This window comes from Undibacterium sp. Ji50W (genome assembly GCF_049340445.1).
Classification (GTDB): Bacteria; Pseudomonadota; Gammaproteobacteria; order Burkholderiales; family Burkholderiaceae_D; genus Undibacterium.
The window spans coordinates 57,672-114,603 of the sequence record NZ_JBMPOX010000019.1; the positions used below are offsets into that span (position 1 = coordinate 57,672).

The window sequence follows — 56,932 nt, forward strand, 5'->3', positions numbered from 1 at the left end:
TTCGGTACGCCCTCCCGCCTGGCCCAGCGCCAGCACGATGGCTGGCCGGTGCTTTTTCAAGGCCGCTTCCAGCACGTGCAAAGAACGATGAAATTCGCAAGGCAACAAAACACTGACGATCTGATGCTGTTCACCGATCAGCAATCCTTCCAGCTTGCGCACCACTTCCCATGAGGGATTGCTGGGTTCGCCAGCAAAGGGGTCAAACCCGGTCAGTAGTATGCGCTTCATAGGCACCTCATGCAGATGAAAATTCAGGTAAAAATTCAGGTAAAAATTCGGATGGAAATTCAGGGAAAAACAAAATAATGTATCAGCAGGATATTACACACCAGCACCAGCAAGGCGGTTGGTATTTGTGTCTTGATGACCAGGTACTTGTCTTCCAGTTCCAGCAAGGCTGCCGGCACAATATTGAAATTGGCCGCCATCGGCGTCATCAGGGTACCGCAATAGCCAGAGAACATGCCTATCGCCACCAGCGCCGCCGGATGAGCATGGTGCTGATTGATGAGGAAGGGCAAGGCAATCCCCGCCGTCATCACCGGGAAAGCCGCAAAGGCATTGCCCATAATCATGGTGAACAAGGCCATGCCGCCACAATACATGACAATGAGGGTAAACCGGCTGTCCGGGTTGATGAAAAGATTGACGATGGCTTGTATGGATTGTCCTGTCTTTGCTGCCACAAACACACCACCCAGCATGGCCAGCATTTGCGGCAATATCAGCGCCCAGCCTATGGCATCCACCAGGCGGCGTGATTCTCTTACTGCCTGCAAGGGTGTACTGCGCGTGTACCGGCAAGCGACGACCAGGGCTGTCAGGCAGGCGACGCAAAGCGACGTCAGCGTCAGGTTCTTTTGGTCCAGCAAATACCAACTTCCCATTTGTGCATTCTTCACCACCACGGTAAGTATGACGGTGATGACGGGTATGGTCAGTGCTGGCAGAAAAATCCAATTACCCAGTTTGCTCAGTGCGGCCAGGCGTTGCGGCCGGTCTGCATCAGCATGGCTGCCCTTGCCCAGCCAGTTCATCCCTGCCAGCACTGCCATGACAATGACACCTACGCCCGTTACTTTATAGGTCACAGATTTGCCCAGTGTCGCCAGCATCAGGTCGCCACACAAAAAACTGATGCCGAACAAGCCCCAGAACAGCGCGGTGGTGTAGCGGCGTGGATTACTGTGGTCGCGCAGCGTCATGTATGCCACCAGCATGACGATGATGCCGATCAGGTAAAACACCAGATTGATGCTGATGATGGCATTCATGATGACAAGTCCTGCTTGTCACTATGAATGCCATCGTCAGCAACTTCGGCTACATGACGGCTTGGTTCTGTCACACGCCAGGCATGGATGTCACGCGCAATTGCCGCATCCAGCCGTGACAGGCGAAACAGGTGGATCAACAGTGCGCACAGCGCTGTCGGTATGCCCCACATGCCTATGGTCAGCGGCTCCACCCCCTGAATACCGTTTTCCTTGAGAAAGGCGCTCATCAGCAATACCGCACCAAAGGCAATGAAAATATCTTCACCAAAGAACAGGGCAACATTGTCACAGGCGGCGGCGTGGGCGGCTATGCGGTCACGTATGGGTGCGGGCAAGTCGCCATGCTGGTTGCTGGCCGCCGCTTCGGCCATGGGTGACAACAGTGGCCTGACAGTTTGTGCCTGCCCACCCAGGCTTAGCAAACCCATGGCTGCGCTGATTTCACGCACCACAAAATACATCATCAATATCCTGCCGGTGGTGGCACGACGTATGCCCGCCACCCAGGCCTGGGCGTGTTCGCGCAGACCGGCCCTTTCCAGCAAACCTATTACCGGCAATATCAGCAAGGGACTTGCCAGTTGGCGACTGTTCAGAAATTTCTCGCCAAAGGTTTCCAGCAAGCTGCCAAAGTCCATACCCGTCGCCAACCCGGTTACCAGACCAGCCGCAGTCACCACCAGCAGGGGATTGAAGCGCAAAGCAAATCCCGTGACCACAAGGGGTATGCCTATCAATGGCAACATCAGTGACAACAATGACGCCAGGTCCATGCTTGCTCCTTCTATGAAACATATTTGGAATTTATTTTATAAGACCCGGTATGCCAATCTGTCCAACCGGGTACGACTGAGGCGACTTAGCAATTTACGTACCGGATCGGGATAATCAGTCAATTTTTCCAGCTCGCGATAATGCTGGAGCTGGCTGGTGTTTTCCATGATGCTGTTCAGTTCCTGCTGCCTTTGTGCAAGCAACTGCAATTGCGGATCATGAATCAGCAAGGCATTTTCCAGGTCGAGGCGAAAAGCCCGGGGATTCAGGTTATTGCCTGTCATCAGCGCATAGTGCTGGTCTATCCACAAACCCTTGAGATGGAAGCTATTGTCAGCATCTTTCCACAAATGCAGTTGCAACTGCTGGCTGGCAATTGCAGCCTGATGGGCTTTGGCAAAGCGCCGCAGATTGACTTCATACAAATACGGCAAGGCGGCAATCACATTGAAAGGCTGGTCGGGCGGAATAAAAAAATCATTAGCGGTTTTGTCACCAACAATAATGCTGATACGCACACCACGTTTCAGCGCACGATTGATTTCGCGTGTCACCGTCAACGGGAAATTGAAATACGGGGTGCAGATGGTAATCTGTTGACGGCTGGCTGCCAGCAACTGACATATCACTTTATTCAGGGGATTATTTTTGCCCACACCCACCAGCGGGGTCACACGCAATTGTTGCGCGCCACTTTCGTTGTCGGCCACATGACAGTCATAACGTGCACGTTTCAACTTCTCGCGGAATTGCTTTATTTCACTGCGTATGCTGCGCGTGGCGGGAATCTCTGGCATATCCAGCCTGTGCACTGCGGCTGCCGACAGCAGGTGTTCACGAATAAACTGCACCATGCAGTTGGCCAGGACCTTGTTATGCACCAGCAGATAACGGTCATGCCGGTATTTATCCTGCTTGTGCAAGTAGACATTATTCAGGCTGGCACCGCTGTAAATGACTTCATCGTCGATGACAAAGCCTTTCAGGTGTAAGACGCCGAATAATTCCCTGGTCTGCACCGGGACGCCATACAGCGCCACCGCATAATGATTGGCCTTGCTGATGGTCTGATACCAAGCCGCATTGCCACCACTCTTGCCGGCACCGATCAAGCCTCTTTGCGCCCGGTGCCAGTCAACCAGCACCGCAATATCCAACGACGGCCGGGCGGCCTTGGCCGTGTACAGCGCCTGCAGGATTTCTGCCCCGGCTTCATCATTTTGCAGATACAGGCTGCACAGGTAAATCCTGTGTTTGGCGCTGGCAATTTTGCTCAGCAACTCCTTACGATATTCAACTGCCGTGTGCAGGGTACGCACAGACTCGGGCTGCAAAGGAATGCCCGTCAGATGTGTGAAATCAGAAGCGGATTTTAATATGCGCATGAGTATCCATTGCTGCCAGTGAAAAACCTGATGATGGTATCACTAGTGGACTGTAACAGTGAAAGCGAAAGTGAAGGACATGTGCCCGGCGAGCCAGGGCAAGGCAAGTGTACCGCCATGCACAGCGATAGCGGGACTATCGCGAGTATTTGCAACGCCGCCCAGGTCGGCGCGCGCATGGCAGGCACTTCGCTTTTCACTGTTGCAGTCCACTAGCACCTGTCAACAACAATTAACGGAACAGATGCGCCAGTCTGAAAGTAGAGCCACGCCCCAGTTGTTCAAAGCTTTTTGCCAGCCAGGCTTCAGCACACAGTCGCCCTTCTGCATGCAGGCTATGCAAGAAGGCCGGACTGGCATTCATTTTGCTGTGAGAACTCAACTGGCTCATCAGCTCTGGCGCGGCGATCATGTGCATGTTCAGGTGACGCAAGCGACGCTCCAGCTTGCCCAGGGCCAGCCAGCCACGTTCCGCCTGGCGCTTGGCCAGCATCAGGCCCTGCATCTCGGTATGGAAGGTGGAGCTGAAACCCATTTCTGTCAGTCGCTGCCAGATTTCAGTCGCTGATGTCGGGGTATGTGACTGTGCCTGCGCATGCAGCAATATGACCACAATGTCGCGCGCCATGCTCTGGTGCACCAGGGGAAACAGGGGCGGGTTGGAAGTCAGGCCACCATCCCAATACGCTTCACCGTCAATTTCCACCGCCCTGTGTACCATGGGCAGGCAGGCCGACGCCAACAACACATCCAGGCTCAATTGGCGGTTACGAAACAGTTTCAGGCTGCCGGTGCTGACATGGGTCGTGGCAATGAACAGTTTGATGCCTTCCTGCCTGCGCAGGCCATCAAAATCGATCTGGGCAGCCAGGATGTCACGCAAGGGATTGATATCAAAAGGATTGAGCTGGTAAGGCGAAAAGAAGCGGGTCAGCGCAAACAAATGCTTCATGGCAGCAGGAATATCAGATTGCGCGGCAATATCTGCCGCAAAGCCGTATTCTTCATGAGGAATGCTAAAAGGCGAGCTGTTGGCGACACTTTCCCAGAAAGTTTTCAGGGCCAGCCTGGCACCTTCGCGCCCACCTTGCAGGTAACCATGCGCCAGTACCACGGCATTCATGGCCCCGGCGCTGGCACCGCTGATGGCTTCTATGCTGATGCGTTCATCTTCCAGCAGGCGGTCGAGTACACCCCAGGTCAATGCACCATGCGAGCCGCCCCCCTGCAATGCCAGTGAAACCAGTTTCTTTGTCAAAGCAGCTCCCGTCAAGGTCGTCACATAGAGCAAGATTAACACAGCGAATTGACTATACTATGACGGATGAAGTGATTACCGGCAAGTTTTAAGAACCTGATTACGATCTTAAGCGCGGGCGCAACCGTAGTCCACGCGGGGCTCATGCGCTGCGTTTTTTGTTGCCCTGACTCCCGCTGACGCACGTTCGCTACAGATCGTAAGCAGGTTCAGGCCGTCGACACCAGACTTGCCAGCGTTCCTTGCCTTCAAAAACAGCAATCGAATCACCGACTGCACTGTCTTGCAGCAATTCAAAAAACGGCTCCATCAAACGGTGAAAATCATGACTGTTGATACTGAAAGGCGGGCCTTTGGTCAATGCATCTGATGCATCCACTGCATCGTCATGAAAGAAATACCCCGCCAGCAAGGCCCCTGCAGGCAATAGAGTGGCCCAGCGCCTGACGATATCGGGCCGCATTTCTCGTGGCAAGGCGCAAAAGAAAGCACGTTCATAAATCAGATCCAGTGGCTGCGCTGGCATGTAGCGAAAAAAGTCGGCTTCAATGACATGCTTGCCCCAAGCACCTATCGCGGCTTTGGCGCTTTGCACCGCCGCCGGGGAAAAATCGATGGCCGTCACATCCCATCCAGCCTGGGCCAGGTAAGCCGCTTCATACGCATTGCCACAGCCAGGGATCAGGGTATGCAGGGCTTGTGGTGCCGCCTGCACGAATGCCTGCAGGGTAGCCGGTACATTGCCCTTGTCCCATGGTGTGAAATTCTTTGCAAAGCGCTCATCCCAGAAATCCGGATTACGCGGGTCGCGGGTCAGAAATGCAGGCATGCCAAGAAACGACTCAGTAAAAAAAATGGAAATGCAGTAACAGTAGAGCCACGATGATGCCAGAAAACAGGCAGGCACCAAAATACACGAGAATACGCAACATACGGTTGGTACGTCGCTGTTCGCTCAACAGTGCCATCAGCATGTCGTCACTGCGGGAAGGCTCACCGGCACGCACCAGGGCCTGATGCGCAAGGCGTGGCAACTGCGGGAAGATATGGCTGTAACGCGGTGCTTCTGCCTTCAGCTTGTCCAGCAGACCACGCCAGCCTATCTGCTCGCTCATCCAGCGTTCCAGGTAGGCTTTGGCGGTTTTCCACAGATCCAGGTCCGGGTCCAGTTGACGCCCCAGCCCCTCGATATTCAGCAAGGTTTTTTGCAGCAGCACCAGTTGCGGCTGCACTTCAACATTGAAACGGCGCGAAGTCTGGAACAGGCGCAGCAAGACCTGGCCAAAAGAAATATCTTTCAAAGGCCGGTCAAAAATCGGTTCACAACAGGCGCGTACCGCCGCTTCGAGTTCATCAACGCGGGTTTCCTTGGGTGCCCAGCCGGATTCGATATGTGCTTCAGCCACCCGCTTGTAATCACGACGGAAGAAAGCCAGGAAGTTTTGCGACAGATAATCCTTGTCGAAATCATTCAGCGTGCCGACGATACCAAAGTCGAGCGCAATATAACGACCCAGCGTCGCTGGTGCAGTCGATACCAGGATATTACCGGGATGCATATCGGCATGGAAGAAACCATCGCGAAACACCTGGGTAAAGAAAATGGTCACACCATCGCGCGACAGCTTTTGCAAGTCAACGCCCGCTTCGCGCAGCTTGTCCAGTTGCGAGATCGGTATGCCTTGCATGCGTTCCATCACGATGACTGAAGACGAACAATAGTCCCAGTACATTTCTGGCACCAGCAGTAAATCCGAATCAGCAAAGTTGCGACGCAACTGGCTGCCATTGGCGGCTTCACGCATGAGATCAAGCTCGTCATGCAGGTATTTATCAAACTCGGCCACGACTTCTTTGGCCTTGAGTCGACGACCATCAGCCCACAGGGCTTCCAGCCAGCCGGCAGCAATCTGCATCAGGGCGACGTCATCATCGATGGCTTCTTTCATGCCGGGGCGCAGTACCTTGACAGCGACTTCGCGGCCATCTTTCAGTGTGGCGAAATGCACCTGGGCGATGGATGCCGACGCCACCGGCACGCGTTCAAAACTGGCAAACAACTGATCAGGATGTGAGCCCAGAGATTTCTTGATTTGTGCAATCGCCAGGTCCGGGTCAAATGAAGGTACGCGGTCTTGCAGGCGCGCCAGTTCATCGGCAATATCTGGCGGCATCAGGTCGCGCCGGGTAGACAGCACCTGGCCAAATTTGACGAAGATCGGGCCTAGTTCTTCCAGCGCTTTGCGCAAGCGCTCACCGCGTGGCGCTGACAGGTCGCGCCAAAACAGCAGGAGGTCAATAAAACGAGCAGTACGTGGAACGGCCAGGCCGGAAATCGCAATTTCATCGATGCCATATTTGATGGCAATACGAATAATCTTTGCCAGTCTGAGAAACTTCAATATCATCCGCGCATCCTTTCCAGTTTTTCGATGCGCTTGATCAGACGCTCGACATCATCCCGCGTCTTGCTGACTTCGGTACTCATGCCCTGCACGGCCACAGGTCTGACCAGCATGGGGTTTTCTTCCAAAAAATATTCGGCCAGGTTTTCCTGGATTTTCTGATGGGTTTCCAGTGCGGTCTGATGGATGGCTTTGGCCAAGCCAACCATACGCACGGCAGCGATATCGCCAAACAACTTGCTCAGGTCTTCTTCTGCTTCCCAGCGCAAATTCTGGCTCAGGCTGGAAATGGTATTGGCAAACTCGGCATCGCCTTCTATGCGTACATAGGAAAATGCGCGCTCGCGGTTTTGCGCGATCAGTGGCAAATCGCTGAGTTTGATATGGATGGTGACCTGGGGTATGGCATCAGCCGCGGCAGTTTCCAGCAAGCCATCGGCACCGACTTTCAGGCGCACCTGCATGGTCTGCAAGTCGATGCAGGCAATATGGCCGGCATGAGGCAGAAGCTTATTCCTGGCCCAGCTTTCCTGTGCCAGCAAATGATTGATAAAAGGAGCGATGGGGATCATGTTCAAATCAGGGCTGTCGCAAAATAATCCTGGCAATGGCGTTGCTTAAGCTTACAAATGAGCTTACAAATGGGTTGCCAACTAAGCTGCCAATGAAAAAGCCGTCCAGCAAATGCGGACGGCTTCCAGTTTAACAGCTTATCGCAGCGAGCATGGCTGCGCAGCATCAAACTTGTTGGAACGTATTTACGATCTGTAGCGAGCGAGCATCAGCGGGGTAAGGGTAACAAAAGCGTAGCGCAAAAAGCGGAATGTACTCTAGTACATGAGCATTTTGAGCAGCACATGAGCCCCGCGTCGACTTCGATTGCGCGCGCAGTAAGATCGTAAACAGGTTCTTACATCTGTTGAATACCAGCGAGTACCCAACCACCCTGGCCATTGACTGGTTTGGACAGATTCCATACTTCCGTGAAGGCTTCTGCCGGCGCGCTTTGAGATTCCTTGATCATGCCGGTGAACTTGATACTGGCCAGATGATCGGCGCCAACGGTTTCCACGCCCAGCAAGTCTGCATTCAGGGTCACAACATCAGTCACATTGGCAGATGCGCCACGTTCCTGTATCTGCAATTTCAGTTCGGCATACATTTCTGCCGTTGTGAATTCACGCAAGTCATTGATGTCTGCCTTGTCCCATGCGGCTTGCAAACGGATGAAATAGCCTTTGGCATTGCGCAAGAAGCCAGGTACGTCAAAATCGGCAGGCACAGTCCAGTTGGCATTCGTATCTGCAGCAGAAGCCGCATTACCCTGGAAGGCCATAGGCTCCTGGCGTGAACCAATTTCCGGCGTGCTGGATGGCATACCTGCATAGGCAGGCTGATTAAAACCTGGTGCCGCGCCCCCGGCATTCTTGTTACGGAACAAGCGGATCACGAAGAAAATCGCAAAACCGATCAAGGCAAAAGTCAACAAACTACCCAGCATGCTGGCGACCGCGCCACCCAGGCCAAAATGCGACAAGGCTGCGCCCAGCAAGGCACCACCGATGAGGCCGCCGACGATGCCCTTCCATGGGGAAGATGGCTTAGGCGGGATAGCCGCAGACGGTGCTGCTGCAGGAGCAGCCGGTTTTGCCTGGTTAAAATTATTGGTATTCGCTGGCGGTGTGGTTGCCTGACGCGAAACATTATTCGACTGACGCCCGATAGAACCGCCGCCACCCAGGCGTTTGGCTTCTGCGTCAGAGACGGTCATTGCCATCGTACTGGCGACGACCAGCATTGCGATCAGAAACTTTTTCATCATTCGACTCCTGTTGTTTCAAGTTTTATTTGCATCAAAGTTTGATACCGGTGTGTAATGCGGCCACACCTGCCGTCAAATTAAAGTACTGCACTCTGTCCAGTCCTGCCGTTTCCATCATCGTTTTCAGGGTTTCCTGATCCGGATGCATGCGTATCGATTCAGCCAGATACTTATAACTTTCGGCATCGCCGGCAATCTTTTGCCCCATCCACGGCAAGACTTTGAAAGAATACAGGTCATACGGTTTTTGCAAGATTTCCGGTACCTTGGAAAACTCCAGCACCAGCAACTTGCCACCCGGCTTCAGTACACGCTGCATTTCTGCCAGTGCCTGGTCCTTGTGGGTCATATTGCGCAAACCGAATGCCACGGTCACTCTGTCAAAGTAATTGTCCTGAAAAGGCAATTTCTCTGCGTCGCATAACAAGGTGGGGGTGATCTGGCCCTTATTCAAGAGACGGTCACGCCCTACCCTCAGCATGGATTCATTGATGTCGGTATGCCAAACCTCACCGGTCTTGCCAGCCTGACGCACGAATTCCTTGGTCAGGTCACCTGTACCACCGGCGATGTCCAGCACCCTGAAGCCGGGGCGCACGCCCGCCTGGGCCACAGTGAATATTTTCCATACCCGGTGCAGGCCAGCCGACATCATGTCATTCATGACATCGTATTTGGCCGCAACCGAATGAAAAACTTCGGCAACTTTATGGACTTTCTGGTCTTCTTCTACGGTGCTATAACCAAAATGGGTGGTATTGCTCATTTTCTTAGCCTTATCTTTACCAAAACGGCAGGTTCGTCAAATTTCACCCTCACTGTACGGGAATTTTGCCCCGTCCCTGCCAAATTTGCTATGTAACGGATTGTAGCCTATTCGTGGCTCAGTTCCCTGCCTAATTCCCTGCATCAGAGACAAAATCAGGTGACGTCAGCATGCACGGCCAGAGCACTGGCTAATTCAGTTTGCCATCGCGCTGCATTTTTTGCATCCCATACCAGGTGCACTTCTTCGCTGCATTGAAAGCTGCAGTCACTGACTTCCAATCTGCGCAATCCTGCATCTGTCAGGGCAAAATCCGGCAGATAGGCGAGCGCCCGCCCCGACTTCACCATGGACAACAATAATTGCAAATCGTCTATCCAGTAGCGTATTTTGCGTGGTAACTGATCATCCCGCCAGCCGTCTGACAAATTACCACGTTGCTTGCCGCAAAATAATGAGCGAGAAGGACTGACAAAATCGTACTCCAATGCTTGCTGGCTACTTATCAGCAAGCTGGCATCACTGCCATCCACACCTGGCACGGCAAGTGCCCCGGTCACAAGTGGATGTTGCAGCCCCGCCAGCAATTGCAAATGCAAGGCCCCCAAAGAAGTACTGACCCAGTTTGCCGACCAATAACCACCACGCCCATGCAACACCTCACTGGTTACCAGCGCATTGTTTACGTCGCCTCGCTCCAGGGCAGCCAGGGCCTCATCTTCGTACATGCTGGTCAGATGTATTTCTGCTTCCGGATAAGCCGCCATAGCCTGTCTGACCTGTTCTGCATGACGCCACAGCAAGATGGCTGGCCCGGCCACGCGACAACTGAGACTGGCTTGCTCACCACTGACATCTGCCTTGGCCTGATCCGCCAGCGCCAGCATATTGCGGGCAAATTCCAGCATGCGCTGGCCGCTGGTGTTCAGGCTGAGTTGCTTGGCAGAACGATCAAACAACACCGTATCCAAATCCCCTTCCAGTCGGCGCAAGGCCTTGGACACTGCGGATGGTGTCAGATGCAATTCCTGCGCAGCGACCCCCAGCGAAGGCTGCCTTGCCACACAGGCGAAGATTTTCAGGTCCGTCAGGTTCATGACCAGTTACATTTCCAATTTGGACATTAAATGTGAATATATATTGCTTTACTGGACATTTTATCAGGTCTAGCATAAGCCTACTCTCTTCCATTCTGCCTCCATCATGCCTATTCCTGAAAACCTGCTTCACCAGCAATGGATATACACCCGCCATCCAACTGGCATCGTCAGCGATGGACACTATGCATTACGCAGCCAGCCTCTGGATACTGCACTGGACCGCGATGAAGTATTGATCGCCGCCCGCTATATCAGCGTCGATCCGTATATGCGCATCAACCAGTCTGCCAAACCTACCTATAATCCCGATCCGCATCCCTTAAATACCGTACAGACTGCTGGCGTAGTCGGCCAGGTACTGGCATCGAATGCAGTCAGCCTCAAGGAAGGTGACTGGGTATTTGGCATGACAGGCTGGCAAAGTCACGCACGCGTACATGTCAGCGCTCTGACAAAAATCGACCCGGCTATCGCCCCCGTCAGTACCGCCCTGGGCGTACTTGGCATGCCCGGCCGCACCGCCTGGTTTGGCCTGACCGAAGCTGGCAAACCACACGCAGGTGAAGTTGTTGTGGTGTCCGGTGCCGCCGGTGCAGTTGGCTCACTGGTCGTGCAATTCGCCAGGCGCCATGGTGCCAAAGTATTGGGTATCGCCGGTGGCGCAGAAAAATGTGCATGGCTGACAGACAAGCTTGGGGCAGACTGGGCGCTTGATTACAAAGCCTTTGCCAATGACGAAGCACTGAGTAAGGAAATATTACGCCTCACCGGTGGCGTCGATGTGTATTTTGATAATGTCGGTGGTATGGTCACCGATGCCATCATCCCCATCATCAAACGCCGCGCCCGCATCATCATCTGCGGTCAGATCAGCCAATACAACGGTGGCCTTGATATTCCAGAAATGGGACCACGTTTGCTGCATCACATGCTATATCAGCGTGCCACCATACAAGGCATACTGGCACGTGACTACCTGCACCGCATGGACGAAATGCTGGCCATCGTCGCGCCCTGGGTCAAGGCCGGCGAACTGGTGTTTGAAGAAACCATCATCGATGGTTTTGCACAATTGCCGAATGCCCTGAATTCACTGTTCACAGGCGAACATCGTGGCAAATTACTGGTGAAGGTGTAAGCATATGAAACGTTTATTATCCCTTGTCATCCTCAGCTTCTGCTTCATCTTCAGTGCCCACGCAGAAAGCAAACATGGCCCCACCTGGGGCGTCCACGGCATGCTCTTGTTTGGCAATAGCGAAGGCATGTATGTCTCGCACCTGCCAATGTTCCACGCACCGCATGATTACCAGGTCGTCTTGCAGATACGCTGCCTCGATCAAAAACTCGATACCGTCATCAAATCAAGGCTGGAACAAAAGCTGGTCTTGTGGACGATGGAACCGGAGCAATTCGAGATCGCCAGACTGGCCACAGGCAGCAAAATGCCTTTGAAACAATTCAAGGCAAACATCGTACTCGGCCATTTTGAACAGGGCGGAAAAGTCGAATACAAGAACGTGCCAGTGGAAGTAGAAAAGACCCTGATCTTCCGCCAGCTCTCGCCACAAATGCGCGACAACAAACAAGCCATCTATCATCAGGTAGGTAGTGGCAAGCAACGCTTTCTGTTGAAGGAGATCGATAGTCGACCTGACTTTGATCACGTGCTGGCGATCAGTGTGCCTGCGGCTGCGGCAATGTCGGACGTGGTGATGAAGAAGACAGGATTGCAGGCTGCGACTGATGCTGAGTTTTTGCAGGTCTTGCAGGGTAAGGTGGATAAACGCGCTGGAGTGAAGGGAACGATTTATCTTGATAAGGCGGATTTGGAGTAGACGGACAAGCTGGACACGCGTCACCCACCAGTGCACATATTAGCGTCGGTTTTGAAGTTGGGGTTGCTTTTGAAGTTGCGGTTGCAGTTGCTTTTGAAGTGGCGGTTGCTTTTGACTTTCCGCAGTTCCCATGTGTCGATGCCTTTGCTGCAAGGCAGAAAATGGAAAAAGAAAGGCCGATGTTTGAGCCGCAGGCGAGTTTTCGGACTTTCCCATTTTTTGACTTGCAGCAAAGGGAACCCCCTTTAGGGGGCAGCGACGCCTGGGTCGCCTTTTTGGCATACCTTTTTGGCGAAGCAAAAAGGTATGTAGCCGCCGGTCTACCACCGGCCTGCAATCTTAAATAACGTACGCGGGTAATTAAAAAACGAACTCGGAATTTCGATTCGTTTTTTTGAATGCGTTTATCGAAGACTGAATGTCGGGCTGATGAAGCGTAGCCTAGCGAGGCCCGGCCCGACCTACAAGCTATGGTGCGCATGGCGCACCCTACAAAATTTAGCCACGACGCAAAGCTTTACGATATGTCACGAATGCCGCTGGAGAGCCAGCCCGGTAGATTCCCACCTGCGCAGGAATGACGTTAACATGGGTAAGACTTATCAAAAGATCGCAGCGCTGACCTAAATTTAAGGTCTGAGATCAACGCACACTCAATGCTTCGTACCACAATTTCCAGCACCCTTCGCCTGCATAGGTGCATCCCGCCCCGTTTCCCCGGCATGCCCGGCCGCCTGCAATCTTTCCAGATAATCCTGCCACAACTGTGCCTGATTCTCCCCCAGCCAATACAAATAATCCCAGGAGAAAATGCCTGAACTATGCTGATCAGAAAAGATGGGCTTGATCGCGTAATTACCAACCGGCTCTATGCCCACCACACCCACATCCCGCTTGCCAGTCTGTAGGGTTTCTTGCCCTTGCCCATGGCCACGTACTTCTGCCGAAGGCGAATACACACGCAGTAATTCAAAGGTCAAAGAAAATTCCTTGCCATCGTCAAAAGACACTTCAAGCACACGCGATAGCGTACGTGCATTCAGTGCCGTCGGCTGTGGTTTGCCTATGCTCATGATTTGAAACTGGAAATAATGGTTTGCCTTAATTGTGGCAACAAATTGCGGCGCGCATCCAATGCAGACTGATCCGGCGTATCGCTACGCGCTGCAGCCCAGATGGGATTAGGGAAATGTGCGTCATCGGTGTAACGCGGAATCAGATGCCAGTGCAGATGCGGCACCATATTACCCAGGCTGGCCACATTCATCTTGTGCGGCTGCATGACTTCACGCAGGGCAGCCTCCACCTTCCAGACTGCCTGCATGAAAATATTTCTGTCTGCCGCAGGCAAATCAGTCATTTCTTTTACATGCGCATTCCAGATGACACGGCAAAAGCCAGGGTAGTTAATATCATCCACCAGGATGACGCGTAACTGGTCTGTGCTGACGATGATATCGCCAGCGCTGGCATCACATAATTCACAAGTCACCGACATTACACCAGCACCCTTTCTATACCACCGTTATTGGCTTTGGCGACATACTCCGGCATCCAGTTTGGTCCCAGGATATGCTTGGCCATTTCGACGACGATGTAGTCTGCGGTCGTATCAGAATCTTCATCATAGCGCGTCAAGCCTTGCAGACAGGCCGGGCAGGATGTCAGGATTTTGACGTCACCGGTAAAGCCATCGGCACGCAGTTTATCAGCACCCTTGTTCATCTCTTCTTCTTTACGGAAGCGTATCTGGGTAGAGATATCAGGACGTGACACCGCCAAAGTACCGGCCTCACCACAGCAACGATCATTCTTTTCGATTTTTACATCATCGACTGTGGTGATCAGTGCGTTGACTGTTTTTAAGGGGTCCTGCAATTTCATCGGCGTATGACAAGGGTCGTGGTACATATAACGCGTACCACTCACCGCCGCCAGCTTGACATTTTTTTCCAGCAAATATTCGTGAATATCAATGATACGACTGCCAGGGAATATCTTGTCGAATTCATAGCCCTGTATCTGGTCATAACAGGTGCCGCAAGACACCACCACGGTTTTGATATCCAGATAATTCAGGGTATTCGCCATGCGATGGAACAGCACGCGATTATCGGTAATCATTTTCTCGGCCTTGTCGAACTGGCCGGCGCTGCGTTGCGGATAACCGCAGCACAGGTAACCCGGCGGCAGCACGGTTTGTACGCCGACATTCCACAGCATCGCCTGAGTTGCCAGGCCGACCTGCGAAAACAGTCTTTCCGAACCGCAACCGGGGAAGTAGAACACGGCTTCGGTATCTGCCGTCGTCGTCTGCGGATTGCGGATGATGGGCACCATCTTGTCATCTTCAATGTCCAGCAAGGCACGCGCGGTCTTCTTGGGCAGATTGCCTGGCATTTTTTTGTTGATGAAATGGATTACCTGCTCGCGTATGGCTGGCTTGCCCAGGCTGGCTGGAGGTGCCTTGGTTTGCTTTTTGGCGAACTTTTTGAATACCGTATTGCCCAGGCGTTGTGCCGTCACACCCCAGCCAAAAATCACCTGGCGCGCCGCCTTGATGGTGGCGGGGTCTTTGGCATTCAAAAAGAACATGGCTGACGCCGTGCCAGGGTTGAAGGATTTCTTGTCCATCTTGCGCAAGAGATTGCGCATGTTCATCGACACATCACCAAAGTCGATGTCGACCGGGCATGGGGTCACACATTTATGGCAGACCGTACAATGGTCAGCCACGTCCTCGAATTCTTCCCAATGCTTGATCGAGATACCGCGACGAGTCTGCTCTTCATACAAAAAGGCTTCAACCAGCAGCGAGGTTGCCAAAATCTTGTTACGTGGCGAATACAGCAAATTGGCGCGTGGTACATGGGTCGCGCAGACCGGTTTGCATTTGCCACAACGCAGGCAATCCTTGACGCTATTCGCGATCGCACCAATATCGCTTTGCTGCATGATCAGGGATTCATGCCCCATCAGGCCGAACGAAGGTGTGTAGGCATTGCGCAGGTCGGCAGCAAATTCGGGCAGGTTCAACAGCTTGCCCTTGTTGAAGCGGCCTTCAGGGTCGATGCGTAATTTGTACGAACGGAAATCCTTGATTTCATCTTCGGTCAGGAATTCCAGCTTGGTGATGCCTATGCCATGCTCGCCAGAGATGACGCCATTCAGCGACCGTGCCAGCACCATGATACGGGCGACGGCATGATGCGCCACCTGCAGCATTTCATAATCGTCAGAATTGACCGGCAAATTGGTGTGCACATTGCCATCGCCCGCATGCATGTGCAGGGCGACAAAGACGCGGCTACGCAAGACTTTTTTATGCAGGGCCACGCATTCATCAAGTATCAGCTTGAAGGCACCACCATTGAAAATCTGACGCAATTGCGCGCGGATTTCTGTCTTCCACGATACCCTGACTGTCCTGTCCTGGACGATGGAAAACACCGTCGCATCGGGCTGACTCTTCAGTCTTTCATCGAACACAAATTCCAGTTTATCCAGACCCAGGGTCAGCAACTCTGCTTTCGCTGCACTCAGTGGTTTGTCCAGATTATTCAGCAAATACGTCCAGCGTGCTTCTGCTTCCTGCAACAAGACGTCGGCCTGATTGACACGGTCTTCCAGCAATTCTGATGCGGGGATATCGTCCCCAGCCGCATCTTCGCTCTTGCCCAGCGGTAGATTGCGCCTGGCGAAGAAAGCCTTCAAAGCAGCCAGCAAGGCCAGCTTGTTTTGTATCGATAATTCGATATTGATGCGCTCTATACCATCGGTGTATTCACCCATGCGGTTAAGCGGTATCACCACGTCTTCATTGATCTTGAAGGCATTGGTGTGTTTGGAAATCGCCGCCGTCTTGGCGCGGTCCAGCCAGAATTTCTTGCGAGCTTCCGGGCTGACGGCCACAAAACCTTCGCCGACGCGGGTATTGGCAATGCGTATGACTTCAGACGCAGCTTGTGCCACGGCATTTTCATCATCACCAACAATGTCACCAAACAGAGCCATCTTGGGCAAGACACCGCGCTTGGATTTTGTCGTATAACCGACTGCACGCAGATAACGCTCATCCAGATGTTCCAGTCCTGCCAGGATGGCACCACCCTTTTTGGTTTCACTGTCGAGATAATCCTTGATTTCAACAATGCTGGGTATGGCATCACGTGCCTGGCCAAAAAATTCCAGGCAGACAGTGCGGGTAAATTTCGGCATCTTGTGCAAGATCCAGCGTGCCGACGTGATCAGGCCATCACAACCTTCTTTTTGCACCCCTGGCAAACCCGCGAGGAATTTGTCAGTCACATCCTTGCCCAAACCTTCTTTACGGAATACACGGCCCTTGATATCCAGTTGCTCCGTCTTGAACGGCTGTTTCTCGCCCGGATGTGTCCATTCCAGCTTGAACTTGGCCATTTCCACATCATGGATTTTGCCGAGGTTATGCTCAAGACGGGTGACTTCCAGCCAATCACCATTCGGGTCAACCATGCGCCACGAAGCCAGGTTATCCAGCGCCGTGCCCCACAATACAGCTTTCTTGCCACCGGCATTCATGGCGACGTTGCCGCCTATGCAGGAAGCTTCGGCAGAAGTGGGATCAACGGCAAATACAAAGCCGGCTTTTTCAGCTGCATCCGACACACGTTTGGTCACCACACCGGCACCAGAATAGATAACCGCATAATCGCGGTCAACACCTGGCAGGCGTGTCATTTCCACGGCACCGAGTTGTTCCAGCTTTTCGGTATTGATGACAGCCGACAGAGGCGTCAGCGGTATCGCACCGCCGGTGTAACCCGTGCCACCGCCACGCGGGATGATGGTCAGGCCCAGCTCGATGCAACTTTTGACCAGCCCAGCCATTTCATCTTCGGTATCTGGCGTCAGAACCACGAAGGGATACTCGACACGCCAGTCAGTCGCGTCGGTGACATGTGATACCCGGCTCAGGCCATCGAACTTGATATTGTCTTTTGCGGTAAAACGCGCCAGCAACTTGCTGGCTTTCTTGCGCAAATCATAGGTATCACGAAATTCCTTGGAAAATGCAGCAACCGCCTTGCGTGCGCCCTGCACCAGCGTCTCTACGCTATTACTGCGTTCGGTATCGTCATCAGTGGCTGTGCTCAGGCGGCGTTTTTCCACCTCGGCCAGCCGGTGATTCAAGGCATCAATCAAATCCTGCCGACGCTTGGGGTTATCCAGCATATCGTCTTGCAGATAAGGGTTACGGCGTACTACCCAGATATCCCCCAGCACTTCATACAGCATGCGCGCAGATCGCCCGGTCTGACGTTTGCCGCGCAATTGATCGAGCAAGCGCCATGCATCTTCACCCAACAGGCGGATGACGATTTCGCGGTCAGAAAACGAGGTGTAGTTATAAGGAATTTCCCGCACGCGGGTAGGAGTGGCACCTTGGGGCGTGTCAGCAAGCAGGGCCTGGATTTGGGCTGGAGCGTTCATCAGTGGCGTGGTTGGACGGATTTTTAAACATCCATTCTAACTTATTGCGATGCACCACGCTCCAACAGCCTTGAAGTTTATACGGTAATGCATGGTAGCTCTGGCAATTTTCCAAATGGAATTTGGCAAAAGCTGTCATAAATGACGCAAAAACGGCTATCTTTGCAAATTCATCACAATTAAGACCATGCAAAAAAGCAGTGGGCAAATTTGCTCTACATCAGTAGTCGTATTTTACACCTGCCTGCAAATGGGCTCTGATCGTTTTTTATTCACGTTCATCCTGGCATCAGAACCCGGTGCACTGCGCAGAAAGCACGATGGCCCCCTGCGGTATGAATCAACAATTAGCGCCATCAATCCAATCAACCCAGCAATGCAGGCGCAGTCTTGCCGTATTTCAGCGTAGTTTCCATCGGCAACCAGTTACCCGTCGATTCCTGGCGGCCTTGTAGCAAAAAGCGCGGATGTGCTTCTTTGACTGCGTCAGCAGCAGCCTTGGACAATTCACCAATCTTGCCTTTTTTCAGGCGGTTCACGACCAGGCCGATTTCTGTTTCTGTGAAATCGCGCAGCATGTCGTAATCACCATCGCTGTCGCCAGCAACGAATACCGGGCCATAGCCTTTTTGGGCGACCAGTTCACGCTTGATGACAACAGATTTTCCGGGCCCCCAGTTCAAAGGCCAGTCTTTGCGGTAAGCATTTTTGTAGACATCGCCGTTTTGTTCCAGGCGTAAGCCCAGCACGTTTTCACGTTTGACATGGTAGCCATATTTAGGATTGGTGGCAAAGACAGCGACCACGTCTTCCAGCGAAGCGGTGCTGACATACACGTCGAAACCGTTTTGACGGAAACTGTCCATCAGTGTCGCCACTTCTGTACACAGGCGTATGCCGTGGAAGTGTGCGGTCGTGACGACACCGGCGACGCCAGACAGGGATGCCGGGCTGCTGTATTTGGTCTTGGTCAGACTCATGCCCAGGTTGGCATCATTGGACGCTTCTGCCAGTGCGCTGACTTCGGTGACTGTCATGTTGGCGAAAAAGTAGATCACCCATGGGTAACCAACATTCACACCATGCGTGTCATTGACAGCTTCATACAGGAGATAGAGTTTGGCGCGAAAATCCTGGAACTGTGCAGTTTCAGAGATTTCTTCCAGGCTGCGGCTACCGGCCATGCCTTTGTAATTGCCGTGCAGGTAAGCGTAATCGCTGTCGAGATCGGTACAGATGCTTTCCAGGTCCAGTTGCTTGCCTGCGGCATTTTTGTAGTCAGCAGTGAAATTACCTGCAGGTACATTTTGACGAATGATGGCAGAAAATTCTGCAGGTGTCAGTTTGAACGCCAGGTGGTTGATCTGGTACATCAGCAACGCTTCTTCGCAGTCATTCATGATGCTGGTGTTATCCCAGTCAAAAACAGCATAAGGCTTGCGCTTGGCCGAATAGCTCTTGCTGGCGCTGCCATGACGGGCAATCAGCGACGCCAGTAGTTCACGGTTGCGTGGCGACCATTTTGCGGCATCCAGATATACAGAGGCGGCTGTTGCGGCTGGCTTTGCCAGTGCTGGCGCGGCCAGGGTGGCAGTTGCTGCTGTGGCCACCAGACCATGCAAAAATCCGCGACGTGCAGGCTGGTTTGCTGATTTGCTATCTTGCATTTTGATTTCCTCGTAATGCACATGCCAAGGGCAAGTGTCTTGACTATTTTCAAGTACGCTAAAAAAAGCACATTTTTGATGTCAGGCAAGAATGATAGTCAAGGATTATGACAAGCCTGTAAAACGGCAGAATTATTTTGAAAAAAACTATTCCGTACAAGACCGGTCATTGATTGCAAGATTTGATGTACGTTGATGTACGTATTACCGTGCCAAACGGTCATGAGTGGAATACAAATGGCATAAATGCACTTCTGAAGGGGCAAACAAACGCACTGGCAAATCACTCATGCCTATGCCACGGCTCGTAAGCAACAGGCGCTGCCCGGGCAAGGCAAACAAACCCTGGGCAAAGTGGCGTTCGCCCGAGCCTGGCGGCAAGATCAGTGGTTTGCCAGCGGGCGTGGCAATCTGTCCGCCATGGGTATGGCCACAAAAGGCGATGGCAAAATCATGTTGACCCATATGCTTGAGACCCAGAGGTGAATGCATGAGCAACAGGCGCACAGCCTCTGCCCCGGTAAAAGTCTGCCCTGCATCCGGCACGCCAACCCCAGGTTCATCCATGCCACAAATGGAAACATCTGCAAAAGGGGCAGGTAAACGCCTGTTTTGATTGACTAAGACCTCAATACCAACATCCTGCAGACAATTGGCGATATGCGCGTCATCCAGCCACAGATCATGATTGCCCATGACGGCAAACTTGGGGGTAGACGGATTAAGCAAGCTCAGCGGCCCAAGCAAATGCCGCATATGCCTGGCATGCAGGGATACATAGTCGCCACCGAACAGGATGACATCCGGTTCAAAAGCTGCAATGGCGGCAAATGCCTGTTCCAGCAAACGCACGTCAGTCAACGGGCCTGCATGCAAATCTGAAATAAAAGCCAGTTTACATGTGAAACCCTGTGCCACGGGCAGGTAAAAATCACGTCTGTCCACATGTAAAGCGCCCTGCAACTTCAGGGCATAGGCGATGCGTGCAGCCCAGTTTTCCTGATAGAACGCGGCTTCCAGTTTTTCGCCCGTACGTCGCCACCACGTGTAATATTTACCCCGTCCCATATGCCTGCTACACCAATCAAACTATGTAATTGGCAATGCTGCGCCAGAAACCGTCAGGTAGTTTCAGCAATAGCCAGGTAATGAGTATGTAACGTAGGCACTTGCCTATCGCCATATACATGACACTGGACCAGAAGGGCATTTTCAGCCAGCCTGCCAGGGTGCAGATGGGGTCACCAATGCCGGGCAGCCAGGCCAGTAGCATGGTTTTTGGGCCAAAATGCTGTAACCAGCGGTACCAGTAGCTTTCTCTTTCCTTGTCAAAGGCCTGCTTGGCGGCAAAGCCCATGCCATAGTCAACCATGCCCCCCAGAGTATTACCCACGGATGCCACCACGATCACCAGCCAGAAAATATCTGGATTGGCTTTGATGACGGCAAAAACCGCCGGTTCCGACCCCAGGGGCAGTAAAGTCGCCGAGATAAAACTGATCAGGAAAACCGAAGTCAGACCAATTTCAGGCTGGGCCAGAACGCTCAATAACCAGTGTATGCCTGCTTCTATCATTGCGTTTTGCTATGTCTGTAAAAGGCATCCATTATAATGGCGCCGGTAATTTCAATTACATAAGCAGTAAATTAGACTTAGTTCAGTCATTTTTAACCATAAATAAGACATCCATGAGCACCGATTATCTGAAAAAGATCCTGACAGCGCGCGTCTATGACGTCGCATTTGAAACCCCGCTGGAACTCGCATCCAGTCTGTCGGCACGCATGGATAACCGAATTTACTTCAAGCGCGAAGACATGCAGAGCGTGTTCAGCTTCAAGTTGCGTGGTGCTTATAACAAGATTGCCCATCTTACCCCGGCACAATTGAAGCGTGGTGTCATCTGTGCCTCGGCCGGCAACCATGCGCAGGGCGTGGCCCTGAGCGCCAGCAAAAAAGGATGCAAGGCGGTCATCGTCATGCCGACCACGACACCCCCCGTAAAAATCGACGCCGTACGCACCCATGGTGGTGACCTGGTTGAAATCGTCCTGTTCGGTGATTCTTATACAGATGCCTACGGCCATGCGCTGGAACTGGAGAAAAAACGCAAACTGACCTTCGTTCACCCTTTTGATGATCCGGATGTGATTGCCGGCCAGGGCACGGTGGGCATGGAGATTTTGCGCCAGCATTCCGAACCCATTCACGCGATTTTCGTTGCCATCGGCGGCGGTGGCCTGATCGCCGGTGTGGCAGCGTATGTCAAGGCGGTGCGCCCCGACATCAAGATCATCGGCGTGCAGACCACGGATTCTGATGCCATGGCACGCAGCCTGAAAGCCGGCAAGCGCGTCACACTGGCCGATGTGGGCCTGTTTTCTGACGGCACAGCCGTCAAGCTGGTGGGTGAAGAAACCTTCCGCCTGGCAAAAATGTATGTGGATGAAGTGATTACGGTCGATACAGATGCCGTCTGCGCTGCCATCAAGGACGTGTTCCAGGATACCCGCAGCATACTGGAACCCGCTGGTGCGCTGGCCGTGGCTGGTTGCAAAGCATATATAGAACGCGCCAAGGCTGACAAGAAGCCGCTGAAGAACGAAGCCATGATCACCATCGCCTGCGGTGCCAACATGAATTTTGACCGTCTGCGCTTTGTCGCCGAACGTGCCGAAGTCGGTGAAGCACGCGAAGCCGTGTTTGCCGTTACCATCCCGGAAGAACGCGGCAGCTTCCGCCGTTTCTGTGAACTGGTGGGTGCACGCAATGTGACGGAATTCAATTACCGCATCAGCGATGAAAAAGCCGCCCATATTTTTGTCGGCATACAAGTACACGACAAGCTGGAATCTGGCAAAATTGCCAAGAATTTTGCCAAGCACGACTTCCCTGCACTGGACCTGACCCATGATGAATTGGCAAAACTGCATATTCGTCACCTGGTAGGCGGTAAGAGCAGCCTGGCGAAAGATGAATTGCTGTACCGCTTTGAATTCCCTGAACGTCCGGGTGCCCTGATGCGCTTTTTGAACAGCATGGCACCGAACTGGAACATCAGTTTGTTCCACTATCGTAACCACGGTGCCGATTACGGCAGAACTTTAGTCGGTTTACAAGTTCCAAAGAAGGAAATGAAAGCTTTCCGTGAATTTTTGGCAACATTAGGTTACCGTTACTGGGATGAAAGCAAGAATCCCGTTTATCAATTATTTTTGGGCTGATGTGGTCTGAGTTGATCTGAGCCAGCCTGAATTAGCCTGAATAAGCACTAGCAACAACGAGCAAGACAATATGACAGATTCCGTACCAAACACGCCCGAACATTCTTCGCTGGGCAAGCCCGCGACTTACAAGTCCGAGTATGATGCCAGCCTGCTCTTCCCGATTTCCCGCAGCGGAAAAAGAGAAGAAATCGGGCTGACCGGCAGTCTGCCGTTTTTTGGTGTGGATATCTGGAATGCCTATGAAGTGTCATGGCTGAACCTGCGCGGCAAACCACAGGTGGCCATTGCGGCCGTCACGGTGCCGGCTGATTCACCCAACATCATCGAGTCCAAGTCGTTCAAGCTGTACCTGAATTCTTTCAACCAGACTCGCCTGGCAGGTAGCGACGCACTGGTCAGCCTGTTGCAGGCCGATTTGTCCGCCGGCTTTGGCGCAGCAGTACAAGTCAGGCTGACGACCCCGGATCAGTTCGAAAAACTGGCCATGCATGAAATGCAGGGGCAGTTGCTGGACAGGCTGGATATAGAAGTCGATAGCTATACCCCGAACCCGGCACTGCTGACAGCCAATTTTGACGAAGCGCCGGTAGAAGAAACCCTGATTTCCCATCTGCTGAAATCCAACTGCCTGGTCACCGGCCAGCCGGATTGGGGTAGCATACAAATCCATTATGTCGGTTCACAAATCAATCAGGAAAAACTATTGCAATACCTGATAGGCTTTCGCGACCACAACGAATTCCACGAGCAGTGTGTAGAACGCATCTTTGTCGACATCCTGCGCCAATGCAAACCACAGAAGCTGTCTGTCTATGCGCGCTATACGCGACGCGGCGGACTGGATATCAACCCCTGGCGCAGCAATTTCAGCTCTGGCCAGGGCCCGGACAATCGTCGCAATGCGCGCCAATAAGTCAGCTACCGGCCATTGTTTTGCCTAGCTGGTGCGTATTTTTATTTATTACCATTTCAATATCTATTTATGCTGAAGTTCAACAATTTTTCTCTGCGCGCCGCGCTTTGCGTTTCCAGTCTCTTGGCCTGCCTGTCGTCGCAGGCACAAACCAGCAGCCAGGATGACATGGGCTGGTGGGATAGCTCCAAAGCCAAGGTCAACAAAATCCTGGAGGAAGGCGACCTGCAACTGATGGTGGCCGGTTACACCCACCATGGCCGTAACACCTATACCGCCGCCAGAATCGCCGAATTGAATGAGCGCACCTGGGGCATGGGCTTTTCCAAGGCCATGCGCGACAAAGATGACAACGAAGAATTCCTGTACGGCATGGCCATTTCAGATTCCCATTTCCGCCCCCAACTGATGGCGGGCTATACTTATCAATGGATGAAACCACTGGGTGAGAAAGTCGAGATCGGCGGTGGTGCGACCGGTGTGCTGATCAGCCGTACCGATTACTTTGGCGGCTTCCCCTTCCCTGCGATCCTGCCGGTGGCATCCATAGGCACCCGCAGCAGCAAGCTGATGGCGACTTACGTGCCGCGTTTTTCCAAAAACAAGGGCAATGGTGACGTTCTTTTCTTATTTGCGCGATTCGACCTGAATTGAGCACCAACTTAGAACCTGTTTACGATCTTAAAAGCATCAAAACGTCTTATTTGATATATTTTTAATATGCTAGCTAATTGCCATCATTGTCCTAGACTGTTGCTTGATGTAAAGTAGTCAGACTTATTACTTACTAAGATTATCGTGATATCACCGATACCGTTTTCCACTAGTAGCATGCGCGAGCATATCGTCAGCGATGACTGGCATATGGCATTGCTGGAAAATAATCCGGATGCGATGTATGTCTTGATAGACGATAATCTGGTGTACGCCAATCCCGCCGGTACAGAACTGATGCGTGCAGCAGACCAGCAGCAATTGATAGGTTTAAAACCGGAAGCCTTCCTGCATGGCCAGCACCATGAAGGTGCCAGGACCATATTGCAAAAACTGCGGAAAGAAGGCGCGCAAAGCAAGCATGTCTGCCAATGCATACGGCTGGATGGGCAGTTACTGGACATAGAAGTACGCGGTACCCAGTTCAGCTTCAACAAGCAGACCGCCATCCTGCTGACTGCGCGTGAAATCAATACCCGTCACGGCAACTCAGTCACCAACTTGCCGGTGACGGATCAGATGCGCCCTAAATCCAGCCGCGTGCATGAAGCCCTGCATCACGAGAAAGAAATTCTCGAGATGATCGCTCTCGACAAACCACTGGCCGATATTCTGGAAGATGTCTGTGACCGCATGGAAAGGCTGATCGACAACGGTGCCCTGTGTGCGATCACCCTGTTTGACAGCAGCAGCCAGCAATTGACATTGGGGGCTGGCCCCTCACTGCCGGACGGCTATACCGCTTTGTTGAATTACCTGCCAGTCAATACCAGTTCAGGTTCAGCCTCGGCGGCGATTTTTTATCAGCGTACCACCATCGTCCAGGACATCGCCGTCAGCCCCTTGTGGAAAAACCTGCGAGAACCAGCACTGCGCCACGGCTTGCGCTCTTGCTGGTCGCTGCCGATCACCACCGCGTTCAACAGCCTGCTCGGTACCATCGATGTCTATCACAAGACGGTGCATAGCCCGAATGACGACGAGCGCGCCATGATCATGGATGCCTGCGACCTCATCGGTCTGGCCATCGATAAAAAGAATATGGAACAAAGCCTGGAGGAAAGCGAAGAACGCTATCGCTCCGTGGTCACCAATCTCAGTGAAGGCATCATGGTGATAGGCCCGACCGGCCATATCCTGACCTGCAATCCTAGCGCCCAGCGCATCCTGAAGATAGACGACATCAGCACCGTAGGCCGGCGCCATCGTTATTTCAAGAATATCCTGGGTGACGAAGGCCAGTCGATACGCATGGGTGATGACCCGGCGTCCCAGGTATTCCGTAGCAGGACCCCTATTCTGAACCTGTCCATGGGGGTGGAATTGCGCGATGGATCGGTCGTCTGGTTATTGGTCAATGTACTGCCGATCAACAAGAAAAGCAGCGCCTCAGTGTCGGCTGTGCTGATTTCGTTTACCGACACCACCGAAGTCCGCGAAACACAAAAGCAATTGAATTTCATGGCGTCCTTTGACGCCCTGACAGGTTTGCCAAACCGGCACCAGTTGAACCAGCGCCTGGTCAAGGCTCTGTCGACAGCCAAGCGCACGCAACACCGGCTGGCCCTGCTGTTCCTGGACCTGGACCGCTTCAAGAACGTCAACGACACCGCCGGCCATGCGGCCGGCGATACCCTGTTGCGCGACGTGTCGTCACGCCTGGGTTCATGCATACGCAGCACGGATATGCTGGCCCGTCTTGGCGGTGATGAATTCGTCATCGTGGCAGAAGCCTTTGAAGATGCCTCGCAACTCAAGGACCTGGCCGAACGCGTACTGGCCCGCATGCGTGATCCTTTCGTCATTGAAGGCAATGAATACCATCTGGGTACCTCGATCGGCATCGCCGTCTATCCGCATGACGGCGAAGATGGTCCGACGCTGATGCGCTGTGCCGATTCGGCCATGTACCATGCGAAAGACTCCGGACGTAACAACTACCAGTTCTTTACCACCGAACTGAATGTCCGTGCGCAGCACCGCTATGCCCTGGAAACCAATCTGCGCCGTGCGCTGACAGAAAATGAATTCCTGGTGTATTACCAGCCCAAGATTTCCCTCAGTACGTCACGCATAGTCGGTGCGGAAGCCCTGATACGCTGGCAAATGCCGGGGATGGGCCTGGTTCCACCGAATGAATTTATCCCCATCTCGGAAGAAATCGGCTTGATCCTGCCACTGGGTCGCTGGATATTGCGCCAGGCCTGCCTGCAAACCCAGTTATGGCGGCAGCAGTATTTGCCCGATCTGGTCATCAGCGTGAATATCTCACCCAAGCAATTCCAGGACCCTGGCCTGCCCAAATACATAGAGCAGGTGTTGCAGGAAGTCGGCTTGCCGGCTACCGCCCTGCAACTGGAAATTACTGAAGGTTTACTGATGGGGGATGTCGACCTGTTGCTACCGGTCTTTGATGCCATCAAAAAGCTGGGCATCAGTATTTCGCTGGACGATTTCGGCACAGGTTTTTCTTCTTTATCCTATTTGCAACGTTTCCCTATCGATAACCTGAAGATAGACCGCTCCTTCATTCGTGAAATCCCGCACAACCAGGATTCCGTCATCCTTACCCATGCCATTATCGCCATGGCGAATGCGCTGGGCATGAGTGTCACAGCGGAAGGTGTGGAAAAAGCAGACCAGATGTTCTTCCTGGCTGACTCTGGTTGCCACGAAATGCAGGGCTTTTATTTCAGTCAACCTTTGCCTGTAGATAAATTCGAAAAATTACTAGGTGACAATGTTCGTTAAAAGTGTTCACCAAGTTTTACGCATAGCAGTCAAAAGAAGCCTATAATTTGTCAAAACCCAACTTTGTGCACTGCACCATTCCGCTGTAAACTGATCTTGCACCATGACGAATATTGCAAAAATCCTGCCTCTCAACAACGTACTTCTGGATCTGGAAGTCTCCAGCAAAAAAAGAGCATTTGAACAGGCCGGGCTGTTATTCGAAAATAATTGCAGCATAGCGCGCTCCGTTGTTTCCGATAACCTGTTTGCCCGTGAACGCCTGGGCTCTACCGGACTGGGGCATGGCGTAGCGATTCCGCATGGCCGCATCAAGGGCCTGAAGGCCCCGATTGCGGCGCTGGTCAGGCTGAAAGAAGCCATCCCGTTTGAGTCACCCGACAGCCAGCCCGTCAGCCTGCTGATTTTCCTGTTGATGCCTGACAATGTCACCCAGCAGCATCTTGAGATTTTGTCAGAAGTGGCAGAAATGCTGTCCAATGAAAGTTTCCGTGATACGCTCAATACGGAAGTCAATGCTGGCGCCATTTACGACAGAATCATGGCATGGCGACCTGATTTGCCTGAAACACCCTGATTTCACCTTTACGTGACCATGGCAAGTCCGTTTGGCCGGCCAGTTTGGTCATGCTTTTGCTGAAGTCCTGACACAGACCGCCCCTATAGCCATGCCATCACTGACAGAATTAACCGTACAAAAAATCTACGACGACAATCGTGACACCATGCAACTGGGCTGGTTTGCCGGCTTTTCTGGTGCCGACAAGCAGATTACCGGCGACGCCGCTTCCTCCGCCGATCAGGTAGGGCATTTGAATCTCATCCATCCGGGCCGGATTCAAGTGCTGGGTCATCAGGAATTATCGTATTACAACCGCCTGTCGAATGCCTCACGCAACAACCTGATGCGTGAACTGGTGGCAGGTGCGCCGCCGGCGCTGATCGTCGCCCAGGGGCTGGATTCGCCACCGGCCTTTTTGGCGACCTGCGACGACAATAATATTCCCCTGTTTTCTACCCCCTATCCATCGGCCCAGGTCATCGATTACCTGCGTGTTTATCTGTCCAAAAAACTGGCGCAGCGTATCACCATGCATGGCGTGTTCATGGATGTGCTGGGGGTAGGTGTGCTGATCACCGGTGAATCCGGTCTGGGTAAAAGCGAACTGGGTCTGGAATTGATTTCACGCAGCCATGGTCTGGTGGCCGATGATGCGGTCGAGTTTTCACGCATCGCCCCGAATATGATAGAAGGCCGCTGCCACGAGCTGTTGCAAAACCTGCTGGAAGTGCGCGGCCTGGGCCTGCTGGATATCAAAACCATCTTTGGTGAAACCGCAGTACGCCGCAAAATGCGCCTGAAACTCATCGTGCATCTGGTTCGCCGCAGCACGCTGGAAGAAAATTACGAACGCCTGCCCATCGATTCGCAAACTGAAGAAGTGCTGGGTTTGCCGATCAGGAAAGTCGTCATCCCGGTTGCTGCCGGCCGCAATATCGCGGTTTTGCTGGAAGCAGCGGTGCGCAATACCATCTTGCAATTACGTGGCATTAATACTCTGGAAGATTTCATGGAACGCCAACGACGTGCCATGGAAAACGGTGACTGAATATTCACTAAGTAAAGTCTATGGAAATCCTGCTTATCTCCGGCATATCCGGCTCGGGCAAATCGGTAGCCCTGAATGTGGTGGAAGATGCCGGTTATTATTGCGTCGATAACCTGCCACCGAGCCTGCTGGCAGACTTGGTCACCACTCTGATCAGAGAAGGCATACCTTCCGCCGCCATCGCAATCGACACCCGCAGTGCGCACTTGCTGACCAACCTGCCGGAAGCCATACAAACCCTGCGTGATCAGGGGCATGATGTCAAAGTCCTGTTCCTGACTGCCAGTACCGAATCACTGGTGGCCCGCTTTTCAGAAACCCGCCGCAGCCATCCCCTGTCACACCGCCTTGGCCTTGACAAAGAACCCGGCGACAGGCTCAGCCTGACCGAATGCATACAGGAAGAACGCGAGATACTCTCAGGCATACAGTTGGTCGCCCACGTCATGGATACCAGCGACCTCAGCGCCAACAAGCTGCGCGCCTGGGTCAAGGATGTTATACAGATCAGCCATGCACCGCTGACGCTGATGTTTGAGTCTTTTGCCTTCAAGATCGGAGTGCCGCTGGATGCAGATTTTGTTTTCGATGTCAGGATGCTGCCCAATCCGCATTACGACCCCGCCCTGCGCCCCTTGACCGGACGCGATGAACCAGTAATCCAGTACCTGAAAGAACAGGCCATCGTGCATGAGATGTTCGCCGACATCAGCCAGTTCATCGCTAAATGGTTACCTGCCTTTAAACGCGACAACCGCAGCTACCTGACCGTTGCCATAGGCTGCACCGGCGGCCAGCACCGGTCTGTATATATGGTGGAAAAACTGGCAGCGCATTTCAAGAGCCAGGAACAGGTTCTGGTCAGACACAGACGCCTGTCGTAAATACGCTGTTCCCGCCCCATGCCTGAGCCTAAACTCAGTGCATCACCACCCTGCGCATTTTTTGTGAGATATAAGCCAGACTGAACAAGCTCATCAGGGCACACACCAGGAAGGCAATACCAACCGCCAGCGGGCTCAAGGTTTCCCCTTTCAATACCTGGTTCATCATCTGGTTTTGCGCCAGTACCGGCACCCACTGGAACCATGCCGGTTCCCTGCCCGGGAACAGGATGGGTACCAGTGAAACGAAGGGAATGAACATGGTCACCAACTGGTTGCGTACCTGGGCTTCCTTGTAGCTTTTACAGTCCAGTGAAACGGCAATCTGTATCGCTGCCATGCTGGCGGCCAGCGGCAACAGCACAAACAGAAAGCCCATGGCATCCCTGAAATTGAACTGGAATTCGGCACGCAGGGTTTCATTATGGATCAGCCATTGCGAGGGGAAGAAGCTGAAAATGGTCAGCACCACCACCCCCATGCCAACAATGGCAACCGCCCCCCATTTGCCTATCGTCAGTTGCCAGCCACTGACGGGATTCATCATCAGTGGTTCCAGCGAGCCACGTTCACGTTCACCGGCAGTGGTATCAATAGCTGCATACATGCCACCCAGCACGATGGCCATCAAGACCATCATGGGCAGCATGGTGGTTACCGTGGCCTTGCGTTCATCCGGCTTTTTCAAATGGCGCTCACGGACATCGATACGCTGCAATAATTCTATCGAAACCCCGCGCATGAGCAAACCCATGGTGGCCGTCTCTTGCGCATATGCATCCAGCAGGCGACGCAGGGGACGCACGCCAAATTCAGCCGGACGATTCGACGTATCGTAAGCAATTTCCACCGTGGCTTTATCACCTGCCGCCAGTTTGTCGTCAAAATCATCGGGAATCAACAGCACCGGCTGATCGAGTTCCTTACTTTGTGATTTCGCTTCGTAATCAGCGGGCGCGGTTTTCAGCTTGTAACCCTGGCGGGCGATAAAGTTTTCCAGGCCACGTGCATGTTCAATACCGATGACCATGACAGAACGTTTTTCTTCCTGTGATTCGACCTGCGACAGGACCACGGAAAAAATCAGCAGCATCAAAGGCACACCCAGCAGGGAACTGATCAGGGCCACTAGCAGGGTACGGCGATCACGCAGGGCGTCGCGCAGTTCCTTGCGCAAAATAGCTAAACTCGCTCTCATCAATTTACTCCTGACTGAGATGACTGAGGATGCAGGAATGCCAGTTTGACGAATGCATCTTCAAAATTATTTTCACCGGACTGCTGCAGCAATTCTTCTACCGTGCCATGGGCCACGTCCTTACCCTGGGCAACAATCACCACCTGATCACACAGGCGTTCGACTTCCTGCATGATGTGGGTAGAAAAGATGATGCATTTACCGCCGCCTTCGGGTGAACGCAGGAAACGTAAAAACTCTCGCAGGGCCCGCGTCGCCACCACGTCCAGGCCATTGGTCGGTTCATCCAGAATAATGTTTTTCGGGTCATGCACCAGTGCCCGCGCCAATGCGGTTTTCATGCGTTCGCCCTGGCTGAAGCCATCGGTGCGCCGGTCCAGCAGGGTCTGCATATCCAGCCATTGTGCCAGTTGCTGGGTACGCTGCTCGGCCAGGCCCGCATCCATGCCATGCAGCAGACCATAGTACAAAATATTTTCCCTGGCAGTCAGGCGCGGATACAGGCCACGCGCATCAGACAAGACCCCCATCTGCGACTGGGTGGATGAAGTACCGGCTTTGACGGCAGTGCCATCCACCATGATGTCACCCTTTTCGGCTTGCAACAGGGCCGCGATCATGCGCAGACTGGTGGTCTTGCCAGCCCCATTCGCCCCCAGCAAACCAGTGATGCAGGCATCGTTCGCGGTGAAGCTGACACCATCGACAGCGCGTACCACTTCGCTGGATTTTTTCATCAGGCCCAGACTGCGCGCCACGCTGCTAAGGGCGTTGCCGGATGATTTGCCCATGCGCACAAATTCCTTGTGCAGGTCTTTCACGATAATCATGGTTTGGGCTCCGCTTTGAGCTTTTCTTTGAGCTTTTCTTTGAGCCCACTCTTGTCAACTGTCTTTTCTACAGTTTTGTCCGCAGTTTTATCGCCCTTTGCCGGTACGGGTGCCTGCCATGCCAGCGCCCTTGGTATCTGGCGCACGCATTTCGCGTCCACCTTGATGGCCTCATCATCTTCCTTGGCATTCAGGAAGCGATGCACGACGTCCCGCACACAGCCCTGCGCCAGTAAACCGTGGCCGGCATTCTCGATTTGCACATGACGCGCTTTTGCCCCCAATGCTTTGGCAACTGCTTCACCATGTCTGGTCGGGGTTACAGGATCAAGGCCACCGCTCAACAGCAATACCGGGGATGCACTCAGCGGGATGGTAAAGAACGCAGCAGGAATTTCCGCACGTGGCCATTGTTTGCAAGTCTGGGTATACATCTCGGCCATCAGTTTTTCAAAGTCATCATTTGCCGGCAAGCTGCCTGGCTGTGCAAAGGCTTCACCGCACCATACAGAAAAATGCATGCCATAGGCAATGCCGCCCGGTCCCGGCAGGCTGGTGGCACCACTCATGGTGATCAGCGGTGCATAATTGCCCTGCGCCGCCTGCGTCAGCGCATACGGCAAGGCCGACAAGGCAGTCGGGCTGTACAGGGTCTTGTGCACCAGCCCCAGCAAACCATCACGCGTCATCTCGAATTTAAGTGGGGTACCCAGACGCGGATGCGGCATACTGACTTTTTGCGGCTGGCTGGCCAGCAGTTTTTTCCAGCGATTCGCCAGGTCAGGATAACTGGCATTGCAGGCCGGCTCTTTCACACAATCCCTGAACAGGGAATCCAGTGCTTTTTGTGCATCCGAGCTGGCCAGGCGCATATCGGGTGGCACCACACCGTCCAGCACGACCCGCCGCACCGACTGTGGAAACTGACGCAGATATTCCAGGCCGGCACGCGTGCCATACGAAGCCCCAACCAGATTGATACGGCCATAGCCCTGCTGTTGGCGTACTGCTTCCAGATCCTGCATGGCTATGCTGGTACTGAAATATTGCAAGTCACCATACGGCAAGGTCTGCAACTGATGCAGGCAATCATCGGTGAGTTTGACTTTTTGTTCGGGCGACAAGACCTCATCGGCCTTTTCCAGCGCCGGGCATTCGAGTGGCGCGCTACGGCCGGTGCCACGCTGATCGACAAACACCAGGTCACGACGACGGTTCATGCGGGCCAGCAAGCCATTCCCCCAACTGGCAACGTTGATGGCACTCTGCCCCGGCCCGCCTGCGAGCAGGAAAACCGCATCCGGCAATTTGTTCCTGTCCTGGGAAGGGATGACGACATAATGGATGTCTATCTTCTTGCCTTGTGGCTGCGCCGGATTCAAGGGTCTTTGTATCTGGCCGCATTGCACTTCCTCCGAAAAATCCGGCAAGCGGCAAGGCTTGGTCACAGCGGCATGGGCGGCCATGGATGTACACAGGGCAAACCCGGACAAAAGTCTGAGTATCAAACGTTTCGACAAAGCAGTCTCCTGACTAATGTTGATTTTCACAGGGGTGCAGACACAGCTACATGGCATCAGCATCCACTGATTAATTATTATTCGCCATCCTTACCCATCGTATCGAAAGCCAGAAGGGCTTGCGTATCCAGGGACATCAACAGGTTTTTTATAGGGGCAGGCAAGGCCAGTTGTCCGGCATCACGCAGATTTCCCCAGCGATGATCCGCTTCCGAAATCATCGCATGACGCTCAGACAATTGCACGTGCACAGGCAAAATCTGTAATTTGAAATGGGTAAACGCATGGCTGACCACAGGCAAAATCTGGATACTGTTAATCACGCCAAAGCGGCCAGCCTTTTGTTTCAGTTCAGCCATTTGTTCATCGACCGAAATCATGTCATCGCCATACTCCTGCATGCCTGCCAGTTCTGGCAAAGACAGCAGGCCACCCCAGATGCCAGTCGGCGGGCGACGCTCCAGCAATATCTGCAGGCCATCCTGCACCACCAGCATGATGGCCTGTTTTTCCTTCTGGGCTTTTTTGGGTTTGCGCTCTGGCAATTCTGCAGTCCTGCTCTGGGCATAGGCCAGGCAGCGATCCTGAAACGGACATTGCTGGCATTTGGGGTTGCTGCGAACACACAGCGTCGCCCCCATGTCCATCAAACCCTGGGTATAGGCTTGTATGCCTTGTGCCGGCAATAAGGCTTGCGCCAGCTTCCACATCTGGTCTTCAACCGGTTTGCTGCCGGGATAACCATCAATCGCAAAGACGCGGGCCAACACGCGCTTGACATTACCGTCCAGAATAGCTGCCACGGTGCCATATGAAAACGCCGTGATGGCGGCTGCAGTGGAACGGCCTATGCCAGGCAGTTCCTGCAACAAGGCCGGATCAGCCGGAAACTGCCCCTGGTATTTTTCCACCACCTGTTTTGCGCACTGGTGCAGATTGCGTGCGCGTGTGTAATAGCCGAGACCACTCCAGTGTTCCATGACTTCTTCCACCGGTGCGGCAGCAAGTGCAAATACCGTGGGGAAGGAAGTCAGGAAACGCTGGTAATAAGGAATGACAGCCGTTACCTGGGTCTGCTGCAGCATAATTTCAGACAGCCAGACGCGATATGCTTCTTGGCTCTGCTGCCACGGCAGGCCATGTCGGCCATGCTGCTTTTGCCATGCAATAAGACGGGAGGAAAAATCGGGGTCGGCTGCAACAGGATGGCTTTCTGTCACCATCCTGTTTGCTGATACGGGAGACTTCATCTATCAGGCAGCGACCTTGAGTGCACTCAGTTCTGCAGTCAGGGCATTTTTGAGACTTTCTTCCAGCGTCGTCAGTGAAGCCTTTTGTGCATCGATATCTGCCTGCATGGTCTCGAAAGACTTGATCTTGTCTTCCAGGCTGTCCGTCGCCACATGAATTCTTTGTATCGACTGCATGCGGTTTTTCAATTGGCTCTTGTGTTCACGGATCTGTGCTTCCAGCGGTGCCATGACAACTTTCTGCCAGGCTTCGACATCACGGTTGGCTTGCAAAAAGCTTTGCTTGACCCTGGCAGCCACTGAATCAAAGAATTTATGCATCAGCACGACTTGCGGCGTGGTCAGCATGGTCTTGGCGCTGAACTGTTTCTGGTACACAGCTTCAATCGCTTCGACTTCCTTGATGTATTTATCCAGTGAAAACGGCATCGGTGCAGACAGTGCCAAACCATGCTCGGTCGAGAATTTGCGGTACATGATAGTCATCATTTCCGAAATTTCATCCGTCTTCTTGTTCGAAGTCAGCAGATTCAGTTTGACCTGGGCAAAGAAATGCCTGACCGATTCACGCAAGCCGGTAGAGAACTTGCTCTTTTCCATGGCTTCACGCGATTTGCGTATTTCTTCGCGCAAGATGTCCATACCCAGGCTGGTGTACACCTCGGTGGACAAACGCGTGAATACCGAGCGTGTGCCCTGCATGCGCAAGAGGCTGGCATCGAATTCTTTTTTCTCGGCATCGATGCGCTTCATCATGTGTTCGATGACGTTCATGTTCTTGCCGCGCAGGCTTTTCAATTCCAGCATCTGCTCGACCACACTGCGGCTGCGGGCAGAAATGATGGCTTGCTGACCACTGGTGATTTCGTTCACTTCCGACGTCAGTTGGGCACGGATGATGTTTTGCTTGGCCGGGATCAATTCCTTGGACAAGGCATATTCCAGCGACGGCAAGCGGCTGCGGGCCAACAGAGGGGCATCCTTGTTAATCTTGGCGACCAGGCCTTTTTGCGCAGAAATCGGAAATACCTGTTTTTCGTCGATTGCCAATGTATGTGCAACGGTGCTGATCTGGCGCACGATCTGGGCTTCCACTTCTTCCGGCGTACGCAACTCGTCCCACATGCTGTCAATCTTGTTCAGCACCACCATGCGGCCTGGGCCGTTGCCAATATGATTACGCCAGACATCGATATCGCTCTTGGTGACGCCGGTATCGGCCGCCAGGATAAACAATACTGCATGCGCATTCGGAATCAGGTTCAGCGTCAGTTCAGGTTCGGTACCGATCGCATTCAAGCCAGGGGTATCGACAATGATCAGACCTTCTTTCAGCAAGGGATGCGGAAAATTGATGATCGCGTGACGCCATTGGGATATTTCAACCAGGCCATCTTCATCCACTTCCAGCGCAGCATCTGGATCGTTTTCATCAAACAAGCCATAATATTTTGCCAATTCTATGCTGACTTTCTTGGTCTGACTCACCTGTTTGAAAGCCTCCAGCATACCGTCACCGGAATTGATATTCAGTGGCAACACGGTCCAGACATGACTCTGGCCCTTGTATTCGCTGGTGGATTGCGCTTCGGCCCGGGTTTCTATGGGCAGCAGGCGTATGCAGGGCGGAATCGTATCGTCATACAATAGTTCGGTCGGGCACATGGTGGTACGACCGGCGGATGATGGCAAAATGCGCTGACCATAATCGGCAAAGAAAATCGCATTGATCAACTCTGACTTGCCGCGTGAAAATTCTGCAACAAAAGCGATGGACAGCTTGTCGTCAACCAGTCTTTCCATTAATCGCGCAATACGCTGGTCACTGGCGGCATCGGCCATATCCGATCCATGTATCCACGTACGATACTGCTCCAGCGCGTTCACCACTCCTTTGCGCCAGTCGCTGTACTCCTGGAATTTTTGAACCAGATTGCTCATGTTCCCCTCAGTTAACTTTTTTAATTTTCCAAGTATATATGTAAGCTCTGGAAAAATACGCGTAAATTGAATTTTGCCTGCATTTCAGACGATTTATTGGGCTTATTTCTGACATTTTGCGCAATAAAAGCTGCTGCGCTGCCCTTGCCGTATCTGTCTGATGGCCTGGCCACAGATTTTGCAGGCCTCTCCAGTTCTATCATAGACGAAATAAGATTGTTGAAAATAGCCGCTTTGTCCATCCACACCAAGAAAGTCCTTGAGCGTGCTGCCGCCCTGTTCTATGGCGGCTGCCAGAGTGACCCGGATGGCCTCCGCCAATAAGGTATACCGTGCCAAACTGATACGTTTAGCCGAAGTTTTGGGATTAATGCCAGCCTTGAACAGGCTTTCTGATGCATAAATATTACCAACTCCCACCACAATATCGCCCGCCAGCAGTACCTGCTTGACCGGCGCGGTGCGCTGACGTGTCTCACGGTACAGCAATTCCGCGCTGAACCCGGGTTCCAGTGGCTCCACTCCCAATTGCCGTAATAACAGGTGTTCTTCAATGTCACCGTCTGCCGCAGCATGCCACAGTACCGCACCAAAACGGCGCGGATCGGTCATGCGCAAGGCCATATCACCGATGACAATATCAATATGATCATGCTTGGCTGGCAGCACATCTTTATGCAAGACCCGCAAATGCCCCGACATGCCCAGATGGATCAAAACGCAGCCATGCTGAAAATGCAATAAAAGATATTTACCGCGCCTGCCGGTAGCCAGAATGCGCTGGCCAGTCAACAATACGGGCAAATCCGGCGGAAAAGGCCAGCGCAGGCCATCCCTGCGCAAGATGACCTGACTCACGGTTTTTCCGGTCAGGTGAGGCGCGACGCCGCGTCTGGTCACTTCTACTTCAGGTAATTCTGGCATGGGCGGGAACTTTTACCATTACAATTTGACACAGTGTAATAACATCGCTGAACCCACAGCTTTTCAGCTTCAGCGTAAAATCAATCATCTTTTCTGTTAATCCGGGCTCGTTTTGAAAACATTTCCAGCATTATTTTCTACTTCTATTGTATCTGTTCTGCGACCAGCATCATGGCTATTGAGTGCAGCACTGGTCACAGGATGTGCCAGTACAGGCTTGCAAGGCACGGATTCAGCCAGCGATGCGAATCACGCCAACGATGCGGCGCAAGCTGCCCTGTCAGCCGAAAAAACCCTGAATGGGGTGACGGCGGACGTCTCGCTGCCTGAAGACAAATTACCGGAAGTAACCCTGTCCGAAGAATTATTTTACAAAATCATCACGGCTGAAATCGCCTATCAGCGCGGTAGCTGGCAGGGTGCCTATGTGACGCTGTACTCGGTTGCGCAGCAAACCCGCGACCCGCGTATTGCCCGTCGCGCTGCTGAAATCGCCCTGAGTGTCAAACAGGCTGGCGAAGCGCTGGCGGCCATACGCCTTTGGCGTGAACTCGCCCCGAATTCCAATGAAGCTACCCAGTATTATCTGGGCTTCATGGTCATGAATAATAATCTGGCAGAAATCCAGAGTGTATTCACGGAAAAACTGAAAACCGCTGACCCTAAACAGCACGCCATACTGATGCTGCAAGCGCAGCGATTGCTATCCCGTGCGCGTGACAAGAACGCAGCCTTTGATGTGCTTGAAGAAATTCTCTCGCCTTATAAAGATAGCCCGGATGCCCACCTGGCGCTGGCCCAGGGTGCCTATACCAAAGGTGACAACAAGCGCGCCGTGAGCGAGGCGCAGGCTGTACTGAATACCAAGACAGATTCGCAACTGGCCATCCTGACCGTAGCCCAGGCTTCATCGCAACAAGATGCCGCCAAGGCCATGGCTGCCTTTTTACAAAAAAACCCAACGGCACGCGATGTCCGCCTGGCCTATGCCAGCATCCTGATAGACCTCAAGCAACTGGATAAAGCCACACGGGAATTTGAACAAATCGCCCGCGACAGGCCGGACGACAATAACGCCACCTACACGCTGGGCGTGTTGGCCATGGAAAGAAATCAACCGGCGGAAGCAGAAAAATATTTCGTCCAATACCTGAAAACCCTGGAAGCCAGACCAGGTGAAGAACGTGACCCCACCAATGCCCTGGTCAATCTGGCGCGTATCGCCGGTGAACGCAAGGACTATAAGGCAGCACAGGATTGGCTGTCGCAGGTGGAGTCGTTTGAAGGCCGTAATACCGCCTGGTTCAATGTCCAGATGCGCCGCGCTTTCCTGTACGCCAAAGAGGGCAAACTGGATGAAGCCAGGCAGTTTGTACATAGCGTAAAAGCCTCGAATGAGGCCGAACAGACGCAACTGGTACAAACCGAAGCACAGTTGCTCAGGGATGCGGGTCAGCCCGACCAGGCCAGGGCCATCCTGCAGGAAGGCATACAGCAGCAACCCAATAATCCCGACCTGCTGTACGATTTTGCCATGCTGGCAGAAGCCCAGAAAGATATCAATGGCATGGAAACTTCGCTGCGCAAGGTCATAGAACTCGCGCCGAATAGCCAGCATGCCTACAATGCGCTCGGATATTCACTTGCCGACCGCAATATCCGTCTGGATGAAGCATCGACACTGATAGAAAAAGCCAACCAGTTGGCACCGGACGATCCCTTCATTCTCGACAGCCTGGGTTGGGTCAAGTTCCGCCTGACCAAATACGAGGAAGCTGAACAGGCATTGCGTCGCGCCTATGAGTTACGGCCTGATGCCGAAATCGCCGTGCATCTGGGTGAATTGCTGTGGACCATGGGACAGAAAGACAATGCCAAAAAAATCTGGCGCGATGCCCAGCAAAAAGACCCGGATAACCAGACCCTGAAAAGCACGCTGGACAGGCTAAAGGTCAAACCCTGATGCGGGAGCCAGAACTCAAGAGTTTCTGAGTTTATTGCGCGTTTTATTTATTCAGCGGCACCATGGCGGACAGAGCATGTCCGCCTTGTCATTTGAGCGAAACAATGTATACAAGCATGACAACCATGGCATCAACTACCCGACTTAGCTTGCTGGCCTTGCTAGCCTTTTGCGTTCTGTTCAATACAGGCTGCGCCAGCCTGAACAGCCAGACACAAGCACCGGCAACGGCAGCGACCAGCACTAACATTGCAAACAACAGGCAGTATCAACCGCAAATACAAATCAGCGGCAAGATCTCCATACAATACCAACAAGCTGGCAAGCTGCAAAGCCTGCCTGGTAGCTTTGAATGGGAGCAGGATACCCATGGTACACGTATCACTCTGTTATCACAGTTGGGTCAGATCATGGCCCGAATCAATCAGAATGAGTTAATGGCAACACTGGAGCTTAATGATAAGAGCACGCGCAGCGCCAGCGACCTCGACCAACTCTTGCAAGAAACTCTGGGCTGGTCTTTGCCAGTGACTGGTTTGCGCGATTGGTTGCAGGGCTTTGTCGCCATCGATGGCAAGCGAGCAATTGCAGTCAAGGCAGAAGACCAGACCCTGAATATTCAGGGCTGGAAGCTTCGTTATGCCAGTTGGCATGAACAACCCAGCTTCCCCGAACGTATAGACTTGCAAAGATATACCGAACAAGCAGGTGATGTTTCTATCCGCGTCGTGGTGAAAGAATGGAAATAAAGCGGCTCGACAATTGCCCTGCCCCCGCCAAACTGAACCTATTCCTGCACGTAACGGGCCGCAGGCCAGATGGTTACCACTTGCTGCAGACAGCCTTTCAGTTGATAGACCGCTGCGATTATCTGGACGTGGAAGTGCGCGATGACGGCATTGTGCACAGGAGCAATGACCTACCCGGCGTACCTGCCGACAGTGATTTGATTGTCAGGGCAGCCAGATTATTGCAAAAGCATAGCGGTTGTGGGTTGGGGGCCAATCTGACCCTGCACAAGCAGCTGCCCATGGGCGGTGGCCTGGGTGGCGGTTCATCCGACGCAGCCACCACCTTGCTGGCGCTGAATCATTTATGGAATACCGGGCTGACCCGGGCAGAATTAATGAAGCTGGGCCTGCAACTAGGTGCTGACGTACCCTTCTTTCTATTCGGCGAAAACGCCTTTGCCGAAGGCGTGGGAGAAGAATTGCAGGCCTTGCGTACCGCTGAAGACTGGTTTGTGGTGCTGGAGCCCGGCGTACAAGTCCCCACACCGGCAATTTTTTCGGCAAAGGAGTTGACAAGAGACACAAATCCCGTCAGAATAGCGGACTTTTCCAGTGATGTAAAAATTCATTGGAAAAACGATCTGCAAACAGTTGCCTGCGCATTGTTTCCGCAAGTAGATGAAGCCATCAAGTGGCTCTCACAATACGGACATGCAAAGATGACGGGATCAGGAGCTTGTGTTTTTTGTGCTTTTGCCGACGAAACGGCAGCAGACACAGTGTTAAAACAAGTACCGGATCGCTGGACATCATGGAAAGCAAAAGCACTGAGTCGCCACCCGATGGCGCAGAAATTGGGATCGAAAAACATTTGGCTTGAAGCTGGTTTGACGCTAAAATAGCGGCGAACTTGGAAACAGGCAAACGGTTGTGTAGGGGAGTCGCCAAGCTGGTTAAGGCACCGGATTTTGATTCCGGCATGCGAAGGTTCGAATCCTTCTTCCCCTGCCATTAAATTAAAGCCGCCGCATAGATTGTGCGGCGGCTTTTTCAGTTTTAACAGCGGTTCATTTTGTATAAAACCCATGCAAAATAAGCCAGACCCACAATCTCAGCCGATAGGTTCCAGCCATGGCAAATGCGCGCGCACATGACAACATGATGGTTTTCACTGGCAACGCCAATCCTGCACTGGCTGCCGGTGTCGCCAAGCAACTCGGCATCCCCCTCGGCAAAGCAGACGTTTCCAAATTCTCTGACGGTGAAGTCTTGGTCGAGATCAATGAAAACGTGCGTGGTAAAGATGTTTTCGTTTTGCAGTCGACTTGCGCGCCAACCAATGACAACCTGATGGAAATCATGTTGATGGTTGATGCCCTGAAACGTGCTTCCGCTGGCCGTATCACTGCCGCTATCCCGTATTTTGGCTATGCCCGCCAGGATCGCCGCCCACGCTCTGCGCGTGTCGCGATTTCTGCCAAAGTGGTTGCCAACATGCTGGAAGAAGCCGGTGTAGACCGTGTGTTGATCATGGACTTGCATGCCGACCAGATTCAGGGCTTCTTTGATATCCCTGTTGATAATATTTACGCTTCACCGATTTTGCTGGGTGACCTGGTCGCCAAGAATTACGAAGACCTGCTGGTAGTTTCCCCTGACGTGGGCGGCGTGGTACGTGCCCGTGCTTTGGCAAAACGCCTGGGTTGCGATCTGGCCATCATCGACAAACGCCGTCCAAAAGCGAATGTCTCTGAAGTCATGAACATCATTGGTGAAGTCGAAGGCCGCAACTGCGTGATCATGGATGACATGGTTGACACTGCAGGCACCCTGACCAAGGCTGCTGAAGTATTGAAAGAACGTGGTGCCAAGAAGGTATTGGCATACTGTACCCACCCGGTCTTGTCCGGCCCTGCGATACAACGTATTTCGCAATCGCCGCTGGATGAACTGGTGGTGACAGACACCATACCGCTGACAGAAGCGGCCCGCGCCTGTCCCAAGATTCGTCAATTGTCTTGCGACAGCCTACTGGCCGAAACGTTCCGCCGCATCACCAAGGGTGAGTCTGTGATTTCCTTGTTCACGGACTAAATACGCATTAAGTTTTTCCCGGCACCGTCAATTGACGGTGCTATTTTCTGGACCCCTGGTCGCGGGGGTTCAATACCGCAAAACCGAATAAACGGTTTGCATTTTTTGGAGTAACACCATGAAAGTAATCGCATTTGCACGCAAAGAACAGGGGACCGGAGCGAGCCGCCGCCTGCGCAATGCTGGCCAAACACCTGGCATCATCTACGGCGGTAAAGAAGCACCAGTCGCCATCACTCTGGATCACAATGCGCTGTACCATGCATTGAAAAAAGAAGCATTCCACTCTTCCATTCTGGACCTGGAAGTGGATGGCAAAGCAGAAAAAGTATTGTTGCGCGACTTCCAAGTCCACGCCTACAAACAACTGGTTTTGCACGCTGACTTCCAACGCGTAGATCCTAACCAAAAAATCCACGTTAAAGTGCCTCTGCACTTCATCAACGCTGACGTTTCTCCAGCAGTGAAACTGTCCTCCGCCGTCATCAGCCACGTTGCTGTTGAACTGGACATCTCTTGCCTGCCAGCAGAATTGCCAGAATTCGTTGAAGTTGACCTGTCCAAACTGGAAGCTGGTCAATCCATCCACGTATCCCAACTGACACTGCCAAAAGGCGTGACAGCTGTGGTACATGGTGGTGACGCAACTGTTGCTATCGCTGTTATCCCAGCCGGTGCAACCTCTGCAGAAGCTGAAGCAAAATAATTTGCATTTTGCATTTAGACGAAAAGCCGCCTTCGGGCGGCTTTTTTATTTTGCGCTGACGGAATACTTTGTGCGCGCCATGTCAGAATTGGTATTACTATTTCTGTCATCAATGATTTCTGGAGCTATTCGCATGCCCTCCCCTCGCAAGCTATACCTGAGTCTGCTCATCCCCCTGTGCTTTGGCCTGCTCAGCCCTGCCAGCCAGGCGCAACTGGCGGCCGGTATCAAATACGATACCAGCTACCCCATCATCAGCCCGGTATATGCCAAACAAGGCATGGTGGCGACCGAGCAGGCCCTGGCCAGCCAGGTAGGCCTGGAGATACTCAAGCACGGTGGCAATGCGGTGGATGCTGCAGTGGCAGTCGGCTTTGCGCTGGCGGTGGTGCTGCCAAATGCCGGCAATATCGGTGGTGGTGGCTTCATGCTTATCCATGACAGCAAATCGGGCAAGGATGTCGCCCTGGATTTTCGTGAGCTGGCACCAGAAAAAGCCACGCGGGACATGTACCTGGATGCCAATGGCAAGGTGATACCCGGCAAATCCCTGCATACCCATCTGGCAGTCGGCGTACCTGGCACGGTAGCCGGCATGGAACTCGCCCTGCGCAAATATGGCAGCATGAAATGGAAGAACGTGATTGCACCAGCAATACGTCTGGCCGAGCAGGGCTTTGACATCAGCCCGCATCTGGCTGAACTGATAGACGCTGGTAAAAACCAGTTGAGCCAGTGGCCCGCCAGCCGCGCCATCTTCTTCAAGGATGGCAAACCCATGCAGGCTGGCGAGCGGCTGCTGCAAAAAGACCTGGCCCAGTCGCTGCGGCTGATTGCCGAGCAAGGCGCTACGGCTTTTTACGAAGGTGCGATCGCAAAAAAAATCGTCGCCGAAATGCAGCAACATCAGGGCCTGATCTCTGCCAGCGACCTGAAAAATTACAAGGCGGTGGAACGCATCCCCGTGCGCGGCAATTATCGCGGCTATGAAGTGGTGTCCATGCCACCACCCAGCTCGGGCGGTGTGCACATCATCCAGATGCTGAACATGCTGGAACATTTCCCCCTGAAGGAACAGGGTGCCAACAGTGCCCAGACCCTGCATCAACTCAGCGAAGTAATGAAACTGGCGTATGCCGACCGTTCCGAATTTCTGGGTGACCCGGATTATTACAAAGTACCGACCAAAGGCCTGACCTCGCGCGCCTATGCCGATGAGCTGGTGAAGAAAATACAGCCGGACCGTGCCACACCTTCCGCCGACATCAAGCCAGGCAAGCCCCTGCCGTATGAAAGCGACCAGACTACGCATTACAGCGTGGCCGACAAATTCGGCAATGTAGTCGCCACCACCTACACCCTGAACCTGAACTTTGGCAGCGGCATCGTCGCCAGCGGCACCGGCATCGTGCTGAACAATGAAATGGATGATTTTTCGGTCAAGGCCGGCGTACCGAATGCCTTTGGCTTGCTGGGTGGCGATGCGAATGCGGTACAGGGCTGGAAACGCCCGCTAAGCTCGATGTCACCGACGATAGTGCTGAAGGATGGCAAACCCTTCCTGGTGACTGGCAGCCCTGGTGGCAGCCGCATCATCACCACGACCCTGCAAACGATCCTGAATGTCATTGACCATGACATGAATGTCGCCGAAGCCACCATTTCGCCGCGTATCCATCAGCAATGGATGCCAGACCAGTTGCGTTATGAAAAAGGAATCAGCATCGATACCCTGCGCCTGCTGGAACAAAAAGGCCAGGTCCTGCGCCCGGCAGCGACTTTGGGCAAGACCCAGACCATACAAGTTTATCCTCAAGGATTTGCCGGCTATTCTGATCCACGCAATCCGGATGGCAGTGCGGTCGGGTTTTAAGCTGTAGGCATTACACCTCAGGCTTCCGTGATGACGATATCCATAGGGATATCATGGGTGTCAGCAGCAAAATCCGCCTGCGTGCATTGATAGGCTATGCCTATGGTGAGCGGGCGCGGTGTTTTTTCCAGGGTGCGGTCGTAATACCCGCCGCCATAACCCAGGCGGTACTTGCCGGTATTAAAGCCGACACAGGGTATCAATAGCGCTGCCGGCTGTATAAACTGAGTACGCTGGGCTGGTACTGGTATGCCATATTCATCCGCCAGCATGGGGTCACCCGGCCGCCAGGCCAGGAATTGCAAGGGCTGCTGTCTGGCAAGCACCAGTGGTAACGCCAGTTGCAGACCGGTCTCTGACAGGACTGCATACGCTGCCTGCAAATCAGGCTCACCCCGTATCGGCCAGTACACAGCCAGGCTGGTGATCTGTTGCTGTTGACAGCATTGCAGCAACTTTTCGGCCAGTTGCCTGTCCCATTGTTGTCGGATGTTAACTGCAATATCCCGACGTTTTTGCAGTAAACTTTTCCGCAAGTCGTGACGACTGCGTGCGGCTTCTGTGTACATCGGATGTGCGCTGGCCTTGGGCTGTGTCATACTGTTAGAAATGTAATCAAAAACTGTCTAAAGATGCCTGTGAAAAAAAGTTTAGCTGGACTTGGCCTGATGATCTTAGCAGGTTTCGGCGCATCCACTGTCGCCAGCGCTGCTGCGGCAAAAAAAGGCATGATCGATGATGATGACCGCTTCATGGCCTTGCGTGACGCCGCCTTCCATGATGACTCCGGCAATGCAGAACAGCATGCCGCGGCACTCAAAAATTACGAAATCCCCTCTTATATTGATTATTATCGCCTGCGCGCACGGCTGGTGAAAACCACGAATACCGAATTTCGTGAATTTCTGAGCAAGTATGAAGGCAGCGCCATCGCCGACCGCCTGCGCAATGACTGGTTATTGATGCTGGGCAAACGCGGCGAATGGGAAACCTTTGATCAGCAATATCCTTTATTCGTGGTGGCAGATGACAATCAGTTACGTTGCTACGCCGTGCTGTCCAGGGCCATCAAACAGCAAAAGGTCGCCAGTGAAGCACGCAATTTGCTGAATTCGCCACGCGACTACGGCGATGGCTGCTACAACATGGTGACTTACCTGGCAGGCAATGGACAATTCAGCAATAACGACTTGTGGACACAAGTCCGCATGGCTGGCGAAAACGGCGCATTGCCGTTGGCGCAGCGTCTGGGCAAATTGCTGAACGTGCCGGAAAAACAGATGGCCGATGCCATCGACAAACCAGCTGTTGTCACAAAAAAAGCTCCCGAAGCCGGCCACACTGCCCATGAACTCTACCTGATCGCCCTGGGCCGTCTGGCCAAGACCGATCATGAACAGGCAGCCAGCATACTCAGTCGCTATGCCAGCCAGTTCAACGATGCAGAAAAATCCACGGGCTGGGCACAAATTGCCCTGCAAGCCGCGCTGAAGCTGGAACCGGATGCACGGGGCTACTGGCAACGTGCCGATACCGCCCCGCTGTCGCAGGAAGCCTATCAATGGCGGGTACGTACTGCCTTGCGCGAAGGCGACTGGAAACTGGTCAAAACCGGCATCACCAGCATGCCGCCAGCCTTGAAGGCTGATCCAGCATGGGTATACTGGTATGGTCGCGCCCTGAAAGCCGAAGGCAAGAATGAAGAGGCGCGTGTGCAATTTGCCAGCATCGCTGATCAGTTGCATTTCTATGGACAACTTGCGCTGGAAGAACTGGGCCAGAAAATCGGTGTCCCGGTTACTGTCAAACCAGTAACGCCGGAAGAACTGGCACCGATGGAAAAAAATCCCAACCTGCAAAGAGCCCTGAAGTTCTATGCCATGAACCTGCGCTTTGAAGGTACGCGTGAATGGAACTGGGAATTACGCAAGATGAGCGAACGCCAGCATCTGGCCGCCGCCGAACTGGCCCGCCAGAACAACTTGCTGGACCGCATGGTCAACACGTCGGACCGCACCAAGGGCGAGCTCGATTTCAGCCAGCGCTACCCTACGCCTTTCAACGAAAGCATGTACAAAACCACCCAGGCACTGGGGCTGGACATGGCCTGGGTATATGGCTTGATACGCCAGGAGTCGCGCTTCATCATGAATGCCAAATCCCACGTGGGTGCATCTGGCCTGATGCAGTTGATGCCAGCTACCGCGCGCTATGTCGCCAAGAAAATTGGCCTGGGCAAATTTGTGCCGGAACAAGTCAATGATGTGGACACCAATATTGCCCTGGGTACCAATTACCTCAATATGGTGCTGACCGATCTTGGCGGCTCACAGGCGCTGGCGTCAGCCGCCTATAATGCCGGCCCTGGCCGCCCCAGAGCCTGGCGGGCAAAACTGAGTCGCCCGGTGGAAGGTGCGATTTTTGCAGAAACCATTCCCTTCAATGAAACCCGTAGTTATGTGAAGAATGTGTTGTCGAATGCCACCTACTATGCTGCCCTGTTCGAGAAAAAACCCCAGTCCCTGAAAAGCCGTCTGGGCGTTGTGATACCAAAGGGCATGACGGCTGCTGATGCGGATCTTCCTACCAATTTTTAAGTGTAAAAACTCATGCAAGATACTGAAATGCAACCTGCACTGGCAGCCATGCTGGGCCAAGAACGCGCCGGCTTGCGACTGATCATCGGCAATAAGAATTATTCATCCTGGTCCATGCGTCCCTGGGTGGCGATGAAGGCTTTTGGCATTCCGTTTGAAGAAGTCCGCATCGTGCTGAACCAGCCCGATACCACCAATCGCATCGCCGAATATTCAGCCGCTGGCCGCGTGCCGGTCTTGCTGGCGGGCGAGATCACCGTCTGGGATTCGCTGGCGATTTGCGAATACCTGGCCGAACAGTTTTCCATACTCAACCTGTGGCCGGAAGATGTGGCAGCGCGCGCAACGGCACGCAGTATCTGTGCAGAAATGCATTCTGGCTTTTCTTCCCTGCGTACCGACATGCCCATGGATATTCGCGCCTCACTGCCTGGCAAGGGCCGTAGCATAGGCTCGCAGGCCGACATAGGCCGCGTCAGCGAAATCTGGGAAGACTGCCTGGCCCTGTACGGCGCGCACGAGTTCCTGTTCGGTGCCTTTTCCATCGCCGATGCCTTCTATGCGCCAGTGGTCATGCGTTTCCGCACCTATGGTGTATCACTGGCCCCTGCCTTGCAGGCTTATGCCGAACGCGTACTGGCCCATCCCGCCGTCGCCCAGTGGGTCAGGGAAGCACTGCTGGAAACCGAAGGCCTGCCCGGACATAATGGCAGCCCGGAAGCCTGAAGCAGCGACATGAAGACCTATATCGTCGGCGGTGCCGTGCGTGATGCCCTGCTGGGCTTGCCTGTGCAGGACCGCGATTTCGTGGTGGTCGGTGCTTCACCAGAAGAGATGTTGGCCAAGGGCTATCTGCCGGTGGGCAAAGACTTCCCGGTATTTTTGCATCCGCAAACCCATGATGAATATGCGCTGGCACGTACCGAGCGCAAAACTGCTGCCGGGTACAAGGGCTTTGTATTTCATACCGATGCCGATGTCACGCTGGAAGAAGACCTGATACGTCGCGACCTGACCATCAATGCCATGGCACAGGATGACACTGGCAATATCATCGACCCTTATGGTGGTCTGCGCGATTTACAGGACAGGGTATTTCGCCACGTGTCGCTGGCATTTTGCGAAGACCCGGTGCGCATCTTGCGCCTGGCCCGCTTTGCCGCCCGCTTTGCCATACCGCCACAGGATTTCAGCGTGGCAGAAGAAACCACCGCGCTCATGCAACGCATGGTAGCCGCCGGCGAAGTGGATGCACTGGTGGCAGAACGCGTTTGGCAAGAACTGTCCCGCGGTCTGATGGAAACCCGGCCTTCCCGCATGTTTGCCGTGCTGCGCAGTTGCGGTGCCCTGCAAAGATTATTGCCTGAATTGAATGAGCTGTTTGAAGCAGACTCAGGCAATGAGCATGGCCAGCATCTGATGCAGATACTGGATGCCACCGCACAGCGCAATACCTCGCTGAGCACCCGGTTTGCCGTGTTGCTGCATGATCTGGTGATAGCGTCGACAGAAAGCAATGCCCTGCCCCTTGAAAAACTGCGGGTAAAACTGGTGGACGGTATTTGCCAGCGTCTCAAAGTACCGGCAGATTGCCGTGACATGGCTGTCATGCTGGCGCGTGAACATGTACACATCAAAGATGCCACATCGCTGTCAGCCGCTGACACCGTTGATTTACTGACACGCTGCGACGCCCTGCGCAAGCCGGAACGTTTTCTTGAGATGCTCAGTGCCTGTGCCTGCCTGACTCTTGAAGAGTTGGCAACAGACACGGTCTTCGCCCCGCAATTGCAGTTAAGCCAGGCGCTGGATATCGTGTTGAAAGTGAATGGTGGCGAAATTGCCAGCCTGTATGCCCATCAGCCCCAGCAGATCCCGATAGCTATACGCGCAGGCAGAATAAACGCGCTGGAAGCAGCCGCAAACGCGCAACAATAGAAGTTTTATTCTCAAAGCCCGCACATCGCTGGAATAATCAGGCCAGATCATCTACAATGCATTGTGCAGTGCACAAAAGCTACCCATAAGGAGCTGCCATGAATGCGTCAGATATGTTTCCTGAAGATCCAAAACACTTGCTGGACGCCAGCAAAAAAACTTCCAAATCTACCGTTTTCGTCAAGGAATTGTCGGAAAAGGACAGGCATCGCATCCTGCGTCATTTTCTTGGACTGGAAGAAAGTGATCGCCTCTTGCGCTTCGGTACTTACCTGCCGGACGCGATGATAGAAAAATACGTGGACGGCATCGATTTTTCGCGCGACAAAGTATTTGGTGTCATCAGCCACCACTTCCGCATTGTCGGTGTTGGCCATCTGGCCTATGCACCACGCGCCGAGAATGATGACGTCACTGACAAAGACAAGGTCGCCGAATTTGGTGTGTCCGTCTCCCAAATTGCGCGTGGCAAGGGCATAGGTTCCAAGCTGTTTGAACGTGGTGCCATCCACTGCCGCAATGATGATGTCGATACCCTGTACATGCATTGCCTGTCATCCAACCAGACCATGATACACATCGCCAAAAAAGCCGGCATGGAAATCCACCGCGAATATGGCGAAGCCGACGCCTACCTGAAAATCCTGCCCGCTGACGCCGTCAGCGTCCTCAAAGAAGCCATGCAGGAACAGGTCGCCGCCATCGATTACACCATCAAGGCCAATACCCGCGCAGCCGCCAAATGGCTCAGTCATTTGCCGGGGATGAAGGATAGTTCGAAATAAAACATGCTTATCCAGATGGCCTTTGGATCGCGCTTATGCAAAGGCCGGGATAAGCAATGTTCTTTCATCTTGTATTTAGAGACTGTTTCAAAATTAACCCGACGTTGTTGCGTTGCCTTGTCGTGCTGACGTGCTGACGTACTGACTGCGACAACGATGCCTAACCACTTTCATCTTGCAACAGCCCCTTAGAAAACCTTATACATAAATAGGTATCCTGGATCGCAAAGATTGAAATTGAAAAGACCTCGATTCCCTCTTTATATTTAATTATGTCGCTTCATAGTACCCATCATCACTCCAGTTATTAAAGAGCAAATAAGCACCAATTATCGTACCGACAGGGAATGCAAACAACATAAGCAGAGCAATTAAAGTTGATAACATTCGTGCCCAAGGCTTTTTATTGGATGCGCCTACAGAAGTTGCATAATGCAAAACTGTCAGGCCTAAAAAAAGCAAAGCAACGCCTATCAAGCCACCACTCGGCAGCCCTGAATGAGGGTAAAGCAAGAATCCAAATACAGCCAATAAGAGGCCATACAAAATAGCTAAAACGCGATGTGTTCTTGCGACTTTTTCATGTTTTTCCATAACTTCCAATTCCCTCATTAAATAATTGTTCGATTGAACTCTATTTTTGGTTGTCAAATTTTAAATAATACTGCGTAAATGTTAACTATTTTTGTCTAGGCAGTAAACAGAAATTCAGATAAGCGGCTGATAATTCCAGGGTTAACTGTTGTGGTCTTTAATTTCATTGGCATACGCATTTTTAACAATTCCTGCAATCAGCCACTGATTACTACAGGCAACGCCGTCGTATCCTTAATCTGCTGCAAGGAAAAACTCGATTTGACATCCAGCACAGCAGGATGGCGCAATAATGTTTCCATCATGAAGCGTGAAAAATGGTTCATGTCTTCCACATGCACCCGCAACAGATAATCCATTTCCCCCGTCATGGCATAACAGGCCACCACTTCCGGCCACTGCGCGACGGAGACAGAAAAGTCTTCACGCGGTGAACGCGAACCGCTCTTACCGGGGTTGTCACTGTGCTTTTCCAACCGCACGTTGACATAAGCCAGCAAACCCAGGCCTATCTTGGCCGGTTCCAGCAGGGCTACATACTTGCGTATGACGCCACTGTCTTCCAGCCGCTTGATGCGGCGCAGACAAGGTGAAGGCGACAGATTCACCCGTTCTGCCACCTCTTGATTGGTCAGCCTGCCATCGGCCTGCAAAATTGCCAGGATTTTTCGGTCAATTTTATCCAGTTCAATTTCCATCATAATCTGCCATTAATTAAATGATTTAAGCAATATTATTGCTCAAATCGTGAAGTCTTTGGGGTATTTGGCAATTATATGGCGCGTTTAGCGGACTATACTGATAGCTTGAGCTACATCAAAGCCTGCCTTGAAAGCAGTCAGATGCAGCGGACACTGATGATGACACTAAGGAGACAGGCATGACTTTCCAGACTTGGGACAACCCTATGGGTACCGATGGCTTTGAGTTTATCGAATACGCAGCACCCGATCCCAAAGCACTCGGCGACTTGTTCGTCACCATGGGTTTCAGCGCGATTGCCAAACACCGCACCAAGGATGTGACGCTGTACCGCCAAGGCGGTGTGAACTTCATCATCAATGCAGAACCTGATTCTTTCGCACAAAAATTTGCCCGCAAACATGGCCAATCCGTTTGCGCTTTCGCTTTCCGCGTCAAGGATGCGAATGCCGCCTACAAGCGTGCACTGGATCTGGGTGCCTGGGGCTTCGACAATAAAACCGGCCCTATGGAATTGAATATTCCTGCCATCAAGGGCATAGGCGATGCACTGATTTATTTTGTCGACCGCTGGCACGGCAAAGATGGTGCAGAACCTGGTGCCATCGGCAATATCAGCATTTATGATGCCGACTTCGTGGCGATTCCCGGTGTAGATTCCAACCCAGTTGGCAAAGGCCTGACTTATATCGATCACCTGACCCACAATGTGCATCGTGGCCGCATGAAGGAATGGGCAGATTTCTATGAAAGCCTGTTCAACTTCCGCGAAATCCGTTACTTCGATATCGCTGGCAAACACACAGGCCTGAAATCCAAAGCCATGACTTCACCTTGCGGCAAAATCCGTATCCCGATCAATGAATCCTCGGATGATAAATCCCAGATCGCCGAATACCTGGACCTGTACCACGGCGAAGGTGTGCAACACATCGCCATGGGCACGGACAATATCTATGACACCGTTGGTGACATGAAAGGCAATGGCGTGGTGTTCCAGGACACCATAGAAACCTACTATGACCTGGTTGACCGTCGCCTGCCTGGCCATGGTGAAAACCTGGACGAATTGCGCAGGTTGCGCATACTCGTCGATGGCAAGAGCACAGAAACATCACGTGAATTGCTGTTACAGATTTTCACGACCACAGTGATTGGCCCTATCTTCTTTGAAATCATCCAGCGCAAAGGCGACCAGGGTTTTGGCGAGGGTAATTTCCGCGCCCTGTTTGAATCGATAGAACTGGATCAGATCTGTCGTGGCGTCATCAAAGACGAAACAACTGTCTGATTTTTCGCCAAACCTGAATGGAGATAAAAAAAGGCTGATCGTCATTATTGATGTCAGCCTTTTTTCTAAAATATGATGGACACCACCGTTACCAACGAAGATTTTCTCGCCACCGTTGCCGAGAAATCGAATGGTGCCGCCCTGCGTGGCAACTATGAAAAAGCCGACGAACATTACGTCGTCGAACAAGACTGGGCCGCCTATACCGAAGCAGAACATGCCCTGTGGCGTAAGCTGTACCAGCGTCAGATGGAGCTTTTGCCCGGCCGCGCCTGTGATGAATTTATCGCAGCACTGCATAAGATGGATGCGGCAGACGGTATCCCGCGCTTTGACCGTACTTCTGAAGAACTCTTTGCTGCCACTGGCTGGCGCATCGTCGCCGTACCTGGTCTGATCCCGGAACTGACTTTCTTTGAACACCTGGCCAATCGCCGCTTCCCTGTCACCGTATGGCTGCGCAAACCGGAAGAATTCAATTACATTGTTGAACCCGATGTCTTCCATGATTATTTCGGCCACGTACCCATGCTGTTCAATCCGGTATTTGCCGATTACATGCAGTTATATGGCAAGGGCGGACTAAAGGCGATGAAACTCGGCGGCCTGGATTATCTGGCACGCCTGTACTGGTACACGGTGGAATTTGGCCTGATCAGGACCGACCAGGGTTTGCGCATCTATGGTGCAGGCATACTGTCGTCTGGTGGCGAAGTTGAATATTGCCTGAAGCCCGGAACAACTTCACGCCATATCCATCTCGACATACAGCGCTGCCTGCAAACCCTGTACAAGATAGACAGCTATCAGGAAACCTATTTTGTCATCGACGATTTCCAGCAACTATTTGATGGTACAGCACCAGACTTCACACCGTATTATGAGAGGCTGAAACAGCTCGATGCCTTGCCAGCCAATACCTTGTTGCCGGGCGAAGTTGAGTTGCTGCCATAGGTCTGCATTGAGATTGAAAACTGAAATGGGGGCATCAAAAGTGATGCTCCCATTTTTATTTTTGCGCAGTGACGGTATTTGATACGCGCGTCCATACCTGGCTACGGCCATTTTCTGGCTTGTCCTTGTATGCTGTGACTTCCAGCTCAGTCGGGCTCAGCATGCGCATCTGGCACGCATAGGTCTGGCCATCGGCGCGATTGAAAATCGTGCCTGACCAGGTGGCGGCTCCGCTCGCCGTAAAGCCCTCCATAATGGTCTTACCCAATACAGGTATCGCGGATGCAGACGTTGCGGTACTGCCCATCGCCGTCATGTTGCTCAAATTCGCCGCATCGTTGATTTTGCTGACTTTGCCGCACACAGACTGACCACAATTGCCGATTTGCACTTCCAGGCTACCGCTCTGGGTCAGCCAGGTACCAGCGAATGCGTCTGGCTTATTTGCCTGGTTATTGGCGAGCTTGTTGGCCTGAATTTCCGCTTCCACAGGTGCCAGGTAGTAATCAGACAAACCGGCCTGCTGGGCCTGGGCAGACCAGGCACTCATCAATACGGTGGCAAAAGTGGTGATAACGATCATTTGCTTTTTCATGTCAGTTCTCCTTGAGTTGTCGAGGTGATGAATTCATCACGGCAACGTCATTAGACAGTCGCAAGGTATCTGGCAGATGTCAGGAAATGCCTTATTTGCATCTGACTATGTGTCAACAGCACTCAGATACACTGGGATACAAAAGATTTTGTCTCTGCCGCTATTTAAGCTATAAAGCACTATGGAATGAACCATCAAGAATGAGCGCCAAGCCCAGCACATGGAAAACACTGAATCCCCGGATCACATCATCATCGTTGATGATGATGCAGAAATACGCGAACTGACTGCCCTGTACCTGCGCAAGAATGGCAACAAGGTCAGCACGGCAGCGGGTGGCAAGCAAATGCGCGCCTTGCTCGAAGGCAGCGCCATTGACCTCATCGTGCTCGATATCATGATGCCGGGCGAAGATGGTCTTAGCCTGTGCCGCGAATTGCGCTCAGGTCCGCACAAAGTCATCCCCCTGTTTTTTCTGACTGCACGCGCAGAAGAGACTGACCGTATAGTCGGCCTGGAAATGGGTGCCGACGATTACCTGACCAAGCCTTTCGCTGCACGGGAATTGCTGGCCCGCATCAAGGCGGTCTTGCGTCGCACACGCATGCTGCCGCCCAAGCTTCGCGAACAAAAACCACCCGCCATGCTCAATTTTGGTGACTGGCAACTTGATACCCTGGCACGCCATCTGCTGGACAGCGAAGGTATTATGGTCACGCTAAGCGGTGCCGAATACCGCCTGTTGCAAGTCTTTGTTGAACACCCGCAACGCGTGTTGAATCGTGACCAGTTGCTGAACCTGACCCAGGGTCGTGACGCTGATTTATTCGAGCGCTCTATCGATTTACTGGTCAGCCGCCTGCGCCAGCATTTGCGCGATGATGCCCGTGAACCACGCTATATCAAGACCGTGCGCAGCGAAGGCTATGTATTTTGCGCACAGGTCACGGCACAAGGGGAAAGCTGATGCACATCATAGAAAGCCCGCACTGGCCGCACACCCTGTTTGGCCGCCTGTGTCTGATTTTGCTGAGTGCCCTGCTGATGGCTTATTCACTCTCGTTTGCCTCGTCGCAATGGGACAAGATGCAGGTCAGGAAAAATCATATGGTCTATTCGGTAGGCAAGGATGTCGCCAATGCCATTTCCTTTCTTGACCGTCTGCCAGTCAGCGAACGTCAGTCCTGGCTGGACAAACTGGCCCGCAACAACTACGTATATACCTTGCAAGCCGCACCCGCGGATGCCACGGACAGCATAGACGTGGACATTGCCAACGAGGCGATAGAGGCCATAAAAAATAATCTGGAGCATCCGGCAAGAATCAGGATCAGCGTACGCACTGAGAACGATAAAAAAATCCTGCAATTGCATCTGGCCTTGAGTGACGGTGCACCAATCACCGTCCGCCTGACTGCGACACCGTACACCATACAATGGAGCATGTTCTCGCTGCTCTGCGTGCAGCTTGCCATCCTCATGCTGGCAGCCTGGCTGGCAGTCAGGACAGCGACACGCCCACTGGCCATGCTGGCTGCAGCCGCCGATGCCATGGTAAAACCAGGTGCCAGGCCACAGTTCCCTGCCCGTGCACCGCGAGAAGTATTCCGTGCAGCTACCGCCTTCCAGAACATGCAAGAACGCATAGACACTTATCTGGCTGAGCGCATGCAAATCCTGGCCTCCATCACCCACGACCTGCAAACCCCCATCACCCGCCTGCGCCTGCGCACCGAACTCATGGACGACGACAGCCAGCGCGATAAAATACAAGCCGACCTGCATGCCATGCAAAAACTGGTAGAGCAAGGTCTGGCCTATGCCAAGGTACAAAATCAATTACAAACGAATCAGGAAGCAAGCAGCAAAATCAATCTTGATGCCCTGGCTGGCAGCCTGGTGCAAGACTATTGCGACACCGGCCAACAGGTCAGCCTGCATGGGCATAGCAGTCAGACTCTACAAACCCGCCCTCTGGCCCTGTCCCGCCTGCTCGGCAACCTCGTCGACAATGCCCTGAAGTTTGGCAGCGAAGTGGAAGTTACCCTGAACAGCGACCAGCAACATGCCGTCATCACCGTACAGGACAGAGGCCCCGGCATCCCCGAAGAGCTATGGAACGCCGTGATGCAACCCTTTGTGCGACTCGAATCCTCCCGCAACCGCGACACCGGCGGCGCCGGCCTTGGCCTGGCCATCGTCGCCCAACTGGCGATACAACTGCATGCCGAAATACGATTTACCAATCGTGAGGGTGGCGGTTTGGCGGTGAGCGTGCGGCTGCCTGTGCAGGCTGGAGTGGATTAAATCGGTTGAACGATTGACTGAAAAATATGCATTGCTGCCGCGGTGACGTTGCTGTTGCTGTTGCTGTTGCTGGTTTTGCCCTTGATTTTCAACCGCTTGGGACGCTGCAATTTGTGCGTCACAGAAAATGGATCAGAAAGCTTCGTGTCTGAGCGAAGCGAGTTTCGAAGCTTTCCCATTTTTTGTGATGCACAAATTGTGCTGGAGCGTAGCGCAAGCACCCAAAGGGCAAGTCTGCGGTCGCCTTTTCTTTGGATACTTTATTTTGGCGA

Annotated in this window: 50 protein-coding genes and 1 tRNA gene (1 of these 51 running past the window's edge); 24 read left to right on the forward strand and 27 right to left on the reverse strand. The window is 52.9% G+C overall.

Annotated features, from left to right (window positions below; translation table 11 throughout):
• The 11 genes from pcp to ACO0K9_RS21650 form a co-directional block, all read right to left on the reverse strand.
• Positions 1-231, reverse strand: partial view of a pyroglutamyl-peptidase I gene (gene pcp / locus ACO0K9_RS21600; RefSeq protein ID WP_422988280.1) — the 5' end (the start) only. Its footprint begins 420 nt before the window's first position; the window shows 231 of its 651 coding nt (coding positions 1-231); the start codon lies at positions 229-231; the stop codon falls past the left edge of the window.
• Between the two features lie 59 nt (positions 232-290).
• Positions 291-1,277 (reverse strand): DUF979 domain-containing protein, encoded by a 987-nt coding sequence (locus ACO0K9_RS21605; RefSeq protein WP_422988282.1) that lies wholly within the window; start codon positions 1,275-1,277, stop codon positions 291-293.
• Positions 1,274-2,026: a DUF969 domain-containing protein gene (locus ACO0K9_RS21610; RefSeq protein ID WP_422988380.1), complete on the reverse strand. Its 753-nt coding sequence runs from the start codon at positions 2,024-2,026 to the stop codon at positions 1,274-1,276. The genes ACO0K9_RS21605 and ACO0K9_RS21610 overlap by 4 nt, the downstream gene beginning before the upstream one ends.
• Positions 2,027-2,089: 63 nt before the next feature.
• Positions 2,090-3,439: a CDP-diacylglycerol--serine O-phosphatidyltransferase gene (pssA, locus tag ACO0K9_RS21615; protein ID WP_422988284.1), complete on the reverse strand. Its 1,350-nt coding sequence runs from the start codon at positions 3,437-3,439 to the stop codon at positions 2,090-2,092.
• Positions 3,440-3,671: 232 nt separating this feature from the next.
• Positions 3,672-4,697, reverse strand: coding sequence for a patatin-like phospholipase family protein (locus ACO0K9_RS21620; RefSeq protein WP_422988287.1), 1,026 nt, complete (start codon positions 4,695-4,697; stop codon positions 3,672-3,674).
• Between the two features lie 190 nt (positions 4,698-4,887).
• Positions 4,888-5,526: a methyltransferase domain-containing protein gene (locus tag ACO0K9_RS21625; RefSeq protein ID WP_422988289.1), complete on the reverse strand. Its 639-nt coding sequence runs from the start codon at positions 5,524-5,526 to the stop codon at positions 4,888-4,890.
• 13 nt (positions 5,527-5,539) lie between these two features.
• A complete protein-coding gene (gene ubiB / locus ACO0K9_RS21630) occupies positions 5,540-7,105 on the reverse strand; it encodes a ubiquinone biosynthesis regulatory protein kinase UbiB (RefSeq protein ID WP_422988290.1) in 1,566 nt (521 codons plus the stop codon).
• A complete protein-coding gene (locus ACO0K9_RS21635; RefSeq protein WP_422988292.1) occupies positions 7,102-7,674 on the reverse strand; it encodes a ubiquinone biosynthesis accessory factor UbiJ in 573 nt (190 codons plus the stop codon). The genes ubiB and ACO0K9_RS21635 overlap by 4 nt, the downstream gene beginning before the upstream one ends.
• Before the next feature lie 338 nt (positions 7,675-8,012).
• On the reverse strand, positions 8,013-8,921 hold the full coding sequence (locus tag ACO0K9_RS21640) for a Tim44 domain-containing protein (RefSeq protein ID WP_422988294.1): 909 nt from the start codon (positions 8,919-8,921) through the stop codon (positions 8,013-8,015).
• A 34-nt stretch (positions 8,922-8,955) separates the two neighbouring features.
• Entirely contained in the window at positions 8,956-9,690 is a 735-nt protein-coding gene (gene ubiE / locus ACO0K9_RS21645; RefSeq protein WP_422988296.1) for a bifunctional demethylmenaquinone methyltransferase/2-methoxy-6-polyprenyl-1,4-benzoquinol methylase UbiE, read from the reverse strand.
• A 155-nt stretch (positions 9,691-9,845) separates the two neighbouring features.
• Positions 9,846-10,787 carry a LysR family transcriptional regulator gene (locus tag ACO0K9_RS21650; protein ID WP_422988298.1) on the reverse strand — a complete coding sequence of 314 codons (942 nt, stop codon included), beginning with the start codon at positions 10,785-10,787 and terminating at the stop codon, positions 9,846-9,848.
• A gap of 106 nt (positions 10,788-10,893) precedes the next feature.
• Between ACO0K9_RS21650 and ACO0K9_RS21655 the strand changes: the two genes are divergently transcribed.
• Both ACO0K9_RS21655 and ACO0K9_RS21660 read left to right on the forward strand, forming a co-directional pair.
• On the forward strand, positions 10,894-11,928 hold the full coding sequence (locus ACO0K9_RS21655; protein ID WP_422988300.1) for an NADP-dependent oxidoreductase: 1,035 nt from the start codon (positions 10,894-10,896) through the stop codon (positions 11,926-11,928).
• 4 nt (positions 11,929-11,932) lie between these two features.
• Positions 11,933-12,628 (forward strand): hypothetical protein, encoded by a 696-nt coding sequence (locus ACO0K9_RS21660; protein ID WP_422988302.1) that lies wholly within the window; start codon positions 11,933-11,935, stop codon positions 12,626-12,628.
• 653 nt (positions 12,629-13,281) lie between these two features.
• Here the strand turns inward: ACO0K9_RS21660 and ACO0K9_RS21665 are convergent.
• The 6 genes from ACO0K9_RS21665 to ACO0K9_RS21690 all read right to left on the reverse strand — a co-directional run bounded on the left by ACO0K9_RS21665 (position 13,282) and on the right by ACO0K9_RS21690 (position 21,343).
• Positions 13,282-13,701, reverse strand: a complete 420-nt coding sequence (locus ACO0K9_RS21665) for a gamma-butyrobetaine hydroxylase-like domain-containing protein (RefSeq protein ID WP_422988304.1) — start codon at positions 13,699-13,701, stop codon at positions 13,282-13,284.
• Positions 13,698-14,126, reverse strand: coding sequence for an HIT family protein (locus ACO0K9_RS21670; RefSeq protein ID WP_422988306.1), 429 nt, complete (start codon positions 14,124-14,126; stop codon positions 13,698-13,700). The genes ACO0K9_RS21665 and ACO0K9_RS21670 overlap by 4 nt, the downstream gene beginning before the upstream one ends.
• Positions 14,126-18,100 (reverse strand): DUF3683 domain-containing protein, encoded by a 3,975-nt coding sequence (locus tag ACO0K9_RS21675; RefSeq protein ID WP_422988308.1) that lies wholly within the window; start codon positions 18,098-18,100, stop codon positions 14,126-14,128. The genes ACO0K9_RS21670 and ACO0K9_RS21675 overlap by 1 nt, the downstream gene beginning before the upstream one ends.
• Positions 18,101-18,465: 365 nt before the next feature.
• Positions 18,466-19,767 (reverse strand): HAD family hydrolase, encoded by a 1,302-nt coding sequence (locus tag ACO0K9_RS21680; protein WP_422988310.1) that lies wholly within the window; start codon positions 19,765-19,767, stop codon positions 18,466-18,468.
• 204 nt (positions 19,768-19,971) lie between these two features.
• Entirely contained in the window at positions 19,972-20,835 is an 864-nt protein-coding gene (locus ACO0K9_RS21685; protein WP_422988312.1) for a metallophosphoesterase, read from the reverse strand.
• A 16-nt stretch (positions 20,836-20,851) separates the two neighbouring features.
• The gene (locus tag ACO0K9_RS21690; protein WP_422988314.1) at positions 20,852-21,343 is read right to left on the reverse strand and encodes a YqaA family protein; all 492 of its coding nucleotides are present in this window, start codon (positions 21,341-21,343) and stop codon (positions 20,852-20,854) included.
• 98 nt (positions 21,344-21,441) lie between these two features.
• Between ACO0K9_RS21690 and ilvA the strand changes: the two genes are divergently transcribed.
• The 7 genes from ilvA to rapZ all read left to right on the forward strand — a co-directional run bounded on the left by ilvA (position 21,442) and on the right by rapZ (position 29,867).
• Positions 21,442-22,992, forward strand: coding sequence for a threonine ammonia-lyase, biosynthetic (ilvA, locus tag ACO0K9_RS21695; RefSeq protein WP_422988382.1), 1,551 nt, complete (start codon positions 21,442-21,444; stop codon positions 22,990-22,992).
• A gap of 70 nt (positions 22,993-23,062) precedes the next feature.
• Positions 23,063-23,908, forward strand: coding sequence for an NADPH-dependent 7-cyano-7-deazaguanine reductase QueF (queF, locus tag ACO0K9_RS21700; protein WP_422988316.1), 846 nt, complete (start codon positions 23,063-23,065; stop codon positions 23,906-23,908).
• A 69-nt stretch (positions 23,909-23,977) separates the two neighbouring features.
• A complete protein-coding gene (locus ACO0K9_RS21705) occupies positions 23,978-24,562 on the forward strand; it encodes a hypothetical protein (RefSeq protein WP_422988318.1) in 585 nt (194 codons plus the stop codon).
• Positions 24,563-24,706: 144 nt separating this feature from the next.
• Positions 24,707-27,373 (forward strand): EAL domain-containing protein, encoded by a 2,667-nt coding sequence (locus ACO0K9_RS21710; protein ID WP_422988320.1) that lies wholly within the window; start codon positions 24,707-24,709, stop codon positions 27,371-27,373.
• Between the two features lie 103 nt (positions 27,374-27,476).
• Positions 27,477-27,950 (forward strand): PTS sugar transporter subunit IIA, encoded by a 474-nt coding sequence (locus ACO0K9_RS21715; RefSeq protein ID WP_422988322.1) that lies wholly within the window; start codon positions 27,477-27,479, stop codon positions 27,948-27,950.
• 91 nt (positions 27,951-28,041) lie between these two features.
• Positions 28,042-28,983: an HPr(Ser) kinase/phosphatase gene (hprK, locus tag ACO0K9_RS21720; RefSeq protein ID WP_422988324.1), complete on the forward strand. Its 942-nt coding sequence runs from the start codon at positions 28,042-28,044 to the stop codon at positions 28,981-28,983.
• A gap of 20 nt (positions 28,984-29,003) precedes the next feature.
• A complete protein-coding gene (gene rapZ, locus ACO0K9_RS21725; RefSeq protein ID WP_422988326.1) occupies positions 29,004-29,867 on the forward strand; it encodes an RNase adapter RapZ in 864 nt (287 codons plus the stop codon).
• Positions 29,868-29,901: 34 nt separating this feature from the next.
• Here the strand turns inward: rapZ and ACO0K9_RS21730 are convergent, their stop codons facing one another.
• The 6 genes from ACO0K9_RS21730 to mutM all read right to left on the reverse strand — a co-directional run bounded on the left by ACO0K9_RS21730 (position 29,902) and on the right by mutM (position 37,530).
• Positions 29,902-31,065 carry an ABC transporter permease gene (locus tag ACO0K9_RS21730; RefSeq protein ID WP_422988328.1) on the reverse strand — a complete coding sequence of 388 codons (1,164 nt, stop codon included), beginning with the start codon at positions 31,063-31,065 and terminating at the stop codon, positions 29,902-29,904.
• On the reverse strand, positions 31,065-31,895 hold the full coding sequence (locus tag ACO0K9_RS21735) for an ATP-binding cassette domain-containing protein (protein WP_422988330.1): 831 nt from the start codon (positions 31,893-31,895) through the stop codon (positions 31,065-31,067). Before ACO0K9_RS21735 ends, ACO0K9_RS21730 begins: the two co-directional genes overlap by 1 nt.
• On the reverse strand, positions 31,892-33,415 hold the full coding sequence (locus ACO0K9_RS21740) for an alpha/beta hydrolase (RefSeq protein ID WP_422988332.1): 1,524 nt from the start codon (positions 33,413-33,415) through the stop codon (positions 31,892-31,894). The genes ACO0K9_RS21735 and ACO0K9_RS21740 overlap by 4 nt, the downstream gene beginning before the upstream one ends.
• Positions 33,416-33,492: 77 nt before the next feature.
• Positions 33,493-34,638: an A/G-specific adenine glycosylase gene (gene mutY / locus ACO0K9_RS21745; protein ID WP_422988334.1), complete on the reverse strand. Its 1,146-nt coding sequence runs from the start codon at positions 34,636-34,638 to the stop codon at positions 33,493-33,495.
• A 30-nt stretch (positions 34,639-34,668) separates the two neighbouring features.
• Entirely contained in the window at positions 34,669-36,606 is a 1,938-nt protein-coding gene (locus ACO0K9_RS21750; RefSeq protein ID WP_422988336.1) for a dynamin family protein, read from the reverse strand.
• Positions 36,607-36,708: 102 nt separating this feature from the next.
• Positions 36,709-37,530 (reverse strand): bifunctional DNA-formamidopyrimidine glycosylase/DNA-(apurinic or apyrimidinic site) lyase, encoded by an 822-nt coding sequence (gene mutM, locus ACO0K9_RS21755; protein ID WP_422988338.1) that lies wholly within the window; start codon positions 37,528-37,530, stop codon positions 36,709-36,711.
• A gap of 178 nt (positions 37,531-37,708) precedes the next feature.
• Between mutM and ACO0K9_RS21760 the strand changes: the two genes are divergently transcribed.
• From ACO0K9_RS21760 to ggt, 7 genes are all read left to right on the forward strand, one after another.
• Entirely contained in the window at positions 37,709-39,493 is a 1,785-nt protein-coding gene (locus tag ACO0K9_RS21760) for a tetratricopeptide repeat protein (RefSeq protein ID WP_422988340.1), read from the forward strand.
• 125 nt (positions 39,494-39,618) lie between these two features.
• Entirely contained in the window at positions 39,619-40,242 is a 624-nt protein-coding gene (lolB, locus tag ACO0K9_RS21765; protein ID WP_422988342.1) for a lipoprotein insertase outer membrane protein LolB, read from the forward strand.
• Entirely contained in the window at positions 40,233-41,126 is an 894-nt protein-coding gene (gene ispE / locus ACO0K9_RS21770; protein ID WP_422988344.1) for a 4-(cytidine 5'-diphospho)-2-C-methyl-D-erythritol kinase, read from the forward strand. The genes lolB and ispE overlap by 10 nt, the downstream gene beginning before the upstream one ends.
• Positions 41,127-41,158: 32 nt before the next feature.
• Positions 41,159-41,235 (forward strand) — tRNA-Gln (locus tag ACO0K9_RS21775).
• 120 nt (positions 41,236-41,355) lie between these two features.
• Positions 41,356-42,318 carry a ribose-phosphate pyrophosphokinase gene (locus ACO0K9_RS21780; protein WP_422988346.1) on the forward strand — a complete coding sequence of 321 codons (963 nt, stop codon included), beginning with the start codon at positions 41,356-41,358 and terminating at the stop codon, positions 42,316-42,318.
• A gap of 118 nt (positions 42,319-42,436) precedes the next feature.
• A complete protein-coding gene (locus ACO0K9_RS21785) occupies positions 42,437-43,024 on the forward strand; it encodes a 50S ribosomal protein L25/general stress protein Ctc (RefSeq protein WP_422988348.1) in 588 nt (195 codons plus the stop codon).
• Positions 43,025-43,157: 133 nt separating this feature from the next.
• Entirely contained in the window at positions 43,158-44,897 is a 1,740-nt protein-coding gene (gene ggt / locus ACO0K9_RS21790) for a gamma-glutamyltransferase (protein WP_422988350.1), read from the forward strand.
• A 17-nt stretch (positions 44,898-44,914) separates the two neighbouring features.
• Here the strand turns inward: ggt and ACO0K9_RS21795 are convergent, their stop codons facing one another.
• Positions 44,915-45,496 (reverse strand): 5-formyltetrahydrofolate cyclo-ligase, encoded by a 582-nt coding sequence (locus tag ACO0K9_RS21795; RefSeq protein ID WP_422988352.1) that lies wholly within the window; start codon positions 45,494-45,496, stop codon positions 44,915-44,917.
• Between the two features lie 69 nt (positions 45,497-45,565).
• Here ACO0K9_RS21795 and ACO0K9_RS21800 point away from each other — a divergent pair, with 69 nt between their 5' ends.
• From ACO0K9_RS21800 to ACO0K9_RS21815, 4 genes are all read left to right on the forward strand, one after another.
• Positions 45,566-47,494, forward strand: coding sequence for a transglycosylase SLT domain-containing protein (locus ACO0K9_RS21800; RefSeq protein WP_422988354.1), 1,929 nt, complete (start codon positions 45,566-45,568; stop codon positions 47,492-47,494).
• Positions 47,495-47,506: 12 nt separating this feature from the next.
• On the forward strand, positions 47,507-48,220 hold the full coding sequence (locus ACO0K9_RS21805; protein ID WP_422988356.1) for a glutathione S-transferase family protein: 714 nt from the start codon (positions 47,507-47,509) through the stop codon (positions 48,218-48,220).
• Between the two features lie 9 nt (positions 48,221-48,229).
• Entirely contained in the window at positions 48,230-49,432 is a 1,203-nt protein-coding gene (locus ACO0K9_RS21810; RefSeq protein ID WP_422988358.1) for a multifunctional CCA addition/repair protein, read from the forward strand.
• 113 nt (positions 49,433-49,545) lie between these two features.
• Positions 49,546-50,217, forward strand: coding sequence for a GNAT family N-acetyltransferase (locus ACO0K9_RS21815; protein WP_422988384.1), 672 nt, complete (start codon positions 49,546-49,548; stop codon positions 50,215-50,217).
• A gap of 270 nt (positions 50,218-50,487) precedes the next feature.
• Here ACO0K9_RS21815 and ACO0K9_RS21820 read toward each other — a convergent pair whose 3' ends face one another.
• Both ACO0K9_RS21820 and ACO0K9_RS21825 read right to left on the reverse strand, forming a co-directional pair.
• The gene (locus tag ACO0K9_RS21820; RefSeq protein WP_422988360.1) at positions 50,488-50,811 is read right to left on the reverse strand and encodes a hypothetical protein; all 324 of its coding nucleotides are present in this window, start codon (positions 50,809-50,811) and stop codon (positions 50,488-50,490) included.
• A gap of 197 nt (positions 50,812-51,008) precedes the next feature.
• On the reverse strand, positions 51,009-51,512 hold the full coding sequence (locus ACO0K9_RS21825) for an Lrp/AsnC family transcriptional regulator (protein ID WP_422988362.1): 504 nt from the start codon (positions 51,510-51,512) through the stop codon (positions 51,009-51,011).
• Positions 51,513-51,691: 179 nt separating this feature from the next.
• Here ACO0K9_RS21825 and hppD point away from each other — a divergent pair, with 179 nt between their 5' ends.
• Both hppD and phhA read left to right on the forward strand, forming a co-directional pair.
• Positions 51,692-52,804 (forward strand): 4-hydroxyphenylpyruvate dioxygenase, encoded by a 1,113-nt coding sequence (gene hppD, locus ACO0K9_RS21830; protein ID WP_422988364.1) that lies wholly within the window; start codon positions 51,692-51,694, stop codon positions 52,802-52,804.
• Between the two features lie 75 nt (positions 52,805-52,879).
• Positions 52,880-53,758 carry a phenylalanine 4-monooxygenase gene (phhA, locus tag ACO0K9_RS21835; protein ID WP_422988366.1) on the forward strand — a complete coding sequence of 293 codons (879 nt, stop codon included), beginning with the start codon at positions 52,880-52,882 and terminating at the stop codon, positions 53,756-53,758.
• Positions 53,759-53,813: 55 nt separating this feature from the next.
• Here phhA and ACO0K9_RS21840 read toward each other — a convergent pair whose 3' ends face one another.
• Entirely contained in the window at positions 53,814-54,353 is a 540-nt protein-coding gene (locus ACO0K9_RS21840) for a DUF2147 domain-containing protein (RefSeq protein WP_422988368.1), read from the reverse strand.
• Between the two features lie 220 nt (positions 54,354-54,573).
• On the opposite strand from ACO0K9_RS21840, the gene ACO0K9_RS21845 reads away from it, so the two are divergent.
• Together ACO0K9_RS21845 and ACO0K9_RS21850 are read left to right on the forward strand one after the other, a co-directional pair.
• Positions 54,574-55,320 carry a response regulator gene (locus ACO0K9_RS21845; RefSeq protein ID WP_422988370.1) on the forward strand — a complete coding sequence of 249 codons (747 nt, stop codon included), beginning with the start codon at positions 54,574-54,576 and terminating at the stop codon, positions 55,318-55,320.
• Positions 55,320-56,660 (forward strand): ATP-binding protein, encoded by a 1,341-nt coding sequence (locus tag ACO0K9_RS21850; RefSeq protein WP_422988372.1) that lies wholly within the window; start codon positions 55,320-55,322, stop codon positions 56,658-56,660. Before ACO0K9_RS21845 ends, ACO0K9_RS21850 begins: the two co-directional genes overlap by 1 nt.
• Positions 56,661-56,932 lie beyond the last annotated feature (272 nt).

What these genes read in the sequence shown, in the direction of transcription:
- ACO0K9_RS21605 (WP_422988282.1), bottom strand. Translation starts at nt 1,277, where the DNA reads ATGAATGCCATCATCAGCATCAATCTGGTGTTTTACCTGATCGGCATC.
- ACO0K9_RS21610 (WP_422988380.1), bottom strand. Translation starts at nt 2,026, where the DNA reads ATGTTGCCATTGATAGGCATACCCCTTGTGGTCACGGGATTTGCTTTG.
- pssA (WP_422988284.1), bottom strand. Translation starts at nt 3,439, where the DNA reads ATGCGCATATTAAAATCCGCTTCTGATTTCACACATCTGACGGGCATT.
- ACO0K9_RS21625 (WP_422988289.1), bottom strand. Translation starts at nt 5,526, where the DNA reads ATGCCTGCATTTCTGACCCGCGACCCGCGTAATCCGGATTTCTGGGAT.
- ubiB (WP_422988290.1), bottom strand. Translation starts at nt 7,105, where the DNA reads ATGATATTGAAGTTTCTCAGACTGGCAAAGATTATTCGTATTGCCATC.
- ACO0K9_RS21635 (WP_422988292.1), bottom strand. Translation starts at nt 7,674, where the DNA reads ATGATCCCCATCGCTCCTTTTATCAATCATTTGCTGGCACAGGAAAGC.
- ACO0K9_RS21640 (WP_422988294.1), bottom strand. Translation starts at nt 8,921, where the DNA reads ATGAAAAAGTTTCTGATCGCAATGCTGGTCGTCGCCAGTACGATGGCA.
- ubiE (WP_422988296.1), bottom strand. Translation starts at nt 9,690, where the DNA reads ATGAGCAATACCACCCATTTTGGTTATAGCACCGTAGAAGAAGACCAG.
- ACO0K9_RS21650 (WP_422988298.1), bottom strand. Translation starts at nt 10,787, where the DNA reads ATGAACCTGACGGACCTGAAAATCTTCGCCTGTGTGGCAAGGCAGCCT.
- ACO0K9_RS21655 (WP_422988300.1), top strand. Translation starts at nt 10,894, where the DNA reads ATGCCTATTCCTGAAAACCTGCTTCACCAGCAATGGATATACACCCGC.
- ACO0K9_RS21660 (WP_422988302.1), top strand. Translation starts at nt 11,933, where the DNA reads ATGAAACGTTTATTATCCCTTGTCATCCTCAGCTTCTGCTTCATCTTC.
- ACO0K9_RS21665 (WP_422988304.1), bottom strand. Translation starts at nt 13,701, where the DNA reads ATGAGCATAGGCAAACCACAGCCGACGGCACTGAATGCACGTACGCTA.
- ACO0K9_RS21670 (WP_422988306.1), bottom strand. Translation starts at nt 14,126, where the DNA reads ATGTCGGTGACTTGTGAATTATGTGATGCCAGCGCTGGCGATATCATC.
- ACO0K9_RS21675 (WP_422988308.1), bottom strand. Translation starts at nt 18,100, where the DNA reads ATGAACGCTCCAGCCCAAATCCAGGCCCTGCTTGCTGACACGCCCCAA.
- ACO0K9_RS21680 (WP_422988310.1), bottom strand. Translation starts at nt 19,767, where the DNA reads ATGCAAGATAGCAAATCAGCAAACCAGCCTGCACGTCGCGGATTTTTG.
- ACO0K9_RS21685 (WP_422988312.1), bottom strand. Translation starts at nt 20,835, where the DNA reads ATGGGACGGGGTAAATATTACACGTGGTGGCGACGTACGGGCGAAAAA.
- ACO0K9_RS21690 (WP_422988314.1), bottom strand. Translation starts at nt 21,343, where the DNA reads ATGATAGAAGCAGGCATACACTGGTTATTGAGCGTTCTGGCCCAGCCT.
- queF (WP_422988316.1), top strand. Translation starts at nt 23,063, where the DNA reads ATGACAGATTCCGTACCAAACACGCCCGAACATTCTTCGCTGGGCAAG.
- ACO0K9_RS21705 (WP_422988318.1), top strand. Translation starts at nt 23,978, where the DNA reads ATGCTGAAGTTCAACAATTTTTCTCTGCGCGCCGCGCTTTGCGTTTCC.
- ACO0K9_RS21715 (WP_422988322.1), top strand. Translation starts at nt 27,477, where the DNA reads ATGACGAATATTGCAAAAATCCTGCCTCTCAACAACGTACTTCTGGAT.
- hprK (WP_422988324.1), top strand. Translation starts at nt 28,042, where the DNA reads ATGCCATCACTGACAGAATTAACCGTACAAAAAATCTACGACGACAAT.
- rapZ (WP_422988326.1), top strand. Translation starts at nt 29,004, where the DNA reads ATGGAAATCCTGCTTATCTCCGGCATATCCGGCTCGGGCAAATCGGTA.
- ACO0K9_RS21730 (WP_422988328.1), bottom strand. Translation starts at nt 31,065, where the DNA reads ATGAGAGCGAGTTTAGCTATTTTGCGCAAGGAACTGCGCGACGCCCTG.
- ACO0K9_RS21735 (WP_422988330.1), bottom strand. Translation starts at nt 31,895, where the DNA reads ATGATTATCGTGAAAGACCTGCACAAGGAATTTGTGCGCATGGGCAAA.
- mutY (WP_422988334.1), bottom strand. Translation starts at nt 34,638, where the DNA reads ATGGTGACAGAAAGCCATCCTGTTGCAGCCGACCCCGATTTTTCCTCC.
- ACO0K9_RS21750 (WP_422988336.1), bottom strand. Translation starts at nt 36,606, where the DNA reads ATGAGCAATCTGGTTCAAAAATTCCAGGAGTACAGCGACTGGCGCAAA.
- mutM (WP_422988338.1), bottom strand. Translation starts at nt 37,530, where the DNA reads ATGCCAGAATTACCTGAAGTAGAAGTGACCAGACGCGGCGTCGCGCCT.
- lolB (WP_422988342.1), top strand. Translation starts at nt 39,619, where the DNA reads ATGGCATCAACTACCCGACTTAGCTTGCTGGCCTTGCTAGCCTTTTGC.
- ispE (WP_422988344.1), top strand. Translation starts at nt 40,233, where the DNA reads ATGGAAATAAAGCGGCTCGACAATTGCCCTGCCCCCGCCAAACTGAAC.
- ACO0K9_RS21780 (WP_422988346.1), top strand. Translation starts at nt 41,356, where the DNA reads ATGGCAAATGCGCGCGCACATGACAACATGATGGTTTTCACTGGCAAC.
- ACO0K9_RS21785 (WP_422988348.1), top strand. Translation starts at nt 42,437, where the DNA reads ATGAAAGTAATCGCATTTGCACGCAAAGAACAGGGGACCGGAGCGAGC.
- ggt (WP_422988350.1), top strand. Translation starts at nt 43,158, where the DNA reads ATGCCCTCCCCTCGCAAGCTATACCTGAGTCTGCTCATCCCCCTGTGC.
- ACO0K9_RS21795 (WP_422988352.1), bottom strand. Translation starts at nt 45,496, where the DNA reads ATGACACAGCCCAAGGCCAGCGCACATCCGATGTACACAGAAGCCGCA.
- ACO0K9_RS21800 (WP_422988354.1), top strand. Translation starts at nt 45,566, where the DNA reads ATGATCTTAGCAGGTTTCGGCGCATCCACTGTCGCCAGCGCTGCTGCG.
- ACO0K9_RS21805 (WP_422988356.1), top strand. Translation starts at nt 47,507, where the DNA reads ATGCAAGATACTGAAATGCAACCTGCACTGGCAGCCATGCTGGGCCAA.
- ACO0K9_RS21810 (WP_422988358.1), top strand. Translation starts at nt 48,230, where the DNA reads ATGAAGACCTATATCGTCGGCGGTGCCGTGCGTGATGCCCTGCTGGGC.
- ACO0K9_RS21815 (WP_422988384.1), top strand. Translation starts at nt 49,546, where the DNA reads ATGTTTCCTGAAGATCCAAAACACTTGCTGGACGCCAGCAAAAAAACT.
- ACO0K9_RS21820 (WP_422988360.1), bottom strand. Translation starts at nt 50,811, where the DNA reads ATGGAAAAACATGAAAAAGTCGCAAGAACACATCGCGTTTTAGCTATT.
- ACO0K9_RS21825 (WP_422988362.1), bottom strand. Translation starts at nt 51,512, where the DNA reads ATGATGGAAATTGAACTGGATAAAATTGACCGAAAAATCCTGGCAATT.
- hppD (WP_422988364.1), top strand. Translation starts at nt 51,692, where the DNA reads ATGACTTTCCAGACTTGGGACAACCCTATGGGTACCGATGGCTTTGAG.
- phhA (WP_422988366.1), top strand. Translation starts at nt 52,880, where the DNA reads ATGGACACCACCGTTACCAACGAAGATTTTCTCGCCACCGTTGCCGAG.
- ACO0K9_RS21840 (WP_422988368.1), bottom strand. Translation starts at nt 54,353, where the DNA reads ATGAAAAAGCAAATGATCGTTATCACCACTTTTGCCACCGTATTGATG.
- ACO0K9_RS21845 (WP_422988370.1), top strand. Translation starts at nt 54,574, where the DNA reads ATGGAAAACACTGAATCCCCGGATCACATCATCATCGTTGATGATGAT.
- ACO0K9_RS21850 (WP_422988372.1), top strand. Translation starts at nt 55,320, where the DNA reads ATGCACATCATAGAAAGCCCGCACTGGCCGCACACCCTGTTTGGCCGC.